Origin of the sequence: Halomonas sp. G15, assembly GCF_021282295.1 — a bacterium.
GTDB classification, from domain to species: domain Bacteria; phylum Pseudomonadota; class Gammaproteobacteria; order Pseudomonadales; family Halomonadaceae; genus Halomonas; species Halomonas alimentaria.
The window spans coordinates 1-56,155 of the sequence record NZ_JAJSPA010000018.1; the positions used below are offsets into that span (position 1 = coordinate 1).

Consider the following 56,155-nt stretch of genomic DNA (forward strand, 5'->3'; position numbering starts at 1 on the left):
CAGCGCCGCTCGGCGGCTTCCTCGCGCGCCGCCGGCAGCCGGTCGTAGAAGCCCGCGGCCAGGGGGCAGGCCTCGCCGTGGCAGGCGCGCCCGGGGTACTCGCAGGCCTTGTCGCGGGCGGTCAGCTCCAGCACCCGCAGCGGAAAGTCGCCCTGCCGGGAAGGGGAGACGGCGCCGAGCCGGGCCAGGGCCTCCAGCGCCAGGCGCCGCCCGGGGGTCTTCATGGTCAGGAAGGCGAGGCGGTCCAGGCCATGGCGTGGCATCGCCTTGAGCAGCGGGAAGAGGGTGCCCAGGGTCTTGCCGATGCCGGTGGGCGCCTGGGCCAGCAGCACCCGGCCGGTGGCCGCGGCCTGGTAGCACGCCTCCGCCAGGGGGCGCTGGCCGGGGCGGAAGTCATCGAAGGGGAAGGCGAGGGCCTCGAGGGCCGCATCGCGGGCGGCGCGGTGATGCGCCTCACGCTCGGCCCAGTCGCGATAGCGCACACAGCGCTCGGTGAGCTCTGCCATCAGCGCCGACGCCGTGGCCTGCTCGCTCACCCGCGTCTCGCGGCCGCTGCCCACCTCCAGGTAGACCAGCACCAGCTCCACCGCGTCGAGCCCGCGCTCGGCGCACAGCAGGGCGCCGTAGCTGCGCAGCTGGGCACGGTGCAGGGCGCGCTGGTTGGCCGCCAGCCGCGAAAGCTCGCCGCGGTGGGTCTTGACCTCCTCCAGGCAGTTGGCCGCCGGGTCGTAGCCGTCGGCGCGCCCGCCCACCAGAAGCCCAGCCACCTCGCCGGTGAGTGGCAGCTCGGCCAGGTAGCCGGCGCCGCGGCGGCGTGCCACCTCGCGATGCCCCTCGAGGCCCTCCCGGGCGCTGGGCGAGGGGGTGAATCGGTGGTCCAGGTCGCCCTCCCGGGCGGTGACGTCGCACAGGGTGCGCACCGCCACCCGCAGCCTGGGGGCATCGCTCACGCGATCTCCTCCCAGCTCAGCTGGCATACCGCCGCGGGAATGCCATGGCGCCGGAAGAAGGCCAGCCAGCGACGCTGGTTGTCCTGCAGACGGTCGCCCGGCCCCTTGACCTCGATCAGCCGGTAGCGGGGCTCCCCCGCCGGGGCCTCGGGGAGGAACTGGACCAGGTCCGGCAGGCCGGCACGATTGGTGCGCAGGTCGCCCAGCAGGCGCTCGAAGCAGGCGCGAAGGTGCTCGGGGGGAATACACTCCAGGGCCTGCTCCAGCAGCTCCTCGGAGAGTGCACCCCAGTGGACGAAGGGGTTGGCAATACCGTCTTTCATCCGCCAGTTGTCACGGATCGTCTGGCGATACCGGCCATCCTCCAGGCGCGCCAGGCAGGCATCGAAATACTCACGGCGGCGTGCCAAGAAGTCCTCGCGATAGAGATCCGCGGGGCCGGACTGGAAGGGGTGGAAGAAGGCCCCGGGCAGCGCCACGAAGAGCGCCTCCCAGCAGAGCAGGCCGAAGAGCCCGGTGATCAGGGTGTTCTCGACGTAGTGGACCGGCGCCGCCTCACGGTGCAGGTGGTCGCGCACCGCGCCTTCGACCCAGGCGGGACCGGGCAGGCGCAGGGTGAAGCGTTCGGGAGCCGGCTCGGTGGAGATCGCCCGGGGCGACAGGCCCAGCCGACGGCGCAGCCGCGGCAGCAACCGGTCGAGCGCCTGGGCCTCGGCCTCGTCGCGGGTGAGCCGGGCCAGGGGCTCCGCCAGGGCCAGCGCCTTGCGCGTCTCGCCGCGCCGCTCGGCCAGGCGCAGCAGGCGGATACGCCCCTCGCCGCTCGCCGCGGGGGCCGGCCAGCCGGCACGGCCGTAGAGCGACAGCGCCAGCCCCCCCTCGCCCTGGCGCTCCGCCTGACGCCCCAGGGCCAGGCAGAGCCGCGCGTGACGCGACGCCAGCCAGGGGTTGGCGGGCCGTTCCGGGACTGCCGCGGCCAGCTCGACAGGCGCCTCGCCCTCCTCCAGGCGGCCACGCAGCGCGTGCAGCGCCAGGTAGGCATCCACCTCCTCGCGATGGCGGAAAGCGCGGGCGTCGACGCCGAAGGGCACCGCCTCGAAGCGCTGGTGGCCCAGCTCGGCGAGCACGAACTCCGACCAGTCCTGGCGCAGGTTGCCGAAGAACATCAGGCGCAGGCGGTCGCAGGTGGCCATCACCGTCAGGCGCACCACGCCCTCCGGGGCCTCGGGCCACCAGGCGGCCAGCGACCGCGGCGACGCGTCCCGGGCCAGCAGCGCCTCGCGCAGCACCGACTTGCCGGCAGCGGGGGGCAGGCCGGCGGCGCGGATCTCCTCGGCCAGGGCCTGGCGCAGCTCGGGGAGTCGCAGCTGGGCGAAGAGGGTCGCGAGTTCCAGCACGGGGGCCGTCTCCACCAGGCCAGCCGCCACCAGCGGCGCCAGTGCCACCTCGGTGTCACCGGCCTCGGCGTCGATCTCGGGGTAGGCGAGCCGCGAGGGGCGGAAATGCTCGCCCCTGCGCATCACCATGCGTACCAGCAACGCCCGGGCGGGCCGCGGCAGGTCGGCGAAGGCGGCGAGGAAGGCGTGCTCCGCCTCACCGAGCAGGTCGCCGTGGCGCTCGGCCACCCAGGCCAGCACGAACTCGAAGTTCGTCAGGTAGTAGAAGGGATCATCGAGGGGGGCGGCGACCGCCGCGGCACTGTTCATGCATCCATGATATCAGCCAGGCACACCGGACTCACAGCCCCGCGGCGAGTGACTCGATCACCTCGGCGGCGGACACCTCTCGACAGCGGCTGGCGTTCTGCCCGGCCCACAGCGGAGAGAAGTCGCCGCTGCCGCTGGCCTCGGCGGCGGTGCGCAGCGGGGCGATGGCCGCGGTGGCCAGGGGGAAGGCCGGCGCCACCTCGGCCATGGGGCCCAGCTCGCACATCAGCCGGGTGACGATACCCCGGGCCGGCCGACCGCTGTAGAGGTTGGTCAGCGCGGTATGGCGTGCCGCCTCGGACTGCAGCGCACGGCGATGGATCGCCGAGATCGTCGCCTCCGGACAGCACAGCAGCGCGGTGCCTACCTGGACGCCATCGGCACCCAGCGTCCGGGCGGCCGCCACACCGCGGGCATCGGCGATGCCGCCCGCGGCGATCAGCGGCAGACCGATCGCCTCGCGCACCTGGGGCAACAGGGCGAAGGTGCCGACCTGGGTGGTGACTTCCCCGTCGAGGAACATGCCGCGGTGTCCGCCCGCCTCCAGGCCCTGGACGATCACGGCATCGGCCCCCCGGGCCTCCAGCCACTCGGCCTCGGCCACGGTAGTCGCCGAGGCTAGCACCGTGGCCCCCCAGGACTTGACCCGCTCGAGCAGCGCGGCCTCGGGCAGGCCGAAGTGGAAGCTCACCACCTCGGGACGAAGGGGCTCCAGGGCGTCACACGTCTCGCGATCGAAGGGGCGCCGCCCCGGGCCCTCCGGCACGGCATCGATATCCAGGCCGAACTCGGCGAAGAAGGGGGCGAGGGCCGCGTGCCAGCGTGCCTGGGCCGCAGGGTCCGGCTCGGGCGGGACGTGACAGAAGAAGTTGACATTGAGGGGTCCCGGCGTGGCGGCGCGGAACGCCGCAATCTCCTCGGCCATGGCCTCCGGGGAGAGCATGGCGCAGGGCAGTGCCCCCAGCCCACCGGCACGCGCCACGGCGATGGCCAGGGCACTGCCCTGGGCACCGGCCATGGGTGCCTGGAGGATCGGCAGGTCGATACCGAGACGCTGATGGAGGGCTGGCGACTGGCTCATGACGGACTCCGGCAGGATCAAGAGGGATCCTGGAGCCTGCCTGCCCTCCCCGTACGAAACAAGTCGACATTGGGGGAGTACGGCGGGAACGCCGGGCTTCCAGCGCAGCGGGGCTGCTGCGGGAAGCTGATGTCTTAGCCGTCGGCAGGCTCCAGCACCATCTGTGCGTCGCGGATGCGGATATCGAAATGGCCCAGGAAGCTCATGCCCAGCAGGGCGGTATCGCCCTCCAGCCCGGCGCTGATGGAGCCGCGCACATCGCGGGCCACATGGCCACCCAGGCTGACCTCGTCGAGGGTGGTGAGCTCTCCGCGCACCCGGCCATTGGCGGTGTTGAACCAGGCGCTGCCGGAGGGCTCGAGACCCAGCCGCTCGGCCATCTCCCTTGGCAGCGCCACGTAGGTGGCGCCGGTATCCACCAGGAACTCCACCGGCTCGCCGTTGATGCGCCCCGTGGCCACGAAGTGGCCGCCGCGATTGCGCTCGAGCACCACCGGCGCTCCCTCCGCCACGGCGCTGACCAGGTGGCTGTTGGGATTGCGCTGGCGTTCCACATAGCCGTGGAACCACCAGGTCCCCGCGGCGATGAACAGCATCCAGAACAGCAGCATCATGCCGATCCCGGTGCGTCGCACCGCCCTGCCCTCGTCGCTCATCGCGTCCTCCTCACCTCTCGGCTCAGCCCGGTCCGGCCGCCAGCACCAGGCGCAGCACCATGAACTCCCCCCGCTTCATCACGGCCACCCCTAGCTGGATCACGACCCGATGCCGCGCCAGGTCGTCGGGCGTCATGGTATCGCCGAGACCGCAGCGCACGAAGTAGGCCTGGCGGGGCGAGGCACCCTGCAGGGCACCAGCCCGGTGGAGGCCATCCAGGAAGGTCGCCACCGAAAGGCGCAGCGAGGCCCACAGGGCGGCGTCGTTGGCGGACCCCGCGACCCAGGATAGCCCCTGGCGCAGGCTCTCGCGCAGGAACAGCGCCAGGCGCTGCACCGGCAGGTAGCGCCGCTCGTGGTCGTTGGGCGGAGCCAGGGTGCGCGCCCCCCAGGCCAGGCAGGCGCGTCCCGGGAAGTCGACGATGGCATTCACTCCGCGGGGGTTGAGCACCTGGAGATGGACGCGGGTGACCGGATGCACCAGGCCCGTGATACCCCTGACCCGGGCCTCCAGGCCGGCGGGCGCCTTCCAGACACCGCGGCTGGCATCGCTGCGCGCCCAGAGGCCGGCCATGGCGCCGCTGGGCGGCAGTGACAGACGTGGGGCCGAGGCCCCTGCGGTCGCCCGAGGATCGGCCACCTCCACCCAGGGATAGTAGCAGGCCGCATATGGCGAAGCCGGCAGCTCCAGCGCCGCCACGCCCGCGGCATCGGTGAGCGCCAGACCGACGGGGGGATCGACCAGTACCATGCGATCGCCGAGGCGCTCCGCCTGGTCGATGGCCGCCTGGACCACCGGGTTACCGGGGGCCATCCAGGTCTGTCCGGGCAGACAGACCGCGGCGACGCTGCCAGGCGTCTCGAGGGTCGCCAGCGCCGCCAGGTAGTCGGCGTGTGTTGGGACACGGGAGACGCTGCCCAGCGGCAGGACGTACGCTTCCTGACCGCCATTGTCGAAGAACAGGCGTAGCGAGGCGCACAGCTCAGCGGCCGCCACCGACGGGGGCACATCCGCAAGCCATGCAGCGAGAGCCGAGTAACCCCGCAGCGTCTGCGGGGGACGCTCGACGTCACCCTCCCAACGACCGAGGAAGGCGGTACGACCGGTGGCGACCGGCTCGATGGTGCGCAGCCGCAGCGGCATCTGGCTCACATGGCGGCCGGGTGGGTAGGCGTCAGGCATCTGCGTCATCCTCGCCGCACTCGGCGGCATCATCCATGTAGTGAGCATCGCCCAACCGTGAGGACTTGGCGAGCTCAGATGACGCGGCCGTTGCGCGCCTCCCAGGCCGCGGCGGCGCGCTGCCCGCGGGCCTGGTCGACGAACAGGCAGATCAGGATGGCGACGATGAACAGCGCCGCGCAGAGCAGGATCGAGGCCTGCAGCCCCACCACCGTCTGCAGCAGCCCCAGGGCGATGATGCCGAACACCCCGGCAAGCTTGTTGGCCAGTCCCCAGAAGCCGAAGAATTCGGCGGCCTTGCGTGTCGGCGAGAAGAGCCCGACCAGGGCACGGCTGGCAGACTGGCTGGAGCCCAGCGAGAGCCCCGCCAGGCAGCCGACGAAGAGGAACAGGTGCTGAGCCTCCCAGTCGAGGCCGAAGCGTGCATTGAGCAGCGCGGTGACTTCCGGGGTGGCCCAGATCGCCAGGATCGCCGCCACCCACAGCACCAGGGTGAACTGGTAGGTCAGCTTGGTGCCGATGCGGTCCTGGATGAAGCCGAAGCCCAGCGCCCCTGCCGCCGCGGTGATCTGCACGATGATGAACATCAGGTTGCGGATCGACTCGTCCCAGCCGATCACCTGGGCGCCGTAGATGAAGGCGAAGGCGATGATGATGTAGACCCCGGCCATGGAGAACAGCAGCGACACCAGGAAGGTGGCCAGGTCACGGAAGCGCTTGAGCTCGTGGAGGGTCGTCGAGACACGCTCGATGGCGATCTCGCGATAGGGCTTGCCGGCCGGCTGGGGCGTGCCGCGTTCCTTCACCCACAGGAAGGTGGGGATGGCGGTGACCAGGAAGAAGCCGGCGGCGAAGGGCCCCACCCAGCGGATTCGTTCGAAGTTCTCCGCCGTGGCCTCGCCCAGCACCACCAGGGTGAAGCCCGCGGCGAAGAGCCCGCCGACGTAACCCAGAGCCCAGCCGAAGCCCGAGATCTTGCCCAGGTCCTCCGGCGGCCCGAGGTCGGGCAGGAAGGCGGCGATGAAGGACTCGCCCATGGAGTAGGCGTAGTTGGAGACCACGATCAGCAGCAGGCCGAGCACCACATAGCCCGGCGCCACAAAATAGAGCATGGCGGTGGCGGCCACGGTGGCCAGGTAGCTGGCGAACAGGAAGCGCTTCTTCTCCGCCCGATAGTCCATCACCGCCCCGCACAGCGGGCCGGTGACAACCACCAGCAGGTAGCTCACCGCCAGCGCCAGGCTCCACAGGAAGTTGGCCAGCCGGTAGTCGACGCCGCGCTCGCCGACGATCACCGTGGTGAACAGCTCGCCGAACACTACGGTGATGATCAGCAGGGTATAGGCCTGGTTGGCGAAATCGAACATCGCCCAGCCGACGATCTCGCGGCGCGAGGCACGGCTCCTGGCGGGCAGCAGGCTGTCGGTCGAGCTCATCGCAACGTCCCTGTGGATAGCGGCCCCTCACCATAGCAGCCCGCCCCCGATCGAGCGAGATGAGGCTAGCGCAGCAGCGTGAGCACCAGGGCGATGCCTCCCACCAGCAAGGCGATGATCACGGCGGCATCCACCAGGCGATCGAGCCAGCGATCGAAGCGGGCGCCGCGGGCAGCGGGCACGCGCCGTCGGGTAGCCCCCCGACGGCGACGGTCACCTGCGATGGGAAAGAGAGACATGGCGGAAGTCCGATTTCACCATTTATCCCCAAAGCTTACGACCTCCGCCGCCGTCGGGCCAGCGACTAGATGCCGTCGCGACGATTGATACGCCGATTGACCACGCTGGGGGCGCGGCGCAGCCGCTCCTCCTCGGCCAGCTGATCCGCCTCGAAGGCATCGGCACCCACCGGGGTCTCGCCATGGCGGCGATAGAGCTGGGTGAGCATCGCTCGGCGATCGGCGCGCAGCTCACGCACCAGTACGATCACCATGCCGTAGAGGATGAAGGTGAAGGGCAGCGCCGAGAGTACCGAGGCCGCCTGCAGCCCGGAGAGCCCCCCGGCGGCGATCAGCGTCAGACAGATCGCCGCGATCAGCACGCCCCAGGTAACTCGCTTGTAGAGCGGCGGGTTGATGGAGCCATTGTCGGTCATCTGGGCGACGATATAGGAGGCGGAGTCCGCCGAGGTCACCAGGAAGATGAAGATCAGCATCATCGCCACCACCGAGAGCACCCCCGAGAAGGGCATCAGGTCGAACATCTCGAACAGCGCCACGGTGATATTGGCCTGGGTGGCCGCGGCGAGGCCCACGTCACCGCCCAGCTCCATGTTGAGCGCCGCACCGCCGAACACGCCGATCCACAGGCAGGCCAGCAGCGGCGGCACCACCAGCACGCCGAACACGTACTCCTTGATGGTGCGCCCCCGGGAGACACGCGCCACGAAGGTGCCCACGAAGGGCGACCAGGCGATGACCCAGGCCCAGTAGAAGATCGTCCAGCTGCTCGCCCAGGTGTTGTCGCTGTAGGGCGAGATGCGCAGGCTCATGCCGATGAAGTTCTGCAGGTAATCGCCGATCCCCAGGGTGATGGTCTCCAGTATCGCCAGCGTCGGGCCGGTGAACAGCACCCACAGCATCAGGCCGATGCAGAGGATCATGTTGAGGTTGGAGAGCCGCTTGATGCCCTTGTCCAGGCCCGACCAGGTGGAGGCCATGTAGGCCAGGAACATCACGAAGAGGATGATGAACTGCCACAGTACCGACTCGGGCAGGCCGAACACAGCGTTGAGGCCGCCGTTCATCTGCAGCACGCCGAGCCCCAGCGAGGTGGCCACCCCCATCACCGTGGCGACCACGGCGAAGATGTCCAGTGCCGGCGCGTAGCGGCGCGCCCCGGGATGCTTGGCGGTGACCGAGGAGAGCACCGAGGAGACCAGGCCGGCCTGCCCCTTGCGGAACTGGAAGTAGGCGATGATCAGGCCCACCACCGAGAAGGCTGCCCACTGATGGATGCCCCAGTTGAAGTAGCTGTACTGGATGGCGTAGCGAGCCGAGGCCTCCGTCTGCGCAGGCACGTCGCCGTAGGGTGGCTCGATATAGTGAAACATCGGCTCGGCCATGCCGTAGAACACCAGCCCCACGCCGAAGCCCGCGGCCAGCAGCATGCTGATCCAGGAGAAGAAACTGAAGCTCGGCGTGCTGTCCTGAGGCCCAAGGCGAATCTTGCCGTACTTGCTGAAGGCCAGCACCAGCAAGAAGATGACGAAGCCGAACACCGAGAAAAGGTAGAACCAGCCGAACATTCGGGTCACGCTGCCGAGAGCGGTGGTGGCAATGTTGCCGAACCCTTCCGGGAAGGCGGCGCCCACCGCCACCAGGGCGAGTATGATGATCGTCGAGACGGTAAAGACCGTCTTGCCTCCATGATCTGCCATCTAATGGTTCCTGCTGTCCAGAATTTGTACAAGAATGATACCAGCCTGAAGCAAGCCAGACAGGTGGTATCGGCGCTGCAGCACACTTGCACGCACGTTGACACACCACTGCAGAGGGCGAGACAGAGAGATGCAAGACGAGAGATAGTGCCAGACGGTGCAAGAGGCATTGCATCCGACGGGGAACGCCCCCATCAACATCTCTCAGCAGGCTAACTATTCACCCGTCCCAATCGGAGCCGTCATGTCTCGTCTCGCCGATACCCCCCTTTCCGTTCTCGACCTGGCCCCGATCCGCGAGGGTGGCAGTGCCGCCGACAGCTTCCGGGAGAGCGTGGCCCTGGCCCAGCAGACCGAGCGGCTCGGCTTTACCCGCTTCTGGCTCGCCGAGCATCACGGCATCGAGGGCATCGCCAGTGCCGCTACCGCGGTGCTTATCGGCCATGTGGCCGGGGCCACCCAGCGCATCCGCGTGGGCAGCGGCGGCATCATGCTGCCCAACCACCCGCCGCTGGTGATCGCCGAACAGTTCGGCACCCTGGAGACGCTCTATCCCGGGCGCATCGACCTGGGCCTGGGCCGCGCCCCGGGCTCCGATGGCGCCACCATGGCGGCGCTGCGCCGCGACCCCTATGCGGGAGTGGAAGACTTCCCCCAACGCCTTGAGGAGTTGCAGGGCTTCCTCGGCGACGAGCAGCCTAACCAGCGGGTGCGGGCGGTGCCCGGCCAGGGCACCCAGGTGCCGATCTGGCTGCTCGGCTCCAGCGGCTATAGCGCCCAACTGGCCGCGCGCCTCGGCCTGCCCTTCGCCTTCGCCGCCCAGTTTGCGCCTGGCTACCTGTTCGAGGCGCTGCGCCTCTACCGCGACAACTTCCGCCCCTCCGAGGTACTCGAGCGCCCCCATGCCATGGTCGGCCTGCCGGTGGTCGCCGCCGAGACCGACGCCCACGCCGAGTACCTGGCCACCACCTCCCAGCAGAAATTCCTGGGCATGATCCGCGGCCGGCGCACCTGCGCCAGACCGCCGGTGGAGCACCTGGAGATGACGCCCATGGAGGAGGCGCAGCTGCAGCAGTTCCTCGGTGCCGCCATCGTCGGCGGCCCCGAGACCGTGCGCCAGGGGTTGGAGAGCTTCCTCGAGCAGACCGGCGCCGACGAGCTGATGCTCAATACCGACGTCTATGCCCTGGAGGACCGCCTGAGAAGCTACGAGATCGTGGCCGAAGTGTGGAAGGGCTAGCCTGAAAGGAACGAACCTGCCTTCTGGCCTTCCAAGGGGCAGCACATTTCGCGGCGCACCGACGCCGCCCCTCAGGAGAGTCAGATGCCCGATTCCCAAGGTCCCCACCGCGACCCCCGCCAGAACCCCGCCTGGCGCGCCGCCCAGGCATGGCAGCAGCGCGCCCGCCAGAGCCAGCGTGGCGGCCTGCTCGACAGCCTCAAGATGCTGCTCGCCTGGCTGCTGTTCGGCACCCTGATGATCGTGGCCATGGTGTTCGGCCTGATCTTCCTGCTGCTGGGCTGGGCGCTGATGCCGCTGCTGCGCCACCGGCTGAAGAAACGTATGGAACAGATGCGCGCCGAACAGGCCGAGGACGTGGACGGCGCCAGCTTCCACTATCAGGAAACCCGTTATCGGGAGACGCACACCTCCAGCGGCAGCCATCGCGAGCAGCAGGTACTGGAGGGGGATTATGAGGTAAGACCTGACGAGCAGGACAAGCGCTGAGTGTCAGGTGGCCTCTCGCCGGGCCTCCCGACTGGCCTGGCGCCACGGGCGATGTAACAGCTGGTAGGCCAGCGCCCCTGCCACCACTCCCCAGAAGGCCGATCCGAGCCCCAGGAAGCTGATGCCCGAGGCGGTGGCGATAAAGGTGATCACCGAGGCCTCGAGGTGGTCCTTGTGGGCGGCAAAGGCGCTCAGGTTGCTGGTGATGGCACCGATCAGCGCCAGCCCCGCCAGGATGGCAACGAACTCACCGGGCAACGAGGTAAACAGCGCCACGATGGTACCGGCAAAGGTGCCCCCCACCAGGTAGAAGACGCCGTTGGCCACTCCCGCCACATAGCGCTTGCTCGGGTCCTCGTGGGCCTCCTCGCTGGTGCAGATGGCCGCGGTGATCGCCGCGATCACCGTGGTGATCCCACCGAAGAAGGCGGTGACGAAGGAGGTCAGGCTGGCCAGGGTGACGATCGGCCTGGCCGGGGTGTTGTAGCCGGCGCCGCGCAGGATCGCCATGCCCGGCAGGAACTGCCCCGTCAGGCTGACCAGTACCAGCGGAATGGCCAGGCTCAGGGTGGCATTCCAGCTCCATTCGGGGCGAATGAACTGGGGCTGGGCCAGTGTGAGCGACACGCCTTCCAGGCTGGCACCCTCGAGCACGACGGCCAGCACCACCCCCACCACCAGCAACAGCACCAGGCTGTAGCGTGGCGTCACGCGCTTGAAGAACAGGTAGGCGAGCAGCATCCCCGCCGCCAGCGCCGGCACCGATGCGAACGACTCGAAGACCCCGACCCCGAACTGAAAGAGGATGCCGGCCATCATCGCGCTGGCGAGGCCTGGCGGGATGATGCGGATGATGCGATCGAAGGAGCCGGTGATACCGATAACGAAGATCACCGCCGCCGCGGTGAGATAGGCACCCACAGCCTCAGCCAGAGACAGGCCGGGGAACAGCGTGACCAGCAGTGCCGTGCCCGGGGCCGACCAGGCGGTCACCACCGGCACCTTCAGCCACAGGCTGAGCACGATGCCCGACACGGCGGCACCCAGCGAGATCGCCCACACCCAGGAGGTCATCATGGCCGTGGAGATCTCGGCGCTCTGCGCCGCCTGGAAGAAGATCGCCAGCGGCCCCGAGTAGGAGACCAGCACCGCCACGAAACCGGCGGTGACCGCGGGTATCGAAGCGTCCTTGAATAGCGACATGGTGAATAGCCCTGAAGCTTGTCTGTCGAAAAAAGGCCTGAACTACCGAAGCAGATTCAGGCCAAGGAGGATAAACGTTGCCTAAGGCCGGCTCAGGCGGCTTCGCCGGCTGCCCTTGCCGCCTTGCTCTCGCGGGAGAACTCGAAATCCCGGAATTCCACCAGCATCGAGATCCCGGCCCCCAGCACCAGCGCCCAGAAGGAGGCACCGACACCGAAGATCTGGACTCCGGAGACGGCAATCAGGAAGGCGAACATCGCCCCCACCTCATGCTTGCCGGAGAAGGTGATATGCATGGCGGAGCTGATCACACGGAGCAGCGCGAGCCCCGCGATGATGGCGATGAAGTAGCTGGGCATCGCCTCGATCAGGCTGAACACGAAGCCGTAGAAGGGCGCCGCCACCACAAAGATGATGCCGACGATCACCGCGGCCACCCAACGCTTGTCATGGGTCCCGGCCTCGGGGCCGGAACAGATCCCGGTCATGGGCGCGGCGATACAGGTGCTGTGCAGGTTGAAGAAGGCCGAGACCATGGTGCCGAAGCCTCCCAGCGCGGTGATGCCATTGGCCGGCGCCTCCTTGTAGCCCATGCCCTTGACCAGCCCCACGCCGGCTGGGGTCTCCATGCCGACCAGGATCAGCGCCAGCGGCAGCCCATAGGCCAGAAAGGCCTCGAGGGTGAAGGCGGGCATGATGAACTCGGGCAGCCTGAAGGAGAACTCCACGCTGGAGAAATCCGCGCCCGAGAGGGCCATGTAGGCCACGCCCACCACCAGCGTCACTACCAGCGGCGGCACCCGGCGCAGGTAGCGGGCGGAAAAGAAGAACGAGAGGATCATGACGGCAGCCGGCAGCATGGCATTCTGCAGCGGCATCACCATGTTGGTCCCGAACTTGAGCAGCACGCCCGCCACCATGCCCATGACGATGGGCATGGGGATCAACCACATGACGATTCGCATCCAGCCCGCCAGGCCGACGACAAGCGCGATGGCACCCGCCATCAGCGTGGCCCCCAGGGCTTCATTGAGGCCCACGATGGGAATGATGGCGGCAAACAGCAGCGCGCCGGGAATGGAGTTGGCCATGGGCAGCGGCAGCCGGTAGTAGGCCGGCAGGAAGAGACCGAACAGCCCGTTGATGAACAGGTAGCTGATCACCCACAGCAGGGTGAACTCCTGGGGGAGTCCTGCGGCGGTGCCGGCACTGATATGGATGATACCGGCGCTGAGGCCGAAGATACCGGCCACCAGCCCTGCACTGAGGTTATCCGCGTTGAGGTCTCGCAGGAAGTCGCGCGGCGCCGATGCGAGGCCGACGCCCTTCTCGATGTGTTTCATGTGTGCTCCAGGGGATTATTATCGTTGCTCTTGGAAAGGCACGGGGCGTTCATGGCCGACATGAAAGGGCGGCCCATCGGGCCGCCCTACTGTTCCGTATCAGCCCTGGTCGCCACCGGCCACCGGCAGCACGCTGCCGGTGATGTAGCTGGCATCGTCGGAGGCCATGAACAGGATTGGTGCGGCCATCTCGTCCAGGGTGCCGTAGCGGCCGAACAGGCAGCTCTGCCTGGTCTGGTCGATATGCGCCTGGAACCACGCCTGCTCGGTCTCGTTGCGCGGCTCCGGCGTGCCCCGGGAAATCTTCCGGGGCGGCGCCTCGGTGCCGCCGGGAGCGGTGGCCACCACGCGAATGCCATGCTCGGCATACTCGAAGGCCAGCGAGGCGGTCATGGCGTTGATGCCGCCCTTGGCCGCCGAATAGGGGATGCGATGGATCCCGCGAGTCGCGGCAGACGACACGTTGACGATGACACCACCACCCTGCTCCACCATGGTCGGCAGCACCGCACGACAGCACCACAGCGTCGGCATCAGCGAGCGGTTGATCTCGGCCGAGATCTCGGTAGCGCTGAACTCGGTGAACGGCTTGAAGTTGATCGCCCCGCCCACGTTGTTGATCAGGATATCGATCCGCCCGAAGTGCTCGACGCTCTTCGCCATCACCTCGGCGGCACCCTCCCAGGTCTCCAGGTCAGCCTGCAGCGCAATGGCGTCGACGCCCTGCTCCACCAGGCCGGCCACCACCTCCTGAACGAGATCGGCGCGATCCACCAGCGCCAGGCGTGCGCCCTCGGTGGCGGCCCGCTCGGCGACCCGCCGCCCGATCCCCTGGGCGGCACCGGTGATCACCATGACCTTGCCGTTGAAACGACCGTCGGTGAAGCGGCTCATGCCTTGCTCCCTGCCTCGTTGGGCGTGAACTTCTCATAGTGGAAGCTCTGCGGCACGATGCCCTGGGCGTCGAAGTGCTTGAGCACCGCATCGACCATGGGAGGCGGACCGCACAGGTAGACGTCGACGTCACCATCGTGCATCACCTCGGCATCCATATGGTGGGTCACATAGCCCTTGCGCGGATGCTCACTGGCCTCGTCCACCACCACAGTGGAGTAGGTGAAGTTGGGAAGCTTCCCGGCGAAGGCCTCCAGGGCATCCACCTTGACCAGATGGTCATCCTTGTTGACACCGTAGATCAGGTGAATCGGCGCCTCGCAGCCCTTCTCGACCAGCTGGGCAAGCATGGAGAGGAAGGGAGCCAGGCCGGTGCCACCGGCCAGCATCAGCACCGGACGGGTGACATCACGGATATAGAAGCTGCCCATGGGACCAGTCAGTGCCAGGCGATCTCCCACCGCGGCACGCTCGCCGAGGTAGCTGCTCATCACGCCATTGGGGATATTGCGGATCAGGAAGGTCGCGCGCTTCTCGCCCGGCAGGGAGCTGAACGAGTAGGAGCGATGCACCTCGGTGCCCGGCACGTCGATATGCACGTACTGGCCGGGCAGGAAGCTAAGCTCGGCGCCATCGTCCAGGTCCACCACCAGCTCGATGCTGTCCTCGGAGAGTTGCTCGACCGCGGCTACCGTGCCATCAACCTTGCCTACCGCCGTCTTGCACACGGTCGAGGCGACGGGTACCTGGATGACACAGTCCGAGGAAGGCACCATCTGGCAGGTCAGGACCTGACCCTCGGCAGCCTCCTCGCCGGAGAGCGCCTCCTCGATGTACTCGTCGCCCATGTCGAATTCACCCTGCTCGCAGTGCCCCTTGCAGGTGCCACAGACACCGTCGGAGCAGTCCATGGGCAGGTTGACCTTCTGCCGGTAGGCCGCATCGAGGACCGTTTCACCTTCCTTGCAGCCGATGAATCGGGTGACGCCGTCCTCGAAGTTGAGGGCAATGGTATAGCTCATGGTCGAATCTCCTCCCGCACCGGGTCAGATGTGATAGATATCGATGACCTGATGGATATAGTCGTTATTGAGTTGCACCACCTTGCGCGTGATCAGCGGCTGCTCTCCCGACACGTCCAACGTATAGAAGGCAGTCCCGAAGTAGCTGAAGTTCGTCTTGTAGACGTGACCCAGCGTGTGCCAGTTGAAGCGCAGCTCCAGCTTGTCCCCTTCCTGATTCAGCACCTCGATGTTGCTGACCTGGTGCGTGGTGCGTGGCTCCGGGAGGGTGGCGCTGCTGCGCTCGGTCTTGATCCGGTAGACCCGGTCCTCGAGGCCCTCGCGGTTGGGGTAGTAGATCAGCGAGATCTCGGACTGCGGGTCCTCGGTCAGCCGGTCGTTGTCGTCCCAGGACGGCATCCAGAACTCGACGTCCTTGTGGTAGCACTCCAGCCACTCGTCCCACTGGCGTTCGTCGAGCAGGCGTGCCTCGCGGTACAGAAAGGCCTGGATATCCTGATAACTGATGCTCATGGCGATGCTCCCCTTAGGCGGACGCGGTGGCGATAAACTGGCTGCGCTCTTTCTCGATGGCGCGCAGCATCTCCTCGACCCAGTGCTTGTGGTGCAGCACATAGAGGCCCTCGTCCTCGGGTGAGGCACCGCTGAGCAGCGGCTTCATGCCGATCGCCTGGGCGTTCTCGTCGGCGCCCTCGATCCACTGCTTGGCACCGCGAGAGAGGTCGTTCCACTCGGCCAGCGACCCGTTGTAGCCTTCCTGGCAGCTGCGAAACTCTTCCAGGTCATCCGGCGTGCCCATGCCCGAGACGTTGAAGAAGTCTTCGTACTGACGGATACGCAAGCGGCGGTTCTCGGCCGACTCACCCTTGGGCGCGAAGCAATAGATGGTGACCTCGCTCTTATCCACGGAAATCGGTCGAATCACACGAATCTGCGTGGAGAACTGGTCCATCAGGTAGACGTTGGGGTAGAGGCAGAGGTTGCGGGTCTGGTTGACGATGGAATCGGCACGCGCCTCGCCGAACTCCTTCTCGATCCACTCCTTCTGCTGGTAGACCGGGCGCACCTCGGGGTTGAGCAGCCGGGTCCACAGCAGCATGTGGCCGTTCTCGTAGGAGTAGAAGCCACCCTGGCTCTTGGACCAGCCATCGGCGTCCACCGCCTTGGTGCCGCCGGCGTCGTAGTTGCGGCGATCCATGGTGGAGGCATAGTTCCAGTGCACGGAGCTGACGTGGTAGCCGTCGGCGCCGTTCTCGGCCCCCAGCTTCCAGTTGCCGTTGAAGGTGTAGGACGAGGTGCCACGCAGGATCTCCAGGCCTTCCGGAGCCTGATCGACGATGTTGTCGATGATCTTGGTGGTCTCGCCCAGATACTCCTCGAGCGGCTTGACGTCATCGCTCAGACTGCCGAACAGGAAGCCCTTGTAGTTCTCGAAGCGCGGCAGGCGCTTGAGGTCATGGGAGCCGTCCTTCTTGAAGCCATCCGGGTAGGCACCCGCCTTCTCGTTCTTGGCCTTGAGCAGCTTGCCGTCGTTCTTGAAGGTCCAGCCATGGAAGGGGCAGGTGAAGGTCCCCTTGTTACCACGCTTCTTGCGGCACAAGGTGGCGCCACGGTGGGCACAGGCGTTGATCAGGCCGTGCAGTTCACCCTGCTTGTCGCGGGTGATGACCACCGGCTGGCGGCCCATGGTCACGGTCATGAAGTCGCCCGGCTCGGCGATCTGGCTCTCGTGGGCCAGGAACAGCCAGTTGCCTTCGAAGACGTGCTTCATCTCCAGTTCGAAGAAGGCCGGGTCGGTGAACATGCTGCGATGGCAGCGGAAGACGCCCTTCTCGGCATCGTCCTGCACGGCGCCGCGGACGCGCTCCTCGAGTTGATCAAGCTTGCTGGTCATGATCCATATCCTCGGTATCTTGTCGTATTGGTCCGGCGGGCCCAGGGGGTGGCCCGCCGTCATCAAGGGATGGCCTGCCGATCAGACCTTGGCGGTACCCGCCAGTTGGCTGGCCTGGTCCTGCTCGTCTTCCTTGGCGCGCGGACGGGCATGGCGAGTCTGCAGCTCGGCCTTGTCGGTCTTCGACAGCTCGACGTCGAACACCACCTCGGAGAAGGGACCGTCCATCTCGCGCTGGGCGATCTCGTCCTGCTCCTCGATGCGCTTGGCCGGCACCACCAGCTCCTCGCGGGTCGCGAAGGCGAAGTCGTCGTAGGTGTAGGGGTCGCCGGCCAGGTTGATCTGGGTGGTCAGGTGCTGGTGACCCGGTGCGGAGACGAAGTAGTGGATGTGCGCCGGACGTTCGCCGTGGCGGCCCAGGGACTTGAGCACCACGTCGGTGGGGGCGCCTTCCGGCACGCCGTAGCCAGACGGGATGATGCTGCGCGCGGTGTAGCGGCCTTCGCTGTCGGTGTAGATGGTGCGGCGCAGGTTGTACTCGCTCTGGGTCTGGTCGAAGAAGGAGTAGCCGCCCTTGGAGTTGGCATGCCAGATCTCGACCTTGGCGCCGGCGATCGGGGTGCCGTCGACATCACGCACCTGGCCGGTCAGCCACATGGCCTCGCCGTCCTGATCCTGGCCGTCGTCCATGCGCGCGAAGCCCTCGGCTTCCGGGGCGCCGGCCACGTAGAGCGGGCCCTCGATGGTGCGCGGGGTGCCGCCGGTACGCTGGGCCTCGGCGTCGATGGCGTCCTGACGCATGTCGAGGAAGTGGTCAAAGCCCAGGCCCGGGGAGAGCAGGCCGAACTGGGTCTGGCTGCCCAGGGCGTTGAGCAGATTGACGGCGGACCAGTACTCCTCCTCGGTGACATCGAAGTCGTCGATCAGTTTGAACAGGTCGGAGATCAGGCGATGGACGATCTGCTTGGCGCGCTCGTTGCCGCCCTCCTGGTCGAAGCCGGCGATGGTCTTCAGGAAGTCCTGAACCTCGGGGGTATCGAAAATCTTCACGGTCATGGTCGGTTATCCTCGTTCGTTATATGGTTGTGTTCCGCTCGACGGAACTGACTGGCTTCATCCGTGACTCAGGAGTCGTCCTCGCGCACGGAGGACGGGTGACGACACAGCGGCTTGACGCTGATCTCCATGTAGGGAAAGAGCGGCAGGTTGCTGACCAGCTCCTGAAGCTCGGCGTTGTCCTCGACGTCGAAGATGCTGACGTTCGAGTAGCTGCCGGCCACGCGCCACAGGTGGCGCCACTTGCCGGAGCGCTGCAGCTCCTGTGAGTAGGCCTTCTCGGTCGCCTTGATCTCGGCGGCCTGCTCGGCCGGCATCGACGGCGGCAGCTTGACGGTCATTTCCACCTGAAACAGCATGACGTTCTCCTCTTCAGCGCAAGCACACCGACGTGCTTGCGGGACTCGGTTCTCTGGGACTCAGCCCTTGCGGGAATAGTGGGCCAGCTTGTCTTCGTCTAGCGTGATACCCAGCCCCGGCCCCTTGGGCAGTTCCACGCCGAACTCGCGATAGGCCAGCGGCTCGACGACGATGTCGTCCTTGAGCAGCAGCGGGCCGAACATCTCGGTACCCCAGGCCATCTCCGGCAGCGTGGCCCAGGCATGCAGGGAGGCGGCGGTGCCGATGGTGCCCTCGAGCAGGGTGCCGCCGTAGAGGCCGATGCCGGCAGCCTGGGCCACGTGGGCCAGCTCCAGTACGCCGAGTACACCGCCGGACTTGGCGATCTTCAGCGCGAAGGCGCCGCTGAAGCCCCCCCGGACCAGGTCGAGGCCGTCGCGGGCATCCTGCACCGCCTCGTCGGCGAGCATCGGCACGTTGAAGCGGTCGGCCAGCCGGATCAGGCCGGCATGCTCGCGCGCCGGGATGGCCTGCTCGATCAGCTCGATGCCGGCGTCCTGCAGGGCCTGGATGCCATATACGGCGGTGGACTCGTCCCAGGCCTGGTTGACGTCGACACGCACACTGGCGCGATCGCCCAGGGCCTCCTTGATGGCGGCCACGTGGCGCACATCCTGCTTGACCGGATTGGCACCGATCTTCAGCTTGAAGTCACAGTGACGACGCTGCTCCAGGCGCAGCAGGGCCTCGTCGATATCCTTGGCGGTATCGCCGCTGGCCAGAGTCCAGAGCACCGGCAGGTGGGTCTGGCGGGCGCCGCCCAGCAGCTCGGCTACGGAGAGCCCCAGGCGCTTGCCCTGAGCGTCAAGCAGCGCGGTTTCCAGCGCCGACTTGGCGATCATGTTGCCGCGAGCGTTGCGGTTGAGCCGGGCGCGCAGGGCGTTGACGTTGGCGGAAGGCTGGCCGATCAGCAGCGGCGCCAGGTAGGTATTGATATTGCGCTTGATGCTCTCAGGGCTCTCGGGGCCGTAGGCCAGTCCGCCGATGGTGGTGCCCTCGCCCAGGCCCTCGATGCCGTCGGAGTGGCGCATGCGCACGATCACCATGGTCTGACAGGCCATGGTGGTCATGGAGAGCTTGTGGGGACGGATGGTCGGCAGGTCGACCAGCAGCGTCTCGATGGACTGGATAGTAGCGGTCATGGCAACTCTCGATGCAGGGCAGTTCAGTGATTGCATGGCAGTTTGATTGCAGTGGAAATCCGCAACCAATATTGTTTGGGTGACTAGCCATACCCTGGAGGTATCATGGAGCTCCGCCACCTCAGGTACTTCTGCACCGTTGCCGAGACCCTCAACCTGACGGCCGCGGCCGAGCGCCTGCATATGTCTCAGCCGCCTTTATCACGACAGATCAAGCAGTTGGAAAACGAAGTCGGCGCCGAGCTGTTCGAAAGGAGTGCCCGGGGACTGCGCCTGACCCCCACCGGCCAGTTCTTCCACCAGCACGCCCTGCAGATACTCGAGAAGGTGGATGTCACACTGGAGTCGACCCGGCGCATGGCCCGAAGCCGCCGCAGCCTGTTCGGCATCGGCTTCGTGCCCTCGGTGTTCTACGGGCAGCTCCCGCTGCTGGTACGCGATTTACGACAAAAGGATGATGTCGAGATGACCCTGGCCGAGCTGACCACGGTGCAGCAGATCCAGGCGCTGAAGGCGGGACGCATCGACCTGGGCTTCGGTCGTCTGCGCATCGACGACCCGGACGTGGAGCAGGAGGTGCTGTTCGACGAGCCGCTGATCGCCGCCCTGCCCAGCGGGCACCCGCTTGAGGGGACCACCCCCACCCTCGAGGAGCTGGCCCGCTACCCGCTGATCCTGTTTCCCGCCAGGCCGCGGCCGAGCATGGCCGACATGGTGCTGGGGCTGTTCCGCCGCAAGGCGCTCAAGGTGGAGGTGGTGCAGGAGGCCAACGAACTGCAGACGGCGCTGGGGCTGGTCGCCTCGGAGGTGGGGATCACCCTGGTGCCGGAACAGGTCAGGCGCGTCCAGCGCGACGGCATCTCCTACGTCTACCTGGCCGATCCCAGTCTCACCTCACCGGTGATCTGCAGTCGCCGCCGCGGAGAGGCGCCCTCCCCGGTCATGCAGGAGGCGTTCCGCATTCTCGAGGTACTGGTGGAGAACCGTCGCAGCGGACGCTACCCCTGAATCGACGACGCCCCGGACCCGCCGCTGGAGGATCCGGGGCGTCGCTGGAGGTACGCGACTGGCGTGCGGCCTACTCCAGCGACTCGTAGGGCAGCCCCACGTAGTTCTCGGCGATGGTGGTCAGCCCCGCCTCGGAGCCGGTCAGGTAGTCCAGCTCGGCCTGCTGCATGCGGGTGTTGAAGTCCTCCTCGTCGGAGAACTTGTGCAGCATGGAGGTCATCCACCAGGAGAAGCGCTCGGCCTTCCAGATCCGCTTGAGACAGGTCTCGGAGTAGTTCGGGATCAGGTCGGTACGCCCTTCCTGGTAGACCTTCACCATCAGCCGGTAGAGGGTGTTGACGTCGCTGGCCGCCAGATTGAGGCCCTTGGCGCCGGTAGGCGGCACGATATGGGCGGCGTCGCCGACCAGGAACAGCCGCCCGTACTGCATCGGCTCGACCACGAAGCTGCGCAGCGGGGCGATGCTCTTCTCGATGGAGGGGCCGGTGACCAGCTTCTCGGCCACCTCATCGGGGATGCGCCGCTTGAGCTCCTCCCAGAAGCGCTCGTCGGACCACTCCTCGACCTTCTCGTCAAGCCCCACCTGGATGTAGTAGCGGCTGCGGGTCGATGAACGCATGCTGCACAGGGCAAAACCACGCTCGTGCCTGGCATAGATCAGCTCGTCGGCCACCGGCGGGGTGTCGGAGAGCAGGCCGAGCCAGCCGAAGGGATAGACCTTCTCGAACTCCTTGATGCGCCCTTCGGGGATCGACTTGCGCGAGATACCGTGGAAGCCATCACAGCCGGCCACATAGTCGCAGTCGAGACGGTGCGTCTCGCCATCCTTCTCGAAGGTGATATAGGGGCTATCGCTCTCGAGGTCGTGGGGCTGAACGTTGTCGGCCTCGTAGATGGTGGTGCCACCGGTCGCCTCTCGGGCCTCCATCAGGTCGCGGGTCACCTCGGTCTGGCCGTAGACCATCACGGTTTTGCCGCCGGTCAGCCCGGCGAGGTCGACGCGCACGCGCCGGTTGTCCAGGGCCAGCTCCACGCCATCGTGGACTTCGCCCTCTTCGTCCATGCGCTTGTCGACACCCGCCTCACGCAGCAGATCGACCATGCCCTGCTCCAGCACACCCGCTCGAATGCGGCTGAGCACATACTCGCCGGACTTGCGCTCGAGGATGACATTGTCGATGCCCTGGCGGCTCAACAGCTGGCCGAGCAGCAGGCCCGAAGGACCGGCGCCGATGATCGCGACCTGTGTCTTCATGGGGAGACTCCGTTGTTATCTGTCGGGGTAAGGCAAAAGGGTGAACATCTGTTCGCTATGTGGATTGTATTTTTCACTGAAATCGATCCCGCAATAAGGCAATATTGGCAGTGTTACCTGGATAATCCCAATATCATCGGCCGACTTTAGTCGAAAGCGCTAGCGGAGCTCCCATGTCCACCGACGCCGTTCCCATCTTCAAGCTGTATGGCGAGACGCACCACTGGCCGACGCCGGACCTGCTTCACTGGGAGTCGATCCCCGAACGCAGCCGGCTGCACGACTGGAAGATCCAGCCCCATCGTCATACCGACCTGCTGCACCTGCTCCACCTCTCTGCCGGCCGCGTCAGCCTGGAACTGGAGGGCAGCCAGCGCTCCCATGAGGCCCCGTTGATCATCGTGGTGCCCGCCATGAGCATCCATGGCTTCCACTTCTCGCCGGATACCCAGGGCCATATCATCACCCTGGCAAGCCCCCTGGCCGAACGACTGGAGGAGCGCCTGGGTGCCCAGGCGGGAGCGATGTCACTGGCCACCGCCTACCCTCTGGATGCCGCCCGACCGGCCCGGCGCATCGCGACCCTGGTGGACCAGCTGGGAGAGGAGTATCGCCACCCCGCACCCGGCCGCGAACACATCCTGGAGGCGTTCACCGAGGCGCTGTTCATCGAGCTCTCCCGCCTGACCGTGCGGCAGACCAACGCCGGCAGCGCGAGAGCCCCCCGGTCCCAGGGGCGAGGACTGACCCACCTGCAGAACTACCAGGCACTGATCGAGAAGCAGTTTCGTCAGCAGCCCAGCATCGAGAAATTCGCCGAACAGCTGGGCATGACCAGCGCTCACCTCAATCTGCTCTGCCGGCGCCTGGCCAACCGCAGCGCCCTGCAGCTGCTGCATGAGCGCCTGCTGCTCGAGGCCAAGCGACAGCTCACCTATACCAACATGACCGTCGGCCAGGTGGCCGACAGCCTGGGATTCTCGGAACCCGCCTACTTCACGCGCTTCTTCAAGCGCTTGACCGGACTCGCTCCCCGAGACTTCCGCCGACGTCAGCCCGACGCATAGCCGCGGGCCAACATCCCGAAAGACGCCCCGAAACGACAGCGCCCCCGCAAGCCTTTGCTTGCGGGGGCGCTTTTCACTGGGATTCTTCGCTCAGCCAGCCGCTTCCAGCGACTTGCCCTCGAACGCCTGGGCGTTGGGGCAGAAGCCACGGCAGGTCTCCCGGGTATCACCGGCGCGCATCGCCTTCCAGCAGCGCCCCACGACCGGGCAGTGGTTGCAGACGGTCTCGAGCTCCGCGAAGAGCCCCGCGTCATTGGCAGAGAAGTCCTCTCGACCAAGCCCGAAACGCTCCATCATGACGGGCATCAGGGTCACGGCGGGAATCAGGTCGCGCTCGGCTCCGCGGTTCAGGGTCCGCGAGACCTCTCGCTCGAAGGCCGGCGCCATCGGCGCGTTCAGGTCGCGCACCAGCTCCCGGAAGTCGACACTGGCCTCGTTGCGGATGCCTTGCACCACCTGGGGAATGCTGGCCTCGAAGAGACGCTGCTCGAGACGCGCCAGCCAGCCCTGACGTTCGGTCTGTTTGTCATTCATGTCACACCTCCGGGCCGGTCATACCGGCGGTGCCGGTCGCCAAGCGAGTTTCACTGACTCAAGGATGGTGCTGCGCAACCCCGTTGCCAAATGAGGATTTCACACACCCCTATAACTATAGAGTTATGCCATACCCTCGACATCATGACGACCTGCCACCGGATCAGAGCAGGAACAGGGTAGTGAGCACCGGGAAGGCGATCAGCAAGGCCAGGCGCAGGAAGTCCGAGAGGATAAAGGGCGCCACGCCCTTGAAGATCTCGCCCAGCCCCACGTGGGGCGCCATCGCCTTGATCACGAAGACATTCATGCCCACTGGCGGGGTGATCAGGCCCAGCTCCACTGTCAGCACGGTGATGATGCCAAACCAGACCGGGTCGATACCCAGTGACTGGATGATCGGGAATACCACCGGCACCGTGATCACCAGCATGGCGATCGCATCCATGAACATCCCCAGCACGAAGTAGAGCAGCAAGATGCACAGCACCACGACCATGGGCGAGAGCTCCATGCCGTAGAGGAAGTCGGTGATGGAAAACGAGATCCGCGACACCGAGATGAAGTAACCCAGGGTCTCGGCCCCCACCAGCATGAAGAACACCACACTGGAGAGCGCCAGGGTCTCCTGCACGCTGCGCCACAGTTCGGCACCACGCATGCCCTTGGCCAGGGCATAGAGCAGGGTGGCGAAGGCACCGACGCTGGCCCCCTCGGTGGGGGTGAAGGCGCCGAAGTAGATCCCCAGGATCATCACCAGGAACACCGCGAAGAACGGAACCAGCCCCGAGAGAGAGGCCAGCTTCTGCTTCCATGCCGTCGGCTCGCCGGCCACGGCAAGCGAGGGCTTCACGCGCATCACCACGCTGACCGTCAGTGCATACATCACCAGCCCCAGCAGGCCAGGCACCAGGCCGGCCATGAACATGTCGCCCACCGACTGCTCGGTGAGGATGGCGTAGATCAGCAACGCGATGGAGGGCGGGATCATGATCCCCAGGGTGCCGCCGGCGGCCAGTGCACCGGTGGCCAGACCCCGGTTGTAGCCGTAGCGCTCCATCTCCGGCAGGGCGACCCGGGTCATGGTGCTGGCAGTGGCCAGCGACGAGCCGGAGATCGCCGAGAATATCCCGCAGGAGCCCACCGCAGCGATGGCGAGTCCCCCTTTCCAGCCGCCGCAGATCACCCGGGTGGAGTGGAACAGCTTGCCGGCCATGCCGGAGTGGGCCGCCAGCACGCCCATCAGGATGAACATCGGCACGGCGCTGAAGCTGTAGTTGGAGAGCACCTCCACCGGCACGGTCTTGAGCTGGGCGATTGCCGCTCCCCAGCTGATCACCTGGGCGAAACCCACCACCCCGACGACCAGCATGGCCAGTGCTACCGGCACCCGCAGCACCATCAGCAGCAGCAGTGCGCCCAGGCCGATGGCTCCGATCATCTCACTCCCCATGGGCGGCCTCCTGGTCGGCAGCGAAGACGGCGCTCAGCACGGCATGCAGCAGGCTGCGCAGCCCCAGCAGCAGGCTGAGCACGGCGGCGGCGTAATAGATGGGCCCCATGGGCATCCGCAGGTCCTGGGTCACCTCGCCATGCCGTGCGGCGGCGGAGGCAGAGTCCAGCAGCCCCAGGAACAGCACCAGCCCCAGGGCCGCAAAGCCCAGCAGATAGACACCGTGCAGGCGGTTCTTGAGGTTGGGCGAGAGTCCATGGGAGAAGGCCTCCACCACTACCTGACTCTTCTCGACATTGGCCGCCATGGCGGCTAGCAGGGAACAGAGCATCAGGTAGCTGACCAGCTCCACGCTGCCGGAGACACGCAGGGCGATGGCCCCCTCGGTGATCCGGTAGAGATAGCGGGTAACGACATCGGCGATGGTCACGCCCAGCAACGCCAGCAGGGCGAGGCCGGCCACGATGCGGCAGACAAGGGCCAGCCAGTGGCTGGCCCTTTCCAGGGTGGACTGCATACCGTCTTACCCCTGCCCGTCGGCGCAGGACGCACTGGCCGCCAGTGCCGCCTCGTAGACCTCACGCCCCGGCAGGCCACGCTCCTCGAGCTCGGCCAGGTAGCTGTCGATGCCATCCTGAAGCGGCTTCTGCCAGTCCGGATGCGAAAGCGGTTCCTCGATCTCGCGGATGGTGTGGCCGGCATCGCGAGCCTCCTGCTTGCCTTCCACGTCCAGACGATCGAACACCTCACCGGCATTCCCGGCCCACTGCATGCCGGAGTTGGCATCGATCACCGCCTGCTGCTCGGGGCTCAGGCTGTCATAGGTGCGCTGGTTCATGGTGGCCACGAAGATCAACGTATAGAAGGGTACCTCGGTGTGGTAGCTGACCAACTCGTTGATGCGGAAGCCCTTCAGCCCCTCCCAGGGGAAGCTCAGGCCGTCGATCACGCCGCGCTGCATGGAGGTGTAGATGTCCGGCGCCGGCATGCCCACGGGGCTCGCCCCCATGTTCTCCAACATCTCGCCGGCGACCGCCGTGGGGCGGCGGATACGCAGCCCCTCGAGGTCTGACGGCACCTGCACATCGGTGTCGATGGTGTGGATACCGCCCGGCCCGGTGGTGAAGAAGAACAGCGGCCGGGTGTCCTCGTACTCGCTCTCCAGGTGCCCCTCGTCGTACAGGGTCTGCAGCACGCAGGCACCCTGGGTCGCCGTGGTGGCCACCCCGGGCAGCTCGACAATCTGCGAGAGCGGGAAGCGCCCCGCGGTATAGCCCTGGGCGGTGGCGCCGATATCGGCGATACCGTTGGCCGCCGCCTCGTAGATGGAGTCCGGCTTGGCCAGGGTACCGGAGGGGAACATCTCCACCTTGAGCTCACCGCCGGACTCCTCCTCCAGAGTGGCCGCCCACTCCTCGAAGATATCCTGGTTTACCCCCGATGCGCCGGGCCAGAAGTGCGCCATGCGCAGGGTGGTGGAGGCCTGGGCGGCGGAAGCGGCAGTCAGGCCGGCGATGGACGCAGTCAGCAGGCAGCGGGTCAGGACGCGTTTCATGGGAGTCCTCCGGGGCATTGTTGTCATGGGCTTGGCTGTATGGACTTATCGAACGTTCGCATCCCGAATACACGTTCGGGATATAAGCAAACTACCCGACTCTTGCGGTTCTGGAAAATGGACCTTGGTCTAGGATAGGGCGCCTGCCGGTGATGCGCACAAGTCCCGACGAACGGAAACGTCTCGACAAGGACAAAATGCCAGAAAAGTTGGATTATTCGCATATTCCTGACGTGACGTCGTGTATGCCCTTGACCGAGCCCCCCGGCATCCGCCCAGGAGCACGCGGCCAATGGAGTCGCGCACCACGCTGTGGGCGCCATCGCAGCCGGCCACATAACTGCCGCGGGTGGAGGGCATTCTCGACCAAAGCAGGGATGGCCAGGCACCGGCCATCTATTTAGGCTCCTAAGCATAATCACACAATGATTCGCCCCTGCTCAGGAGCCACCCATGACGCGCCTCGCCGTGCCACCCGGCCTGATAGTCGTGCTATCGGGCATCACCGCTGCCCTGCACGTGGGCAAGCTGCCCCCGGCCCTGACCATCCTCCAGGACAGCCTCGAGATCAGCCTGCTCCAGGCCGGCTTCCTGGTCTCGCTGGTCCAGCTCGCCGGCATGTCGCTGGGACTGATCGTGGGCCTGTCGACGGACCCCCTGGGTCTGAGGCGCAGCATCACCCTGGGCCTTGGCCTGCTGGCCGGCGCCAGCCTGCTGGGAGGCTTCGCCGAGACACCCGCCTTCCTGCTCGTGTGCCGCGCCCTGGAGGGTCTGGGATTCCTGCTGGTGGTGCTCTCGGCTCCTGCCCTGCTTCGCCAGCTGGTACCGGTGGAGCGCCTCCACCGCGCCATGGCCCTGTGGAGCTGCTTCATGGGGCTCGGCGTCGGCACCGCCCTGCTGACCGGGCCCTGGGTGATCGCCTGGCTGGGCTGGCAGGGGTGGTGGTGGACACTGGCCGGGTGGACGCTGCTGATCCTGGTCGCGGTGCGCTGCAGGGTGCCGGCGGACCGGCACCGCGACAGGAGCCGCCCCCCGTCCGGCGTAGGCGACGAGGGCTGGCGCCAACGCCTGGGCCTGACGCTGGGCTCCCCGGGGCCCTGGCTGGTCGCCCTCTGCTTCGCCATGTACTCCAGCCAGTGGCTGGCGGTGATCGGCTTCCTGCCCACCATCTACCGGCAGGCAGGCATCGCCGAGGGGCTGGCCGGTTCGCTGACCGCCCTGGTGGCCGCCGCCAACATCATCGGCAACCTGGGCTCCGGCCAGCTGATGCAGCGTGGCATGGCCCCCACCACGCTACTCCGGCTCGGCTTCGTGTTCGCGGCCCTGGGCACTTTCCTGGCCTTCGGCGAGGCGACCGCCGAAGCGCCGGGCCTGCGCGTCGCTGCCGTGCTGATGTTCTCCGCCGTCAGCGGCGTCATTCCGGGGGCCCTGTTCACCCTGGCAGTGCGCCTGGCGCCCAGCGAGCACACCGTCTCCACCACCATCGGCTGGATGCAGCAGTGGTCGGCCTTCGGCCAGTTCGCCGGCCCGCCCCTGGTGGCGTGGGTCGCCACCCAGGCCGGCGGCTGGCACTGGACCTGGACCCTCACCGGCACGGCCTCGCTGGTGGGCATTCTGTTGGCCTTCCGGCTCTCCCGGGTGCTGGCCGCCCCGCCGCTGACGTCGGCCGGTGCAACCGCCCGCTAGCAGCCCGCTGTCCCTGCCACCCGCCGACGATGCCCGAGGCTGTCGCTCCTGCTAAGGTAGGGCGGACGCCGCGGCCACGACGCTTCCTTCACCTCACGAGACGACAGACGACATGACCGGCTCCCCCCTCTACCGGGCCAACTCCCTGCCCGGCAATCTGCTCAGGCGCTGCCACCAGATCAGCGTGGCGATCTTCCTGCGCAAGTGCGAGGCCTACAACCTGACCCAGCTGCAGTACATCATCCTCTGTGCGCTGGAGGAGCATGGGTCCATCGACCAGATCACCCTGGGCGGCCATACCGCCCTGGACCGCAACACCGTGGCAGTGGTGGTACGCAAGCTGGAGGAGCGCGGCCTGGTGACACGACACCGCAATCCCGAGGATCGCCGCTCCATGCTGGTGACCCTGACGAAGGAGGGGGAGCGCCTGCGCCATGCCGCCGAACCGGCCGTGGACGATGTGCAGGAGGCTATACTGGCCCCGCTCGAAAGTGACGAGCGCGAAGTCCTGTGCCGACTGCTGCTGCGTATCGCCGACGAGAACAACCACCTGAGCCGTGTGCCGGTGCGTCAGGCGGGGTGAGGCCATGGACTCCCTGCCCAGCCTGCGCCCAATGACGCTGATCTCCCACAGTGCTCTGTTGACCCGGCACACCAAGGTGGAGGCTCCATATGCTAAAGGGCGATTTGCAGGGGCATTGGGCAATCACCGTCAATGGGAACTGGTGACTCACCTTCGCTTTCGATGGAGAAGACGCCGTCCTGGTTGACAATCAGGACTATCACTAGGAGGGCAGCATGAACCGAATGCACAACCCTGCGCACCCTGGCACCGTGCTACGCGAATACCTCGGAGATGTCACTGTCACCGAATCGGCATCGCGACTTGGGGTTACTCGCGCCGCGCTCTCTCGCATCCTGAACGGCAACGCTGGCATCTCTGCTGACATGGCGCTGCGCCTCGAGCAGGCATTAGGTACCAGTGCCGAGATGTGGTTGGAAATGCAGCTCAAATATGAGCTTTGGCAGGCCTCACAGCGCCCGCGCGCGCAGGTAACACCGTTGCATGCAGCGGGCTGACCCCGCGCGAGCCGCTACCGAGCAGCGCCAAGGAACTAACAAGCGGCGGGCCCGAGAGCCCGCCGCTTCGCATGCTGAGTCCGCCGGCCGATCACATCCGACAGTCGCTGTCCGGCGCTTCAAGCTGCTCGTGGGCGACCTCCACTACCTCGTGGCGGCCATCACGGATCTCGCGCAGGTAGATATTCTGTATCGGGTGGTGAGAATCGGAGAAGCGCAGCGGGCCCCGCGGGCTCTGCAGCTCCACCTCGGCCAGTGCATCGATCAGGGCATCACGGTTCGCGGCGTCGCCCCCCACCGCCTCGAGTGCCTGAGCCAGCATGGCGCCGGTATCGAAGCCATGTACCGCATAGGCGTCGGGCGTTTCGCCATAAGCCGCCTCATAGGCCGAAACGAAGGACCGGTTCTCCTCGCTTTCCAGGGTCTCGGCATAGTGCAGGGTGGTCAGCACCCCTTCACCGGCGTCACCGAGTGCCGCGAGATTGCCCTCGGTCAGGAAGCCAGAGCCCAGCAGCGGGATGCTCTCCTTGAGGCCGGCGGCGGCATAGTCGCGCACGAAGCTGACCCCGCCACCGCCGGCGAAGAAGGTGTAGACGGCATCCGGCGTGAGGCTGGCGATCTGCGTCAGGTAGCTCTGGAACTCGGTGCTCGGAAATGGCACCAGGATCTGCTCGACGATCTCGCCGCCCTCCTCGGTGAAGGCGTTCTCGAAGGCTGCCAGGTCCTCCTTGCCCCCGGCATAGTCCCAGGTAATGGTCACCACCCGGCGATGGCCACGTTCGAAGGCCACCTTGCCCATGGGATAAGCGTCCTGCCACATGTTGTGGGAGGTTCGGAAGACATTGGGCATGCAAAGCTGGTTGGTGGCCGCCTCGAGCCCGGCGTTGGGGATGATAGTGATGGCGCCGGTCTGCTTGGCCACCCGCAGCATGCCCATGGCCACGCCGGAGTGCACCGGGCCGATGACGACGTCGACGCCATCGCCCTTGACCAGGCGACTCATATTCTGGGGCGCCTTGGATGGGTTGGCCTCGGAGTCGAGCTCGACATACTCGACGTCACGCCCCCCGAGTTGGCCACCCTGCTGCTCGATGGCAAGCTTCAGGCCGTTAGTGATGGCCTCGCCCAAGGCCGCGTAGGTGCCGCTGTAGGGAAGCATCAGGCCAAGCGCCAAGGGGTCGCTATCCTCGGACAGGGCCGACTGACCGGCCAGCAGTAGGCCGGCCCCCAGCAGGGACGTCACAAGCGTTTTGTTGGTCTTGATCATGGTGACTTCGTCTCTTGTCTGGTTTTTTGTTGGGTCGTTCAGACGCGTTGTGCTTGCGGGGTCCGAGCGTCGGCATTCCGCTCCCAACCCAGGAGGCGCCTCGCCGCCACCACGTCATCCTGAGGGTCGTGGTTCCACAGCCAGTCGAAGCGGGTCTCGAGGTTCTCGATCAGCTTCGCCTCGTCGTCGCCGATGCCTTCGCCGGCGTACTCGTAGACGTTCCCCGCCTCGTGGGAGGTGCGCTGCACCCTGCAGGTGCGCCCATGACGAACCGCCTCGAAGGCCGCCAGCACAGACTCGACATTGCCGCGCCGGCAGGCCTCGTCGCCCAGCAGGCTGGCGAGCACATAAGCGTCCTCCAGCGCCTGGCCGGCCCCGGCGCCCTGGTGGGGCACCAGCGCATGGGCGGCGTCACCCACCAGCAGCACGCGGCCACGGTGGTAGCGCGGCAGTTCGGGCAGCTCGTGCAGCGCCCAGCGGGTCGGCTCGGGGATGCACTCCAGGATCGCCCTGGACGCAGCCCCCCAGCCCGCAAAGACCTCCAGCATCTCCTGCTGGGAGACGGCCTGGACCCACTCCTCCCCCTCGGGCAGCTGCGGCTCGGCGGAGGAGCGGTCGGTGATGAAGGCCACCACGTTGATCAGCTCCGACTGCTTGACCGGGAAGGTGAGGATATGGCGGTCATGCCCCAGGTACATCTGAGGCACCAGGGCCAGGCGTCGGTCGGCGCCCTTGCCCTCCAGGGCCTCTTCCAACTGGGCGGTGGGGATCATGCCGCGATAGGCGTAGGTACCGCTCCAGAAGGGGGCGATCTCACCATGGGTCTCGGCGGGTAGCACATTGGTGCGTACCGCCGACTTGATGACATCGAAGCCGATCACGATATCGGCGGTGAAGGACGTCCCGTCGGCGAAGTGGGCGGTGGCGCCCTCCCCCTCCTGGGTGACCTCGACACAGCGCTTGCCGAAATGCGCGATCCCCTCCGGCAGGTTGGCGACGATGGCGTCCAGGAAGTCCGCCCGATGCACCGAGGACTGCCCGCAGCCGGGCGCTAGGCTGGCGGTCAGGTAGCCGTCGTCGCTGCCACGGCGCCACTCGAACCAGACGTCCTCGAAGGGCGCCGGCGAGGCGTCGGCGATGCGACGGTAGGCGTCCTCGAGGCCGAGCCGCTGGATGGCACGCACGGCGTTGGGGCCGAAGGAGACCCCGGCGCCGATCTCGGAGAACTGCGGCGCCGCCTCGAAGAGCTGCACATCGAGGTCGGGGAAGCGGGACAGGGCCACGGTGAAGGCCACGCCGCCGATGCCGCCGCCGATGATGGCGATGGACAGGCGAGAATCAGTGGCGGACGTGGTGGTGTGGTGGGGCTGTCAATGGCCATCAGAAGTGACCCACCAGTGGTCATTAGTTTTGACCCACCCGTGATCGTCAGCTGAGCGTCTTCTGCTTCAGCCGGTAGCTCTCCCCACCGAGCAGGTAGAGGTGCGAGTGGTGGATGATCCGGTCGACGATCGGCACCGCCACGTTGTCGTCGTGGAAGAACTCCCCCCAACTGGTAAAGTCCTTGTTGGTGGTGATGATCAGTGACCGGTGCTCATAGAACCGGTTGATCAGCTGGAACAGCGCGTAGCGCGCCTGCCGGCTCATCGGCAAGTAGCCCAGCTCATCGATTACCAGGGCGTCGACCTTGGCGAGCTTGTGCAGCGTCTTCTTCAGCTCGCCCTTCATCTCGGCGAGTTCCAGTTCCTCGACCAGGTCCAGGGCGTTGCGGAACAGCACCCGGTAGCCGGCCTCGATGGCCTTCTGTCCGATACCGATCGCCAGGTGGGTCTTGCCCACCCCCGGCGGGCCGATAAATACCAGATTCTCGCGGTTGTCGAGGAAGGCGAAGTCCAGCAGGGCGTTGACCTGGCGCTTGGTGATGGTGGTTTGGTGCCGGTAGTCGAACCCCTCCAGCCGTTTGTCGCTGGGGAAGCCGGCCTGGCGCCGGTAGAGGTCGATGCGCTTGGCCTCGCGGGTCTGGCGCTCGTGCTCGACCAGCATGTCGGCGAAGGCCAGGTAGGAGACCTCGTTGGCCTCGGCCTGGGCCAGCAGCGCGGTGAGGTCGCCGGCGATGGCGCCCAGGCGCAGGCTGCGGTAGCGCCCGGCGGTCAGCTCAAGCTGCCCCATGGGTCACCTCCTGCTGGCCGCTGGAGTGGCCAAGCCAGCCGTACTGAGCCAACTCCACCGGTGTCGTGCATGGACCGCTGGGGGTGTCGCCCTCTGGATCCCGGCCCCGCGCCTTGGCGAGCCGCGCCGCCGCCAGCCGCTCCTTGAGGCCGCCGGCGGTGAGGCGCTCCCGGGTGACCCAGTCGCCGATCAGCGCCAGGTCCAGCATGTCCTCGCCCTCCAGCAGCTGCTTGGCGGCGCGCAGCTGGTCCTTGTAGTGGCGCGGCATGGCGGCACGCAGGCGCGCACAGAGCTGCTCCCCCAACGAGGCGCCAAGGCAGCGGACGATGGCCGTCTCAAGCTCCGCCTCCTGCTGGCGGTGGTCGCGGTAATGGCTCTCGTTGCGCAGCGTGCGGCCCTTGCCTAGGTGAAGGGCATGGGTGGCGATCTCGTCGCCGCTCTCCAGGTCATGGATTGCCAGGCGGTTTTCCGCTTCCCGGACCCCGACACGGCCCTGCTGGTAGGCCATCGGCACCGAGTACTTGTTGGCCTTCCAGGCGATCAGCCCGGTCTTGTCGACCCGGCGCGGGGCCATGCCGTCGGCCTCGCGGCCCACGCAGGCCGGCGTCAGGTAGGGGCGCAAGTGGCACCGTTCTTCGGCGTCGCACAGCACCCTCGGCTGCTGGCCGGTGGTGCCATGAGTGCGCACGTTGGCGACCTCGTCGAGCCACTGCCGCACGTAAGCGCGCAAGTCGGCCTCGTCGCGGAATACCTCGCCATAGAAGGCATCCTGCTTGGCGTACTTCACCCCGGCTTCGACCTTGCCCTTACTCTCCGGGTCGTAGCCGCAGCAGGCATGGATCCGGAAGCCGGCGGTGGTGGCGTACTCGTGGAAGCGCTGGTTCACCTCCAGCTCACGGAACTGCTCGCTGATCACCACCATCTTGGTCTGGTCGTAGACGCACTCCTCCGGCAGGCCGCCGAAGTAGCGGAAGGCCTCGTCGTGCAGGCGAATGAAGGTGGTGGTATCGAGCGGCGACAGGCTGATGCCGACATAGGTCAGGCGCGAGTAGGAGAGCACGAACACCACGAAGTACAGGGGGCGCGGCTCGCCGCCGATCATCACCTCACGCAGCTCACCCGGATCCACCTGGCACTGGACGCCGGGCACCATGTCGAGCACCGGCTCGTAGTAGCGCCGCTGCCGGCTGGCCACCGTGCTTTTCACCTGCTGCACGTAGCGACGCAGGGTACGCTCCGAGACCGCCAGCTCGCCGACCTTCTCGCGCAGCTTGCGGGCGACCTTGACGCTGCTCAGCCGGGGGAAGGTGCGCAGCAGGTAGACGATGTAGTCGCGGTGGGCGTCGAGTTTCTTCTCGCGCTCGCGGTTCGACTGCGCCGCCTGGATGGTGGCCTCATCCTGACGCAAATACTTGCGGACGGTGTTGCGAGAGATACCCAGCTCCTGGCCGATGGCTCGAATCGACAGGCCCTGTCCGTCATCGTGTAGTGCTTTGATCTTGTGAATCATTCCCCAGTCCTTCACATCTCCGTCCCGACCCTTGGCTGAGCCGACACGGTAAGTGGATGGTGGCAGCGCTGCCACCTCGGGGGTGGGTCAAAAGCGTTGGCCGGTACTGGGTCACTTTACTTGGCCATTAACAGGGGCATGCTGCGCTCTCCGTCAGGGATGCGGTTCTTGTCATGGCATCGGGTGATGACACGCAGGCTAGAGCCCCTTCGGTATTCACACAACGCAGCCACTTTCATACTTTAAATAAATGAAAGTAATATCATCTTGAATACAGTCAATTAGGCGAGACGAGACATGTTGCGGCTGGCGGATATCGACGTGAACCTGCTGGTGGTCTTCGACCTGCTCTACCGGGAGGGCAGCACCCAGCGGGCGGCCGAGCACCTCGGCGTGACCCAGCCCGCCGTCAGCCACGCCCTCAAGCGCCTGCGCCGGTTGCTCGATGATGAGCTCTTCGAGCGCACCTCCAGGGGGCTTTCGCCGACGCCGCGGGCGGACCAGCTTCACCCCGGCATCGCCGAGGCGCTGGCCCGGTTGCATGAGACCCTCAACCTGGGCGATGACTTCGCGCCGGTCAGCAGCGAGCGAACCTTCCAGCTGGCCATGACCGATATCGGCGAGATGGTCTTCCTGCCGCGGCTGCTGGAACACCTCGCCAGCGAGGCCCCCGGCATCCGGCTCAGCACGGTGCGCAGCCATCAGGAGGACCTGAAACGAGAGATGGAGGAGGGGCGGATCGACCTGGCCGTCGGCCTGATCCCCCAGCTGGGCGCCGGCTTCTACCAGCAGCGGCTCTTCGTGCAGCGCTATGTCTGCCTGATGCGCAGGGACCACCCCCTGGCAGGGGGCGGTTTCGACATGAGCGATTTCCGGGCCGCCACCCACGCGGTGGTGGTGGCGAAGGGCACCGGGCACGGCATCGTCGAGGAGCAGCTCGCCCGGGCGGGCATCGAGCGCCCGGTCCGTCTGCAACTGCCCCACTTCGCCGCCGTGCCCTATATCATCAGCGAGAGCGATCTGGTGGTCACGGTGACCGACAAGTTCGCCGAGGCGACCCGGGAGCGCTTCGGGCTGGCGGTGCAGGAGCACCCCCTGCCCTTCCCCGAAATCCCCATCAACCTGTTCTGGCACCGACGCTACCACCGCGACACCGGCAACCGCTGGCTGCGCGGCCTGATCTTCGCGATGTTCTCCGAATAGAAGAAGGGGGCAGCTGCCTCGGCAGATGCCCCCTCGTGACGGCGCAAGCGCAGGGTCAGTCGGTTGATCATCAATTTGCCCTGACCTGACCAGCAAGCACCTAAAGGAACTTGGTGAGCTGCAGGCGAAAGGCGTCGCCCTCGCTCTCGAGCCCCTTCAGTCCACCGCCTTCCGCATCATACTCGTGGTAGACGGCGCCCTTGAGCATCACTCCGGCCGTGGGCCAGAGGTAGCCCGCCTCGGCACCGATGGCATGACGCTCGGCCTTGGCGGTGGTCGCCGCGCCGTCGTCGGCCTCCAGCTGCCAGGCGTCATAGCCCACCAACCCCAGCTCCAGGCCGTTTTGCAGACGATGGCCGATGCCCCACTCTACCAGCCAGTTGTCCCCGGGGGTGATGCCGGTATCGTCCTGCTCGGTCTGTGATCTCTTATCGCGACAGTGGCGGAAGCCCAGGCATCTTCGACCAAGCTAATACAGGCGCGAATCATCATCAGACTGATAAGGCCGGTCGCCAGCCCGCTGATACCGGCCATCAGCGAGAAGAGGATGACGGCGGGAATGATCACCGCGCGCAGGCCGATCCGGTCGGCCAGGTTGGCCATGAAGATCGAGGAGATCCCCCAGGTAATTGCCAGCACACCCGTCACCAAGCCCAAGTCCTGAAAATCCAGATTCAGGTCCTGCATGATGACTGGGAAGAGCGGCATGATCATGAAACGATCGATACTGACCAGGCCGAACCCCAGTGTCAGCAGCAGCACCATCTTCCACTCGTAACGGGTATCTCATTCTTGGTTCTGTGTTGTCTTCATCTTGCTTGCCTTATTTTCGGATTATTGGCAAAGGGCCAGGGTGCCGAGACATGTGATGCCTCGGCGGTTCTTCAATGGAATCGTGATGTTATTCGCGAAGGGCTGATCCGCTTATTGGTTGGGTACCATCACGAAGTCGAAATGTGCCTTCCACTTTGTCTCGCCGCTTTCATTCAGGACATAGTCGACAACCAGCGACTCCTTGACCCCGAAGACCGTGTCCGAGGTCAGGTAGTCATCCCCGGAGACAAAAGTGTGGGTGACGATGCGTTCATGGTTCGGATGGTTGAGCATGAAATGCATGTGGGCCGGTCGCCATGGGTGGCGGCCCAGGTGCCCGAGCATCTGCCCCACCGGCCCGTCATCCGGAATCGGGTAGGAGACCGGCTTGATACCGGTGAACCAGTAACGGCCATCCGCACCGGTGATAAATACGCCACGGTTGTTCCACTCAGGTTGCTCGCCCGGTTGCTGAACATCGTAGAAACCTTCGCTATTGTCAGACCATACGTCGATGCGTGCCCCCTCGATGGGGTTGCCATCCGGATCCTGCACCCTACCCTCGTAAAGGCAGGTTTCGCCCTTGCCATCGAGAGAGATGTTGGCTCCCATATCCAGCACCGGCGCGCCATCCACGTGGAAGGGGCCGAAGACCGTGTTCTCGGTAGTACCGGGGGGGCGGCGATGTTGAATGGCATCCACCAGCATCGAAACCCCCAGAGTATCGGAGAGCAAGATGAACTCCTGGCGCTTGTCATCGCAGATCTGGCCGGTGCGAGTCAGGAACTCAATGGTAACCTCCCACTCCTCCTGGGTGAGCTCGACCTCCTTGACGAAACCGTGCAGGTGCTTGACCAGTGAGGCCATCACCTCACGCAGGCGGGGGCTTACCTCATCGCCCATGCGGGCGTTGACCGCCTCGACGGAACGGTCTTCGGTGAAGTAATCAATCTGTGACATGTGGCGTTCCTCTCCATGGGCCCACCCTGTCGGGCCCAACAATTCATTCAGGGCGGGCACCGCTCCAGGCCCGCTGCAGCAATTCACGCACGGCGTCACGCTGGACAGGCTGGGGGTTCCAGTAAGGATTCTTCACTGCCAGGTCGGCGGCGCGATCCAGGTCGGATTCGGCCATTCCCAGTTCCTTGAGCGCAAGGGGAGCCCCGAGTGACTTGGCGAAGTCGTAAAGGCCACTACCCAGCTCACCACCGAACAGCTCGGCGGCCGGTGCCAGCACATCCGCCGCGGCGCGGGCGTTGTAGGAGGCGGTATGCGGCAGCATGATGGCGTGTGTCTCGGCATGGGGCAGGTCGAAACTACCGCCGAGGGTGTGACACAGCTTGTGGTGAAGCGCCATTCCCACTGTGCCCAGTACGGTGCCACACAGCCAGGAACCATAGAGGGCGTTGCTACGTGCGGCCACATCGTCGGGGCGTTCGACGATGACAGGCAGGGCCTCCTTGAGGCCGCGGATCCCCTCCAGCGCCATCAGCGCCGTGATGGGATTGCGGTCCTTGGCATAGAGGCCTTCGACGGCATGGGCCATGGCATTCAGTCCGCTGGTCACGCTCATGCCGACCGGCAATCCCAGGGTCAGGTTGGCGTCATAGATCACCACCTCGGGCAGGATCGAGGCGTCCTTGACGGTGGTCTTAACGCCTTCCTCGGTCTGGCCGAGGATCGGCGTGACCTCGGAACCGGCATAGGTGGTGGCCACCACCACTTGGGGGGCGCCATTGCGGTAGGCGATCGCCTTGCCCAGGCCGATGGTCGAGCCGCCGCCCAGGGCGACCACGCAGTCGGCCCCCACCTCAGCGTAGGCCGCCATGGCCTGCTCGGTGACCGCTACCGGCGTGTGCATGGCGGCCTCAAAGAAGACGCCGGCACCCAGCTCGCCCAGCTCATGGTTCAGACGCTCGGCATCCTCGCGCTGGAAAGGCGTGGAGAGCACCAGGGCCCGGGAGCCGCCCAGCTGGCGAATCTCGTCTGCCACCTTGGCCAGGCTTCCGGGGCCAAACACGATGCGTGCCGGGTTGGCGGTATAGATGAAGTCGTGTGACATCATAATCTCCAGAGGAAAATTATCATCGAGCGTGGCTCAGGCGCAGCGACTGGTCTGTTGGTTCGGTGCCTGCATGTGTAGCTGCAGCATGAGTTCATCGAACTGCCGGCGCAGCGCTTCTGGTGAGCCAGCGGCGGCGGCTACGTAGTAGTCGGGGCGGACCATCACGTAGGTGACGTCGTTCTCGTTGAACCAGCGCGCGTAGGTGCCATTCAAGTCATCGGCGTCACATGGAGCGCCAGGGAGCACCCAGGGGCACGGCGCGCCCTCCCAGCAGACTTAGCTGTTCAAGCTGAGCCGCAATTAGCGCCGCTTCCGGCGATGCCCCGAGGCCGATCACCAACCACCACCCCCGTCCCACAGCCTCATCGAAGCGGTCACGCTTGCCATTGGTGGCCACGCCCTGCACCGAGAGTTCGCCACCATGGGGGCGTCCTCGCACCAGGCACCCGGACCAAGAGCGGCCTTATCGGTCAGCACTGACTAGCTACTGGATGCCTATAACTCGGCCTTCATGCGCCGATCACAGAAAGAATGATTGATCGTTCCCTGAAGCGCACAATGAGCTTACTTATGCCAAAGCGAGCACTCCTGAAATGTTACTTGTAAAATTAGCGAAGACCGAAGTAGAAATGACTCCGGCCTTCACTGAACAGGTGCATTGATTCCGATGCCAGGACGCGTCTTCTACGAGTGGATTGGGGGGAATACGCCATTGAGGAAAGACGCCATTTCCTCCGTGCTATCCAGCGGAAAAATGCCGGCCACGTACTGATCCGGGCGTACGACCACTACTGCGCCATCCCGAGAGATAGCGCGTTCTTCGAAGATATCGTGGTCCTCGAGTGTACCGAACACATGCTCCATATCGGTCAGTTCGAAATACCCCGCTTTAGGTTTAAAAACCTGGGCAACATCTGACATATCGAAGTCAGTGTAGGCCTGTTGGTGGATCAATTTGATGTCGAACAGCCGGGGAGGCAAAGCCTCTTCCGCCCAGTAGGTCCAGGATCCCAACACCTCAGACTCGTTGGGGGCTGGTGCGTCTGCAAATACATACACGCGCCAGCGACCATCAGCAGTGTGCTGGTGGCCAATGTGCAGAGGCACCAGATCACATACCCGACCTACCTGTGCGGATTTGAAACGTCGGCCTATTGGGTAGCCGGCTGCGAGTTGCTGATGACGTACGGATGTGGTGATTATGGATGGCTCGTACTCGGTGAGGTAACCAGCATTGAACTCCGCTGTCTGCGTATAGAACGTTTCCAGTTCCTGTGGGTCCTTTAGTCGGTCATTCGACTCAGCCATGAGAGAAGACCACTGTTTGTCGAACTCGATAAGCCGGTGCGCAATGTCTCTGCGTTCGTCGGCATAGGTACATAGAAGTTTCTTGGGGCTGTTACCGGTGAGCACATGGCCCAATTTCCACGCAAGGTTGAAGCCATCCTGCATGGAAACGTTCATTCCTTGTCCTGCTTGCGCTGAGTGCGTATGGCAGGCGTCGCCAGTGATGAAAACGCGCGGGTACTCACTGTTTGTTTTGTCGGAGCTCCTGTCATCGAAATCGTCAGTGATACGGTGGCTTACCTCATAGACTGAGTGCCACACCACATTTTTCACATCAAGCTTATATGGATTAATGATTTCCTGAGCTTGAGCGATCACCTCCTCGAGAGGGGTTTCCCGGACACTGCGTTCGTTGCCTTCCGGCACTTCTCCGAGGTTTACATAAAGGCGGAACAGGAACCCACCCTCGCGTGGGATGAGTAGGATGGAGCGACCATTGTTAGCTTTGATGGTGCATTTCTTGCGAACATCCGGAAAATCGGTGTCTGCAAGAACATCCATGACACCCCAAGCCTGGTTCGCTTGGTTACCGCTAAGCCGGTATCCCAGCGATTTTCGAACATTACTGCGTGCGCCGTCTGCTCCAATCAGATACTTTGTCCGGATCTGAAGCTCTTCACCTTGGTCGTCACCAGCGGAGCGGCGTAATGTGACTTTGACCGGATAGTCGTCGTCTTCCAAGACCTCAAAATCAACGAATTCATAACCGTAGTCCGGCTCCATGCGGGTGGGTGCGTTTTTCATGTAACGGTTGAAATGATCAATGATACGCGTTTGGGTAATGAGCATCATGGGCCATTCACTGAACTTTGTGGGGAGCTCCCGGACACTGCTTTCCCGCGCGACATGCTCTGGTTTTTTCGGATCCGGCTTCCAGAACGTCATGTCTGTAATGGTGTGGGCCTCCGCATAGATCTCGTGCGCGAATCCAAATGCCTGAAATGTCTCCATGGTTCGCGAATGGACACCATCAGCATTGGCCAGTTCCAGACGATGGCCACGCTTTTCAATCATGCGTGTGTTTATGTTCGGGAATTGTGAGAGCTGCGCGGCTGCAATTGATCCGGCCGGCCCACAACCGACGATGAGAACATCCATAGTCTCTGGCAGATCTTTGGGTCGATCGACTCCAACCCCTTGAGCCGGCATGGTCATAGGGTCACCGGTTTGATAGCCTGATACGTGAAACTGCATGTCAATACTCCAACTTGTTATATATTGAAAATATGTGTTGATGGTTTTCTGCATTGAAGAGCTCTAACTGGGCTTTCCGAACGCCAGCTGGTCTTTCAGTTTCGATCGTCAGACCTTGGCGCTGGTGGCCAGCTGGCTGGCCTGGTCCTGCTCGTCTTCCTTGGCGCGCGGACGGGCATGGCGATGTTGCAGCTCGGGCCTGTCGGTCGTGGACAGCTCGACGTCGAACACCACCTCGGAGAAGGCACCGTCCATCTCGCGCTTGGCGATCTCGCCCTGATCCTCGATGCGGTTGGCCGGCACCACCAGCTCCTCGCGGGTGGCGAAGGCGAAGTCGTCGAAGGTGTAAGGGTCGCCCGCCAGGTTGATCTGGGTGGTCAGGTGCTGGTGGCCCGGGGCGGAGACGAAGTAGTGGATATGCGCCGGACGCTCGCCGTGGCGACCCAGGGACTTGAGCACCACGTCGGTGGGGGCACCTTCCGGTACGCCGTAGCCGGAGGGGATGATGCTGCGCGCGGTGTAGCGACCCTCGCCGTCGGTGTAGATGGTGCGACGCAGGTTGTACTCGCTCTGGGTCTGGTCGAAGAAGGAGTAACCGCCCTTGGAGTTGGCGTGCCAGATCTCGACCTTGGCACCGGCGATGGGGGTGCCGTCGACGTCACGCACCTGGCCGGTCAGCCACATGGCCTCGCCGTCCTGGTCCTGACCGTCGTCCATGCGCGCGAAGCCCTCGGCTTCCGGGGCGCCGGCCACGTAGAGCGGGCCCTCGATGGTGCGCGGGGTGCCGCCGGTGCGCTGGGCTTCGGCATCGGCCGCGTCCTGACGCATGTCGAGGAAGTGGTCGAAGCCCAGGCCCGGCGAGAGCAGGCCGAACTGGGTCTGGCTGCCCAGGGCGTTAAGCAGGTTGACGGCGGACCAGTACTCCTCCTCGCTGACGTCGAAGTCGTCGATCAGCTTGAACAGGTCGGAGAGCATGCGATGCATGATCTGCTTGGAGCGCTCGTTGCCGCCCTCCTGGTCGAAGCCGGCGACGGTCTTCAGGAAGCCCTGGACCTCGGGGGTATCGAAAATCTTCACGGTCATGGTGTTGTTCCTCTTGTGTTATTCCGTGCAGGTCGGCGCCGATCGACGACCCGCTGTCGGTCAGATGCGTTGTTCGCTTCTCTCCTTTACGCGCACAAAGCGCTTGAGGTCCTGGGAATGGATGACTGAAACATCGAGCGCCTCCAAGTGAGTCGCCACCTAGGTAATACAAGAGTCGTGCCAAGTTCCGAAAAAAGAGTATAATTTTAAATAAACAATGACTTACGTCATAGAAATGGAGGGCTAGCAGGGAGGTTGAGATGAGGGGAATCAAGGAAATAGCGAAATGCTGCGGCGCAGCTTCAAAAAAACATGAAAACCTGGGGAATCCCGGCTAAGACAGGCGAGATGTTGGTAAGAAAAGCATTGGGACTTATGCTGTAGTCTTCTTCGGCGGCAAGACCGCCCAATTGATTTGGACTAAAGAACAAGCCAGACAATAAAAAACATGTGACCGCCTGATGCCACGAGGGACCCCATGACGACTCCGCACTACCCCGACAGCCAGGCCATTCTCGACAAGTTGCGTTTTCTACCTAACGAGGGCCAGATCTGGCTTGGCGAGCAGCGAATGCTACTGCTGCAGGTACAAACCATGGCCATCTTCCGCAAAGAGATCGTCAATACCATGGGGCTGCATCGCGCGCGAAGCTTCTTCATGCGGCTGGGTTACCATGCCGGCATCCAGGATGCCGAACTGGCCCAGGCAGTTCGTGGCCATGACATGTCGGTGGAGGATGGCTTTTTGGCCGGCCCGCAGCTTCATGCCTTGCGTGGGCTGGTGAAGGTGGTGCCCACCGTCCTGGAAATCGACTCCGAAAGCGGCCATTTCTATAGTGAGTTCGAGTGGCAGGACTCTTACGAGGTAGCCATCACCCAAAACATTTTCGGCCCGTCCAGGGAGCCGGTTTGCTGGCTGCAGCTAGGCTATGCCTGCGCATACTCCAGCCAGTTCCTCGGCCAAGAGATCCAGTATCGCGAGGTGGAGTGTCGAGGCTGCAGCGATGACCGCTGCCGGATCATCGGTAAGCCGGCCCGAGAATGGGAAGACCACGAGACCTTCGCCGAACTATTCCGCGAGGACCAGCTGATCGACGAGCTCTATGAGCTGCAGTCCCGCATCGCTTACCTGGAGGACGATATCGCCCGCCATCAGGGCGAAGAGCGTCATCGCCCCATCGGCAAGGCCCCCGCCTTCCTGGGCGCACTCGACCTGATAGACCGCGCCGCCCGCTCCGAGGTGCCGATCCTGCTGCTCGGCGAGACCGGCACCGGCAAGGAGATCCTCGCCCACCGCGCCCACCAGCAGAGCGAACGCGCTCAAGGCCCCTTCGTGGCGGTCAACTGTGCCGCCATCCCACCCGAGCTGATCGAGTCGGAGCTGTACGGCGTCGAGAAAGGCGCCTACACCGGGGCGGTACAGTCTCGTGCTGGGCGCTTCGAGCGTGCCCACGGCGGCACCCTGTTCCTCGACGAGCTCGCCGAGCTTTCGCCGCGGGCCCAGGCATCGCTGCTGCGTGCCTTGCAGGAGAAGCAGATCGAGCGGGTCGGCGGCCAGACCAGCCAGAGCGTCAACGTACGCATCGTGGCCGCCACCCATGGCGACCTGACCGAGCGAGTCCGGGACGGCCGCTTCCGCTCTGACCTGTTCTACCGGCTCAACGCCTATCCGGTCGTGATCCCGCCGCTGCGCGAGCGCCGCGACGATATCCCGCTGCTCGCCGAACATTTCCTGGCCCGCTTCGAACAGCACTATCGCATCAAGACCCTGGGCTTCACTGACCAGGCCCTGGCGGCGATGGGGCGTCACGACTGGCCGGGCAATATCCGCGAACTGCAGAACACCATCGAGCGCGGGGTGATTCTCGCCGGCGACCGCCAGTCGATCGGTGAACAAGCACTGTTCGGCCAACGGCCTGATCCCGTCGGCCAGGTGCTCGGCGACAACGGGCATCTCACCGCCGGCAGCTCAGCGACAGGCGATACTGATGATGCCCTGGAGACGCTGTGTAGCAGCATCCTGGAAGGTGGCATCGCCCTCGAGACACTGGAGGACACACTGCTGGAACGAGCCTATCGCGAGGCCAACGGCAACGTCTCGGCCGCGGCACGGCGACTGGGACTCAGTCGGGCGGCGCTGGACTATCGGCTGAAAAAACGGGGAAAGGCGTAGCGAATCGACGGCCTACATGGCGGGCAACGACAGTAGAGCCGTGGGGGCAGGACAGACCGCACATCTTCCAGTGAGCCGCTGTACGGTCACCGTGCGATGTGCGAGATCAAGACAGAACAGGCCACCTTGCCGATGCGCTTGTGCAGGGGAGGCCCGGACACAGGTACATCTGCGCGATACCCTGGCAGACATCCTTACCCCGGTGTTTCAGGCCCCGGATCTTCTGGTACCCACCGCCCACAAGGCCTTCGACGAGACCGCGTGGGCGAGCAGGCCTTTACCATCGTGACACCCCAAAACGTATAAGGCCGCGCCGGCTTACCGGCCGATGCGCAGCACCGGCTTGACGGTGGTGCCGTTCTTCGAGTCCTCGAAGGCCTGGTTGATCTGCTCCGGCGCATAGAACTTGACCAGCCGATCGAAGGGGAAGCGCCCCGCCTTGTAGTAGGCCACCAGCTGCGGGATGAACACCCGCGGCACGGAGTCGCCCTCGATCACCCCGATCATCGACTTGCCCTCGGCCATCAGGTCGTGGTGCACGTCCAGGGTCACCTCTGGGGTGACGCCGACGATGGCCGAGACGCCCAGCGGCTTGAGCGCCTGCAGTGACTGACGGACCACTACCGGTACCCCGGTAGTCTCCACGGCGAACTGGCTACCGCCACCGGTAATCTCGCGCACCCGCTCGACGGTGTCTTCCTGCTGGCCGTTGATCACGTGGGTGGCACCCAGCTCCCGGGCCAGCTCGAGGCGGCTGTCGTGGACATCCACGGCGATGATCTGCCGACAGCCGGTGATGCTGGCCGCCATGATGGCGGAGAGCCCCACGGCCCCACAGCCGAAGACCACCAGGCTCGACCCGAACTCGGGCTTGAGCCGATTGAGCACGGTGCCGGCCCCGGTCTGGATGCCGCAGCCCAGCGGGCCCAGCAGCGCCAGGTCCACCTCGGGGTCCACCTTCACCGCGTTGCGGGCGCTGACCACGGCGTGGGTGGCAAAGGAGGACTGGCCAAAGAAGGTGGCCAGCGACTCGTCGCCATGGGCCAGACGGTGGTCGCCGTCATCCATGGCGCCGCCGAAGTTGAGCTCGTTGAAGGTATCGCAGACGGTAGGATGGCCGGTCAGGCAGTGGCCACAGCCGCCACAATGGGCGAACGACAGCACCACGTGGTCCCCCACCTCGAGCCCGCTCACTCCCTCGCCGAGGGCCTCCACCACGCCGGCGCCCTCGTGGCCCAGCACGATGGGAAAGGGCGCGATGCCCAGATCCCGGGCCACGGCATCGGTGTGGCACACCCCCGTGGCCACGATGCGCACGCGAATCTCGCCCAGGGCGGGCTCGGCCAGTTCGACCGATTGCCACTCGAAGTCGCTTCCCTGTTCAGCAGTGACTGCCGCTTGAATCTTCATCATTGCATCTCCGTACACCCTTGCGGTGAAAAGCAGTCAGCCCGGCCACACGAGGTGGCCAGGCAGAGACGGTACGCTCAGAAAGGATAACCACGCGGCGTGTGCTGCACGCTGACCCACTGGTCGGTGGTGAACTCCTCGATGGCCCAGTCGCCATTGAAGCGACCCAGGCCGGAGTTCTTCTCGCCACCGAAGGGCACGTGGGCCTCGTCGTTGACCGGCATGTCGTTCACATGGGTCATGCCCGCCTTGATGCCCTGGGCGAATCGCACGCCGCGCTCCAGGTCACCGCTGAACACGGCGCTGGAGAGGCCGTACTCGGTGCCGTTGGCCAGTTCCAGGGCGTGGGCCTCATCGCGGGCCTTCTGGATGCCCACCAGCGGGCCGAAGATCTCCTCGCGGCTGATCTCCATGTCGGGAGTTACATCGCCGAACACATGGGGAGGCACCAGCTGGCCCTCGATCTCGCCATCGAGAAGCACGGTCGCGCCTTCCTGCTTGGCGGTGGCGATCTTGGCCTCCAGGCCCTCGCGCTGCCTGGCGTTGATTACCGGACCCACCACGGTGGCCATGTCGTCGGGGTCACCCACCTTGAGTCCCTTGACCTTCTCCACGAAGCGCTCGACGAAGGCGTCATAGAGAGATTCGGCAACGATGATGCGGTTGACCGCCATGCAGATCTGGCCCTGGTGCAGGAACTTGCCCATGGCCGCGGCATTCACCGCCTGCTCGATATCGGCGTCGTCGAGCACCACGAAGGGGCTGTTGCCGCCCAGCTCCAGGGAGACCTTCTTGATATGCTCCCCGCCGCTGGCGATGCGACCGATGCCGCGCCCCACCTGGGTGGAGCCGGTGAAGGAGATCAGCCGCGGCACGCGATGCTCGACGAAGGCATCGCCGATCTCGCTGCCGGCACCCACCACCACAGTGAGCAGTCCCTCGGGCAGGCCGGCCTCCTCGAAGACCTTCGCCAGCAGCAAGCCGCCGGTGACCGGGGTGTCGCTGGCCGGCTTGATCACCACGGCGTTGCCCAGCGCCAGCGCCGGAGCGACGGAGCGCTGGGAAAGGTGCAGCGGGAAGTTCCAGGGGCTGATCACCCCCACCACGCCCAGCGGCTTGCGATAGACGCGGTTCTCCTTGCCCGGCACGTTGGAGGCCAGGGTCATGCCGTGCACTCTCCCCGGCATGCTGGCGGCCTCCAGGGTGATGCCGCGGGCCGCGCCCCACTCGACATTAGCCTTGAGGCGGGTGCTGCCCGACTCGCGGATCAGCCAGTCGATGATCTCCTCCTTGCGGGCATCGAAGATCTCAACCGCCCGCTGCAGCACGGCGCTGCGCTCGGCCGGCGGGATCGCCGCCCACTCGGCCTGGGCCTTCTCGGCCGCCAGGAAGGCGGCATCCAGGTCGTGGCGATCCGCCAGGCGGATATCGAGCAGCTCGCTGCCATCATAGGGGTTGGTCACGCGGGTGCGGCGCTCGCTCGACCCCTCGCGCCACTCGCCGGCAATCGGCTGGAGGTGGAAATCGCGATATGCAGTACTCATGGTTCACTCTCCTCTGAAAACTCGCGGGCCGGTGTTACTGACGAATCCCCGACTTGCCGGGCGACAGGATGCCGTTGGGATCCAGGGCATTCTTCAGCGTCTTGTGCACCTCGCGCAGCGGTTCGCCGAAGGTGCCGGCGACCTGCTCCATGAACTCGTTGTTGGTGCGGTAGAGGCCATAGCCGCGCTTGGCGAACTCGTCGATCAGCTCGGCGAAGCAGTCGTGGGCGCGCTTCGTCTCTTCCGGGTCCTGGCGGTTGTAGAGCAGGTCGATGACGTGGTGCATGTCGCGCCAGCCGACGATGTACTCGGCGACATAGTCGAAGCCGTACTTGCCGAGGATCTGCTGGGCCAGCTCGGTCTGGTCCTTGGTCTCGCTGCCCTTGGCCTGGGAGACCGGGGCGAACCACATGGAGCCACCGCCCCCACGCCAGTTGTAGAGGCCGAACTCCTGAAGGTTCATGTCACCCTTCATCAGCGCCGAGCGATACTCGAAGCCGCCGCCGCGCTTCTCGGCCTCCTCGCCGTACATGATCTTGGCCTTGCCGCTGGCGCCGAAGGCCTGCTCGATGATGTTCCAGTTGACCTCGATCTGCTCCGGGGTGCCGTAGAGGGCCGCATAGACGTTCCACTCGCCGATACCTTCATCGGCCTTGATGCGCTCGATGGCCTCGCGGGGAATGGACTCCTTGCCGTCGTAGTAGTCCTTGCGCACCACGTGGGTGCCCGCGTCCCAGAGGGTGTGCACGATCACCACGGCATTGGGGATGATCTGGGCGATACGCAGCGGCCGCAGCACATCGACGATCTCCTCGATGTCCTCGGGGTCCTGGTACTGGATGATGAAGGGACGATAGGCCGGCGGCTCCGGCATCAACCACAGCCCCATCTTGGTGACGATGCCGAAGTTGGACTGGGTGAAGAGGCCGTCGATATAGGGACCGTAGCCCCACTTGAAGACCTGCCAGGAGCTGGAGTTCTCGATGCCCCCCATGCCGGTACGAATCACCTCGCCATTGGCCAGCACCACCTCCATGCCGCACTGGAACATGAAGTGCTCGCCATAGGGGGTATAGCCCACGCCACGGTCCAGGGTATTGCCCACCGGTCCGGCAATGGCCGAGGGGGCCGGCGGATCCAACCACAGCTTGAGGTCGTTCTCCTTGATGTAGTCGTAGAGCTGCTGGTAGGTCACCCCGGGCTCGAGCAGCGCCGTGCACACCTCCGGGTCCACATCGAGAATCTGGTTCATGCGGTGCATGTCGAGCATCACCTGGCCGGTCTCGCCGGGGGCGGCGGAACCATAGCCCAGGTTCTTGCCGGTGGAGATGGTCCAGATCGGCACCTTGTACTGGTTGCAGGTGCGCACGATCTCCTGCACATGCTCGGTAGTGGTGGGCAGCAGGGCCGCGGAGGGGATGTAGTCCGCGTCATCGCCGGCCATCATGATCTTGCTGTAGGCCGCCAGCTGATCGCTCTCGGTCAGGACGCTATCGGCCCCGAGGATCTCGCGGAAACGGGCGAGGGCCGCGTCGAATTCTGCCTCGGACACGCCCTTGGGAAGAATGCGCTGTGTAGTGCTCATGGAGTCGTCTCTCGATTGTTGTGTTCGGGGGCTTACAGCCGAACCAGGAAGCTCAGCTCGGTGGCGCTGGTGGCCTCGCTGGCCGGACGCCTGACATCCCGGGTCTGGCGTGCGCTACCCGCTGCCAACGCCAGGCGGGCATATTCCCGCCCCAGCGCGGCCTGCCAGCTGCCCGCCTCTGCCGCCAGCGGTGCCGCCAACGGCCCGCGATGACTCAGCAGCTGGTGGTGTCCCGCCTCGTGGCGGCCCAGCGCCAGCACGCGGCCGCGACCGGCCAGCAGACTGGTCAGCAGCACCAGACCCGCCTCGTCGGTAAAGCCAGCCGCCAGGGTGCCGGCAGGCTGGGCATTCAGCGCCAGCGGATCGAGACGCCCTTCATAGCTGGGGGCCCAGCCCTGCTGGCGCAGCCCCAGCCCCAGCTCGGTGGTGGAGCGATCGGCGCCATAGAGGCGGATCGGGCCGTGCACCGGGGCATCGGCGAACCCGCTGTCGGCGGCCCAGGCGGCCCCCAGGGAGAGCGGCATGGCGGCCCCCAGCAGCAGGCTATTCTTCATGAGTTGTCGACGCGTCAGGTTCATGGCACTACTCCTCGCCGGTCGCGGCGGGTGCGTCATCCAGCTCGCCGCTGACCAGCGCCTGGATCAGCCCGTCGAGCTCGGCATCGCTGATCTTGGCCGTACGAAAGGCCGGCATGGCGGCCCGGCCGTGGCGCACCGTATTGCGGATGTAGTTACCACGCGCTTCCCAGGCTGCCTCGGGAGAGGCGATGGTGATCTCGGGTCCCACGGCCTTGTCCGGGGCATGGCAGTGAGCGCAGACCTGCCGGTAGACCTCGTCGGGCGCGCGGGTTTCCGAGGCGTTGGCCGCCACCGGAGGCAGCAGCAGGGCACCGAACAGGGCCAGCGCCCCGAGGGTACGTGAGGGGAGGTGCCGGGAAGGCACCGTTGTTGTGTTTTGCATGGTCAATGTCACCCGTCTGGTCGTCATGGGCTGTCGTCGAGGGAACCGGCTCGTTAGACTTTAGTATAATCAAAAGCTTAGCACCGGATACCTGCCCCATTTACCTGTCAAGAAACGTGCCGGAACTGAAAAAAGCCAGTTATTCAGGGCACTAGGAGAGCCTTCAAGCATTTCAGTTCGCTATACGAACACGCGTTCGCTAAAATCGGTTAACCATTTCATCACCCCTGCGCAAATCATCATCCTGGGCGTCACCTTCACACTCAGCATGGGTGATATCCTGTCGCCGCGCCTTATCGACGAGCTTTCCATGCCTTCAAGCACCCCCCAGTACCCCAGCGCCCGTGACCTGATGGATGCCCTGCGCTTCCTCCCGGAAGAAGGGCAGATCTGGCTCGGCGAGCAACGCATGATTCTGATGTCGCTGCAGGCATCGGCCTTCTTTCGCAACGAGCTCGTCACCACCCTGGGGGTGGAGCGCGCCCGTGGCGTCTTCATCCGCCTGGGCTACTACTCCGGCCTGCAGGATGCCGAGCTTGGCGAGTCCCTGCGCGGCGAGCGGCTCGGGCTGCGCGACAGCTTCCTGGCCGGCCCGCAGTTGCACGCCCTGCAGGGGCACGTCAAGGCGGTGCCCGGCCAGTTGGATATCGACCTGGAGAATGACCGCTTCTACAGCGAGTTCATCTGGAAAGGTTCCTTCGAGGTGGAGGTCTGGCGTGGCCGGGACACGCCGAGCACCCCGGTATGCTGGACGCTGCTGGGCTACGCCTCCGGCTATGCCACCCAGTTGCTGGGACGCGAGGTGCAGTATCGGGAAGTGGAGTGCCTGGGCTGTGGTGATGCCCACTGCCGCATCATCGGCAAGTTTGCCGAGGAGTGGCCCGACCACCAGGCCTTCTCCGCCGTGCTGCGTGAGGCCCCGTTGATCGACGAGCTCTATGAACTGCAGGCGCGAGTGGCGACCCTGGAAGGAGACCTCACCCGCCGCCAGCACGAGGATGACTGGGGCCCCATCGGCGCTGCACCCGCCTTCCGTGAGATGCTGGCCATGCTCGACAGCGCCGCCGCGGCGGATGTGCCCGTGCTGCTGCTCGGCGAGACAGGTACCGGCAAGGAGATCCTCGCTCGGCGCCTCCACGAGCAGAGCCAGCGCGCCACGGGTCCCTTCATCGCCGTCAACTGTGCGGCCATCCCGCCGGAGCTGATCGAGTCGGAGCTGTTCGGCGTCGAGAAGGGCGCCTATACGGGAGCGGTGCAGTCACGCCTCGGGCGCTTCGAACGCGCCCACGGCGGCACCCTGTTTCTCGATGAACTGGCCGAACTCTCCCCGCGTGCCCAGGCCGCCCTGCTGCGCGCCCTGCAGGAACACCAGATCGAACGCGTCGGCGGCCAGGGGGTGAAGGAGGTGGATGTGCGGGTGGTCGCGGCCACCCACACCGACCTGCTCCAGCGAGTCGAGGAGGGTCACTTTCGCCGCGACCTGTTCTTCCGCCTCAACGCCTTCACGCTCACGGTTCCCCCTCTGCGTGAGCGTCACGAGGATATTCCCGCCCTCGCCGAACACTTCCTCGCCCGCTGCGAACACCACTACCAGCGCCGCACCCTGGGCTTCTCCGACCAGGCACGCTCGGCCATCACCCAGTACGCCTGGCCCGGCAACGTGCGCGAGTTGAAGAACAGCATCGAGCGCGGGGTGATTCTCACCGACGACCAGAAGCACATCACCGAACGTGCACTGTTCGGCGACTACCGGGTACCCACACTGCAGCGGGACAGGGGGCAGGGACTGGACGAGCGGGGTCGACTCTCGGCATCAGCAGACGCCTCGAGCTCGGAAGTCACGCCCCGCCAGCAGATCCAGGCGCTGTTCCATGCCGGGCTGACCCTTGAGGATATCGAGAAGGAGATGCTGATGGCGGCCCAGGAAGAGAGCGAGGGCAACATTGCCGGCGCTGCCCGCCGGCTGGGCATGACCCGCCCCGCCTACGCCTACCGCCTGAAGAAGTACGATCTGCGCTGAGGCCGAAGCGGGCGTCGTTACCACGCCATCACTCGCAGAAGGTATTCCCCCGGGCCACCCCGGGGGACGCCATCAGCGCAGGGGGAGGCCCAGGATCTCGCGGGCCTGCCGCCAGGTCGCCACGGGGCGCTCGTACTTCTCGCACAGCGCCGCGGCGCGCTCCACCAGGGCCGCGTTGGAGGGTGCCAGGGTGTCACGATCGAGGCGCACGTTGTCCTCGAGACCGGTGCGGGTATGGCCGCCGGCGGCGATGGACCACTCGTTGAGCTTGAGCTGGTTGGAACCGACACCGGCACCGCACCACTGGGCATCCGGTGCCAGACGCTTGAGAGTCTCGATGTAGAAATCGAAGGTCGGCTTGTCGGCCGGCATGGCGTTCTTAACCCCCATCACGAACTGCACGTAGAGCGGGGCCTTGAGCTTGCCCTGCTTCGACAGGTTGACCGCCTGGTGGATATGCGACAGGTCGAAGGCCTCGATCTCGGGCTTGATGTCGTACTTGAGCATCTCCTCGGCCAGCCAGTCGACCAGCTGGGGCGAGTTCTCGTAGACGCGGTTCGGGAAGTTGTTGGAGCCCACCGAGAGGCTGGCCATGTCGGGCTTGAGCGGCAACATACCGCCGCGCTCCTCGCCGGCCCCGGAGCGGCCGCCGGTGGAGAGCTGCACGATCATGCCGGGGCAGTGCTTGTTCAGCCCTTCCAGCAGGCGGCCGAACTTTTCCGGGTCGGAGCTTGGCGTCTGGTCGTCGTTGCGCACATGGCAGTGGGCAATGGTGGCACCCGCCTCGAAGGCTGCCTGGGTGCTCTCGATCTGCTCCTCGACGGTGATCGGCACGGCAGGGTTGTTTTCCTTGCGCGGCAGGCTGCCGGTGATGGCGACACAGATGATGCAGGGGTTGGACATGGTGACCTCTCTTGGTACCGCTAGGGTACAGTGGCTCATTATGATCAGGGGGCGTCTCCCCCGTGGCGTGTGCTCGGCGTCATCGACGCCGAGCGCCGCCCCCGGGGGGCGGCGCGGATGATCGGAACCCTGGAGGCCAGGGCGCTCGATCAGAAGTCGAAGAAGACCGTTTCACCCTCGCCCTGCAGGCGAATATCGAGGCGATAACGCACCTTGCCGTCGACCTCCTCGCGCCGGGCGATCAACGTCTGGCGGCGAGTCGGCGACTCGATGCGGGAGAGCACCGGGCAGTTGGCGTTGGCCTCGACCTCATCATCGAAGTAGAGACGGGTCTGCAGGTGGATATTGATGCCGCGGGCGAAGATCGACAGATTGATATGCGGCGCCTGGGCCTGACCACTGGCGTGGACCACCGGGCCCGGCTTGACGGTCTTGAGGGTCCACTCGCTGCCGTGGTCGAAGGTGGTGGCGGTGCGCCCGAAGCTGTTGAAGGGCTTCTTCAGGTCAAACTCGCGCTGGTACTCGCCGTTGGCGTCGGCCTGCCAGGCCTCGATGAAGGCATCGCGGACCAGGTCGCCGTTGCCGTCGATCACGGTGCCGACCACCTCGATATGCTCACCCTCGGCCTCGGGGCGAGCCATCTCGTTCCAGATCTCCTCGTCGCGGGTCGGGTTGCCGGCGGCGGCCAGGGCCAGGCCGATATGCACGTAGGGGCCGGCGGTCTGGGAGGCGGTCTCACGCAGCATCAGTTCGCTGGTGGGTCGGGAATTCGGCTGGTTCATCTCGTCACCCCTGTTACTGATTTTCGAAGTAGGTCTGCAGTTCACCGCGCACCACCAGGTCGAAGCGATAGGCCAGGCAGTCCATGGGCTTGCTGCGGGCCATGTCGAGGCGACCGATCATGGTCTCCACGGCCTCGGGATCCTTGAGGGTGTGGACGATGGGACACAGCGGGATCAGCGGGTCCCCCTCGAAATACATCTGGGTGATCAGGCGAGTGGAGATCGACGGCCCCATCACCGACACGTGGATGTGGGAGGGGCGCCAGCTATTGGGATCGTTGGGCCAGGGGTAGGGGCCCGGCTTGATGGTACGGAAACGGTACCAGCCCTGATCGTCGGTCAGGCAGCGGCCGACGCCACCGAAGTTGGGGTCCAGGGGGGCCAGGTAGTTGTCGTTCTTGTGGCGATAGCGGCCGCCGGCGTTGGCCTGCCACATCTCCACCAGGGTATGGGGCACCGGCTTGCCGAACTGGTCGACCACGCGGCCGAACATGATGATGCGCTCGCCCTGGGGAAGGCCCTGGCTCTGATCCTGGCGAAAGTTGAGCAACAGGTCGTTGTCATGGGGCCCCATGCGCAGATGCCGGAAGTCGGGACCGGAAAGCTCCGAGACCGTGGGCTTCTGCATGCTGACCAGCGCTTGCTGCGGGGAGCGCGCCACGGAGGTCTTGTAACCGGGGGCATAGGCCGGCGGATGCCAGTTGCGGTCGCGCTCGACGAATCGCTTGTTGTCGTGTTGCATATCGATCCTTTCTCCTGGGAGATTTCATTGACCCGGATCAGTCTGGCGGCATTCATGTCGCCTGCCAATTGACGCCTCGCCCCCTGCTCATAACCCAGGGGTTATGCCTTATCCGCGGCCATCCCCCGCAGTGTCTCGCAGAAGGACTCTAGGGCCAGGGAAGGCGCCAGGCTGGCGTTGGTGCACATCCCCACCGATCCGCCCTGCTGCTCCAGGGAGAGCGCCAGTTCGGCCAGGCTGTCCATGCGCACCGCCTCGCGCGCGGCCTCCTCGGGCGCCACCCAGACGGCATCACTCACCTGAACGTAGTGCCGGCTGAGCGGTAGCGACAGCGTCTCTAGCTGGCGAGCCGGCGGCTCCAGGCCATGGCGCACGAAGAAACTGTCTACCTGCTGGCGCAGCGTGGTCTGCGGGGGCGGCAGCACCCAGGGGAAGCGCATCAGCTGCAGTGGCGCCAGTTGCGTCTCCCCGGCGAGCGGGTGACCGCCTCGCACGACCAGTATCAATCGCTCATAGAAGAGATGCTCGAAGGAGAGGTCGATGATCTCCCGCGCCTCGGTCATGCGCCCCACCACCAGGTCCAGCTCGCCGCGCCGCAGCCGCGAGAGCAGGAAGGCACTGGGACCGGTGACCACGTTGACGCCACACTCCCCCTCCATGCCCTCCTGCCAGCGCAGGATCGCCTCCGGCAGCAACCGGCTCTCCACCGTGGAGAGGGCCCCGACGCGCAGCCAGCAACCATCGGTTCGCCCCTCGCCGACGGCGCCGATGCCCTCTTCCAGGGCACGCAGCGCCGGACCGGCGTGACGCAGCAGGGTCAGGCCCGCCTGGGTCAGGGAGACCCCCCGGGGCGTGCGTTCGAAGAGGCTGGCACCGATAGTCTCCTCGAGCTCCCGGATGGTCTTGGAGATGCCCGGCTGAGTGATCGACATCCGCTCGGCGGCCCGGGCGAAGCTGCGCTGGCGGGCTACCTCCAGGAAGGCCTGGAGATGGCGGAGCTTGATTCGCGCATTGAGCATTCAGGCCTCCTGCCGAGGGGCATCGATCATGCCGGCGGCTGAACGGGGCTACTCGCCCCAGCCCAGCTCCTTGGCCACGGCGAAGGCATGGTTGGCTGCCGGCACACCGCCGTAGATGGCCACATGCATCAGCACCTGGCGCAGTTCGGCCTCGCTTAGGCCGATACGCTTGGCCGTCTTGAGGTGCAGGGTCAGCTCCTCGCGCCCCAGGGCGGCCAGGATGCCGGTGGTGATCATGCTGCGCTCGCGGCGGGTCAGATCCGCGTTGCTCCACAGCTCCCCCCAGGCCAGGCGGGTGATCATCTGCTGGAAGGGAGCGTCCAAGCTGGTGGCGTTCTCGGTGGAGCGCGTCACGTGCTCCTCACCCAGCACCTGCTTGCGGGTCGCAAGGCCGGTGGCGTAATCCACGCCGTTGGCGCCCACATCGCCCAGGTCCACGGCCATCACCGCCAGCAGCTTCGCGGCGAACAGGCCCGGCACCTCCACGGAGGGTACATGGCCCACACCCTCGAGGATCTCCAGGGGGGCTCCGTCGAGCTCGGCTGAAAGGGCCTCCAGTGTCGCCGGCGGCGTCGCCAGGTCCTCGCTGCCGCCCAGCAGCTGCACCTTGACGCCCTTGCCGGCGAGCTTGCCGTCGAAGGTGTCGCGGCCCAGCATCTCGCACAGCTTGGCGTAGGCCTCATCGTCGCCACGGCCCATCTGGGTGCACCAGCCCGCCTTGAGGGCCGGCTCGGCCTCGAAACAGGCGGGGGCGAACCAGCGCGGTACGATCTCCTCGGACATCGCCGCCAGGCCCTCCTGGCGCACGCGTCCGGCGCGGGTGTTCCACAGCTCGGCGTTGCCGATCACCGCCCCGGTATTGGTCAGGGTGGCGGTAAGCAGGCGCTCGCCGTGCTCGGCGATCAGCGCCTGGCCGACCACACCGCCGATGGAGGTACCCGCAAAGTGAAAGCGCTCGGCACCGGCATGGTCGACCAGCGCCAGGGCCTCGGCGGCCAGGTCAGCCGGCGTGATGTGACCGTCGCCCCAGGCCTGGCTGGCGCCATGGCCGGGAAGGTCCCAGGTCAGCACCCGGTAACGCGGCAGCAGCGACGGCAG

The 56,155-nt window shown here is 65.5% G+C and carries 53 protein-coding genes and 1 pseudogene (1 of these 54 cut by a window edge); 10 read left to right on the plus strand and 44 right to left on the minus strand.

The window, feature by feature from the left end; all coding sequences use genetic code 11:
• From LWH48_RS10070 to LWH48_RS10105, 8 genes and pseudogenes are all read right to left on the minus strand, one after another.
• Positions 1-950, minus strand: a pseudogene (locus LWH48_RS10070) (ATP-dependent DNA helicase); the annotation flags it as partial.
• Positions 947-2,653, minus strand: coding sequence for a VRR-NUC domain-containing protein (locus LWH48_RS10075; RefSeq protein WP_232912455.1), 1,707 nt, complete (start codon positions 2,651-2,653; stop codon positions 947-949). The gene LWH48_RS10075 and the pseudogene LWH48_RS10070, both read right to left, overlap by 4 nt.
• A 31-nt stretch (positions 2,654-2,684) precedes the next feature.
• The gene (locus tag LWH48_RS10080) at positions 2,685-3,755 is read right to left on the minus strand and encodes an NAD(P)H-dependent flavin oxidoreductase (protein ID WP_269816171.1); all 1,071 of its coding nucleotides are present in this window, start codon (positions 3,753-3,755) and stop codon (positions 2,685-2,687) included.
• Between the two features lie 113 nt (positions 3,756-3,868).
• Positions 3,869-4,390, minus strand: coding sequence for a retropepsin-like aspartic protease family protein (locus tag LWH48_RS10085; RefSeq protein WP_161430524.1), 522 nt, complete (start codon positions 4,388-4,390; stop codon positions 3,869-3,871).
• Between the two features lie 22 nt (positions 4,391-4,412).
• On the minus strand, positions 4,413-5,573 hold the full coding sequence (locus LWH48_RS10090; protein WP_232912457.1) for a phage tail sheath family protein: 1,161 nt from the start codon (positions 5,571-5,573) through the stop codon (positions 4,413-4,415).
• Positions 5,574-5,647: 74 nt separating this feature from the next.
• The gene (locus LWH48_RS10095) at positions 5,648-7,009 is read right to left on the minus strand and encodes an MFS transporter (RefSeq protein ID WP_232912458.1); all 1,362 of its coding nucleotides are present in this window, start codon (positions 7,007-7,009) and stop codon (positions 5,648-5,650) included.
• Between the two features lie 65 nt (positions 7,010-7,074).
• Positions 7,075-7,248, minus strand: coding sequence for a hypothetical protein (locus LWH48_RS10100; RefSeq protein WP_170293766.1), 174 nt, complete (start codon positions 7,246-7,248; stop codon positions 7,075-7,077).
• Positions 7,249-7,313: 65 nt separating this feature from the next.
• Positions 7,314-8,948 (minus strand): BCCT family transporter, encoded by a 1,635-nt coding sequence (locus LWH48_RS10105; RefSeq protein ID WP_232912459.1) that lies wholly within the window; start codon positions 8,946-8,948, stop codon positions 7,314-7,316.
• A 244-nt stretch (positions 8,949-9,192) separates the two neighbouring features.
• Here LWH48_RS10105 and LWH48_RS10110 point away from each other — a divergent pair, with 244 nt between their 5' ends.
• Complete coding sequence (locus tag LWH48_RS10110) at positions 9,193-10,188, plus strand: LLM class flavin-dependent oxidoreductase (protein ID WP_232912460.1); 996 nt, start codon at positions 9,193-9,195, stop codon at positions 10,186-10,188.
• Positions 10,189-10,272: 84 nt separating this feature from the next.
• Entirely contained in the window at positions 10,273-10,677 is a 405-nt protein-coding gene (locus LWH48_RS10115) for a hypothetical protein (protein WP_232912461.1), read from the plus strand.
• Positions 10,678-10,680: 3 nt separating this feature from the next.
• Here LWH48_RS10115 and LWH48_RS10120 read toward each other — a convergent pair whose 3' ends face one another.
• The 9 genes from LWH48_RS10120 to LWH48_RS10160 all read right to left on the minus strand — a co-directional run bounded on the left by LWH48_RS10120 (position 10,681) and on the right by LWH48_RS10160 (position 19,630).
• Positions 10,681-11,880, minus strand: a complete 1,200-nt coding sequence (locus LWH48_RS10120) for a benzoate/H(+) symporter BenE family transporter (protein WP_232912462.1) — start codon at positions 11,878-11,880, stop codon at positions 10,681-10,683.
• A gap of 92 nt (positions 11,881-11,972) precedes the next feature.
• Entirely contained in the window at positions 11,973-13,223 is a 1,251-nt protein-coding gene (locus LWH48_RS10125; protein WP_232912463.1) for a benzoate/H(+) symporter BenE family transporter, read from the minus strand.
• Positions 13,224-13,322: 99 nt separating this feature from the next.
• Positions 13,323-14,117: a benzoate diol dehydrogenase BenD gene (gene benD, locus LWH48_RS10130; protein ID WP_232912464.1), complete on the minus strand. Its 795-nt coding sequence runs from the start codon at positions 14,115-14,117 to the stop codon at positions 13,323-13,325.
• The gene (benC, locus tag LWH48_RS10135) at positions 14,114-15,139 is read right to left on the minus strand and encodes a benzoate 1,2-dioxygenase electron transfer component BenC (RefSeq protein ID WP_232912465.1); all 1,026 of its coding nucleotides are present in this window, start codon (positions 15,137-15,139) and stop codon (positions 14,114-14,116) included. Before benC ends, benD begins: the two co-directional genes overlap by 4 nt.
• A 24-nt stretch (positions 15,140-15,163) precedes the next feature.
• Positions 15,164-15,652: a benzoate 1,2-dioxygenase small subunit gene (gene benB, locus LWH48_RS10140; protein WP_232912466.1), complete on the minus strand. Its 489-nt coding sequence runs from the start codon at positions 15,650-15,652 to the stop codon at positions 15,164-15,166.
• A 13-nt stretch (positions 15,653-15,665) separates the two neighbouring features.
• Positions 15,666-17,033 (minus strand): Rieske 2Fe-2S domain-containing protein, encoded by a 1,368-nt coding sequence (locus tag LWH48_RS10145; protein ID WP_269816172.1) that lies wholly within the window; start codon positions 17,031-17,033, stop codon positions 15,666-15,668.
• 81 nt (positions 17,034-17,114) lie between these two features.
• A complete protein-coding gene (catA, locus tag LWH48_RS10150) occupies positions 17,115-18,089 on the minus strand; it encodes a catechol 1,2-dioxygenase (protein WP_232912467.1) in 975 nt (324 codons plus the stop codon).
• A 68-nt stretch (positions 18,090-18,157) separates the two neighbouring features.
• Complete coding sequence (gene catC, locus LWH48_RS10155) at positions 18,158-18,448, minus strand: muconolactone Delta-isomerase (protein ID WP_023007444.1); 291 nt, start codon at positions 18,446-18,448, stop codon at positions 18,158-18,160.
• Between the two features lie 60 nt (positions 18,449-18,508).
• Positions 18,509-19,630, minus strand: coding sequence for a muconate/chloromuconate family cycloisomerase (locus tag LWH48_RS10160; RefSeq protein WP_232912468.1), 1,122 nt, complete (start codon positions 19,628-19,630; stop codon positions 18,509-18,511).
• A gap of 105 nt (positions 19,631-19,735) precedes the next feature.
• On the opposite strand from LWH48_RS10160, the gene LWH48_RS10165 reads away from it, so the two are divergent.
• Positions 19,736-20,638 carry a LysR family transcriptional regulator gene (locus LWH48_RS10165; protein ID WP_232912469.1) on the plus strand — a complete coding sequence of 301 codons (903 nt, stop codon included), beginning with the start codon at positions 19,736-19,738 and terminating at the stop codon, positions 20,636-20,638.
• A gap of 70 nt (positions 20,639-20,708) precedes the next feature.
• Here LWH48_RS10165 and pobA read toward each other — a convergent pair whose 3' ends face one another.
• Positions 20,709-21,893 (minus strand): 4-hydroxybenzoate 3-monooxygenase, encoded by a 1,185-nt coding sequence (pobA, locus tag LWH48_RS10170; protein ID WP_232912470.1) that lies wholly within the window; start codon positions 21,891-21,893, stop codon positions 20,709-20,711.
• A gap of 173 nt (positions 21,894-22,066) precedes the next feature.
• Here pobA and LWH48_RS10175 point away from each other — a divergent pair, with 173 nt between their 5' ends.
• On the plus strand, positions 22,067-22,960 hold the full coding sequence (locus LWH48_RS10175; RefSeq protein ID WP_232912471.1) for a helix-turn-helix domain-containing protein: 894 nt from the start codon (positions 22,067-22,069) through the stop codon (positions 22,958-22,960).
• A 90-nt stretch (positions 22,961-23,050) separates the two neighbouring features.
• Here LWH48_RS10175 and LWH48_RS10180 read toward each other — a convergent pair whose 3' ends face one another.
• From LWH48_RS10180 to LWH48_RS10195, 4 genes are all read right to left on the minus strand, one after another.
• The gene (locus LWH48_RS10180; RefSeq protein WP_232912472.1) at positions 23,051-23,494 is read right to left on the minus strand and encodes a hypothetical protein; all 444 of its coding nucleotides are present in this window, start codon (positions 23,492-23,494) and stop codon (positions 23,051-23,053) included.
• A gap of 163 nt (positions 23,495-23,657) precedes the next feature.
• Entirely contained in the window at positions 23,658-24,947 is a 1,290-nt protein-coding gene (locus LWH48_RS10185; RefSeq protein ID WP_232912473.1) for a TRAP transporter large permease, read from the minus strand.
• Positions 24,937-25,464, minus strand: coding sequence for a TRAP transporter small permease (locus LWH48_RS10190; RefSeq protein ID WP_232912474.1), 528 nt, complete (start codon positions 25,462-25,464; stop codon positions 24,937-24,939). The genes LWH48_RS10185 and LWH48_RS10190 overlap by 11 nt, the downstream gene beginning before the upstream one ends.
• Positions 25,465-25,470: 6 nt before the next feature.
• Positions 25,471-26,502: a TRAP transporter substrate-binding protein gene (locus tag LWH48_RS10195; protein ID WP_232912475.1), complete on the minus strand. Its 1,032-nt coding sequence runs from the start codon at positions 26,500-26,502 to the stop codon at positions 25,471-25,473.
• Between the two features lie 453 nt (positions 26,503-26,955).
• Here LWH48_RS10195 and LWH48_RS10200 point away from each other — a divergent pair, with 453 nt between their 5' ends.
• The 3 genes from LWH48_RS10200 (at position 26,956) to LWH48_RS10210 (ending at position 29,268) form a co-directional block, all read left to right on the plus strand.
• Positions 26,956-28,188: an MFS transporter gene (locus LWH48_RS10200; RefSeq protein ID WP_232912476.1), complete on the plus strand. Its 1,233-nt coding sequence runs from the start codon at positions 26,956-26,958 to the stop codon at positions 28,186-28,188.
• Positions 28,189-28,300: 112 nt separating this feature from the next.
• On the plus strand, positions 28,301-28,771 hold the full coding sequence (locus LWH48_RS10205; protein WP_232912477.1) for a MarR family winged helix-turn-helix transcriptional regulator: 471 nt from the start codon (positions 28,301-28,303) through the stop codon (positions 28,769-28,771).
• A gap of 215 nt (positions 28,772-28,986) precedes the next feature.
• A complete protein-coding gene (locus tag LWH48_RS10210; RefSeq protein WP_232912478.1) occupies positions 28,987-29,268 on the plus strand; it encodes a HigA family addiction module antitoxin in 282 nt (93 codons plus the stop codon).
• A gap of 91 nt (positions 29,269-29,359) precedes the next feature.
• Here the strand turns inward: LWH48_RS10210 and LWH48_RS10215 are convergent, their stop codons facing one another.
• The 4 genes from LWH48_RS10215 to istA form a co-directional block, all read right to left on the minus strand.
• Positions 29,360-30,535, minus strand: coding sequence for an ABC transporter substrate-binding protein (locus LWH48_RS10215; RefSeq protein WP_269816173.1), 1,176 nt, complete (start codon positions 30,533-30,535; stop codon positions 29,360-29,362).
• A gap of 38 nt (positions 30,536-30,573) precedes the next feature.
• Positions 30,574-31,866: a salicylate 1-monooxygenase gene (gene salA, locus LWH48_RS10220; RefSeq protein WP_269816174.1), complete on the minus strand. Its 1,293-nt coding sequence runs from the start codon at positions 31,864-31,866 to the stop codon at positions 30,574-30,576.
• A gap of 97 nt (positions 31,867-31,963) precedes the next feature.
• On the minus strand, positions 31,964-32,704 hold the full coding sequence (gene istB, locus LWH48_RS10225) for an IS21-like element helper ATPase IstB (RefSeq protein ID WP_232912480.1): 741 nt from the start codon (positions 32,702-32,704) through the stop codon (positions 31,964-31,966).
• The gene (istA, locus tag LWH48_RS10230) at positions 32,691-34,214 is read right to left on the minus strand and encodes an IS21 family transposase (RefSeq protein WP_232912481.1); all 1,524 of its coding nucleotides are present in this window, start codon (positions 34,212-34,214) and stop codon (positions 32,691-32,693) included. The genes istB and istA overlap by 14 nt, the downstream gene beginning before the upstream one ends.
• A 297-nt stretch (positions 34,215-34,511) precedes the next feature.
• On the opposite strand from istA, the gene LWH48_RS10235 reads away from it, so the two are divergent.
• Positions 34,512-35,417, plus strand: a complete 906-nt coding sequence (locus tag LWH48_RS10235; protein ID WP_232912482.1) for a LysR family transcriptional regulator — start codon at positions 34,512-34,514, stop codon at positions 35,415-35,417.
• A 100-nt stretch (positions 35,418-35,517) separates the two neighbouring features.
• Here the strand turns inward: LWH48_RS10235 and LWH48_RS10240 are convergent, their stop codons facing one another.
• From LWH48_RS10240 to catA (LWH48_RS10275), 8 genes are all read right to left on the minus strand, one after another.
• The gene (locus LWH48_RS10240) at positions 35,518-35,871 is read right to left on the minus strand and encodes a transporter (protein ID WP_332875621.1); all 354 of its coding nucleotides are present in this window, start codon (positions 35,869-35,871) and stop codon (positions 35,518-35,520) included.
• Entirely contained in the window at positions 35,787-36,182 is a 396-nt protein-coding gene (locus LWH48_RS10245; protein WP_232912483.1) for an MFS transporter, read from the minus strand. The genes LWH48_RS10240 and LWH48_RS10245 overlap by 85 nt, the downstream gene beginning before the upstream one ends.
• A 159-nt stretch (positions 36,183-36,341) precedes the next feature.
• Positions 36,342-37,190, minus strand: a complete 849-nt coding sequence (locus LWH48_RS10250; RefSeq protein WP_232912484.1) for an intradiol ring-cleavage dioxygenase — start codon at positions 37,188-37,190, stop codon at positions 36,342-36,344.
• Between the two features lie 43 nt (positions 37,191-37,233).
• Positions 37,234-38,292, minus strand: coding sequence for a maleylacetate reductase (locus tag LWH48_RS10255; protein WP_232912485.1), 1,059 nt, complete (start codon positions 38,290-38,292; stop codon positions 37,234-37,236).
• 36 nt (positions 38,293-38,328) lie between these two features.
• Complete coding sequence (locus tag LWH48_RS10260) at positions 38,329-38,508, minus strand: hypothetical protein (RefSeq protein ID WP_232912486.1); 180 nt, start codon at positions 38,506-38,508, stop codon at positions 38,329-38,331.
• Between the two features lie 10 nt (positions 38,509-38,518).
• A complete protein-coding gene (locus tag LWH48_RS10265; protein WP_232912487.1) occupies positions 38,519-38,734 on the minus strand; it encodes a hypothetical protein in 216 nt (71 codons plus the stop codon).
• A gap of 245 nt (positions 38,735-38,979) precedes the next feature.
• Positions 38,980-40,836: an FAD-dependent monooxygenase gene (locus tag LWH48_RS10270; RefSeq protein ID WP_232912488.1), complete on the minus strand. Its 1,857-nt coding sequence runs from the start codon at positions 40,834-40,836 to the stop codon at positions 38,980-38,982.
• Positions 40,837-40,944: 108 nt separating this feature from the next.
• Positions 40,945-41,919 (minus strand): catechol 1,2-dioxygenase, encoded by a 975-nt coding sequence (gene catA, locus LWH48_RS10275; protein ID WP_232912489.1) that lies wholly within the window; start codon positions 41,917-41,919, stop codon positions 40,945-40,947.
• A 478-nt stretch (positions 41,920-42,397) separates the two neighbouring features.
• Here catA (LWH48_RS10275) and LWH48_RS10280 point away from each other — a divergent pair, with 478 nt between their 5' ends.
• Positions 42,398-44,092 carry a sigma 54-interacting transcriptional regulator gene (locus tag LWH48_RS10280; protein WP_232912490.1) on the plus strand — a complete coding sequence of 565 codons (1,695 nt, stop codon included), beginning with the start codon at positions 42,398-42,400 and terminating at the stop codon, positions 44,090-44,092.
• A 318-nt stretch (positions 44,093-44,410) separates the two neighbouring features.
• Here the strand turns inward: LWH48_RS10280 and LWH48_RS10285 are convergent, their stop codons facing one another.
• From LWH48_RS10285 to LWH48_RS10305, 5 genes are all read right to left on the minus strand, one after another.
• The gene (locus LWH48_RS10285; protein ID WP_232912491.1) at positions 44,411-45,505 is read right to left on the minus strand and encodes an NAD(P)-dependent alcohol dehydrogenase; all 1,095 of its coding nucleotides are present in this window, start codon (positions 45,503-45,505) and stop codon (positions 44,411-44,413) included.
• Positions 45,506-45,579: 74 nt separating this feature from the next.
• Positions 45,580-47,046 (minus strand): aldehyde dehydrogenase family protein, encoded by a 1,467-nt coding sequence (locus LWH48_RS10290; protein WP_232912492.1) that lies wholly within the window; start codon positions 47,044-47,046, stop codon positions 45,580-45,582.
• Positions 47,047-47,080: 34 nt separating this feature from the next.
• Entirely contained in the window at positions 47,081-48,631 is a 1,551-nt protein-coding gene (locus tag LWH48_RS10295) for an FAD-binding oxidoreductase (RefSeq protein ID WP_232912493.1), read from the minus strand.
• 32 nt (positions 48,632-48,663) lie between these two features.
• Positions 48,664-49,209: a hypothetical protein gene (locus tag LWH48_RS10300; RefSeq protein ID WP_232912494.1), complete on the minus strand. Its 546-nt coding sequence runs from the start codon at positions 49,207-49,209 to the stop codon at positions 48,664-48,666.
• Positions 49,210-49,213: 4 nt separating this feature from the next.
• On the minus strand, positions 49,214-49,591 hold the full coding sequence (locus LWH48_RS10305; RefSeq protein WP_232912495.1) for a c-type cytochrome: 378 nt from the start codon (positions 49,589-49,591) through the stop codon (positions 49,214-49,216).
• 310 nt (positions 49,592-49,901) lie between these two features.
• On the opposite strand from LWH48_RS10305, the gene LWH48_RS10310 reads away from it, so the two are divergent.
• Complete coding sequence (locus tag LWH48_RS10310; RefSeq protein ID WP_232912496.1) at positions 49,902-51,611, plus strand: sigma 54-interacting transcriptional regulator; 1,710 nt, start codon at positions 49,902-49,904, stop codon at positions 51,609-51,611.
• A 72-nt stretch (positions 51,612-51,683) separates the two neighbouring features.
• Here the strand turns inward: LWH48_RS10310 and LWH48_RS10315 are convergent, their stop codons facing one another.
• The 5 genes from LWH48_RS10315 to LWH48_RS10335 all read right to left on the minus strand — a co-directional run.
• Positions 51,684-52,514 carry a 3-keto-5-aminohexanoate cleavage protein gene (locus tag LWH48_RS10315; protein ID WP_232912497.1) on the minus strand — a complete coding sequence of 277 codons (831 nt, stop codon included), beginning with the start codon at positions 52,512-52,514 and terminating at the stop codon, positions 51,684-51,686.
• Positions 52,515-52,663: 149 nt separating this feature from the next.
• Positions 52,664-53,296, minus strand: a complete 633-nt coding sequence (pcaG, locus tag LWH48_RS10320) for a protocatechuate 3,4-dioxygenase subunit alpha (RefSeq protein WP_232912498.1) — start codon at positions 53,294-53,296, stop codon at positions 52,664-52,666.
• Positions 53,297-53,309: 13 nt separating this feature from the next.
• Positions 53,310-54,038 carry a protocatechuate 3,4-dioxygenase subunit beta gene (gene pcaH / locus LWH48_RS10325; RefSeq protein ID WP_232912499.1) on the minus strand — a complete coding sequence of 243 codons (729 nt, stop codon included), beginning with the start codon at positions 54,036-54,038 and terminating at the stop codon, positions 53,310-53,312.
• 101 nt (positions 54,039-54,139) lie between these two features.
• Entirely contained in the window at positions 54,140-55,057 is a 918-nt protein-coding gene (gene pcaQ, locus LWH48_RS10330; protein WP_232912500.1) for a pca operon transcription factor PcaQ, read from the minus strand.
• A gap of 48 nt (positions 55,058-55,105) precedes the next feature.
• Positions 55,106-56,155, minus strand: partial view of an alpha/beta fold hydrolase gene (locus LWH48_RS10335; RefSeq protein WP_232912501.1) — the 3' portion only. Its footprint extends 120 nt past the window's final position; only the last 1,050 of its 1,170 coding nucleotides appear in the window; its start codon lies beyond the right edge, outside the window; the stop codon is at positions 55,106-55,108.

What these genes read in the sequence shown, in the direction of transcription:
- LWH48_RS10075 (WP_232912455.1), bottom strand. Translation starts at nt 2,653, where the DNA reads ATGAACAGTGCCGCGGCGGTCGCCGCCCCCCTCGATGATCCCTTCTAC.
- LWH48_RS10085 (WP_161430524.1), bottom strand. Translation starts at nt 4,390, where the DNA reads ATGAGCGACGAGGGCAGGGCGGTGCGACGCACCGGGATCGGCATGATG.
- LWH48_RS10090 (WP_232912457.1), bottom strand. Translation starts at nt 5,573, where the DNA reads ATGCCTGACGCCTACCCACCCGGCCGCCATGTGAGCCAGATGCCGCTG.
- LWH48_RS10095 (WP_232912458.1), bottom strand. Translation starts at nt 7,009, where the DNA reads ATGAGCTCGACCGACAGCCTGCTGCCCGCCAGGAGCCGTGCCTCGCGC.
- LWH48_RS10100 (WP_170293766.1), bottom strand. Translation starts at nt 7,248, where the DNA reads ATGTCTCTCTTTCCCATCGCAGGTGACCGTCGCCGTCGGGGGGCTACC.
- LWH48_RS10105 (WP_232912459.1), bottom strand. Translation starts at nt 8,948, where the DNA reads ATGGCAGATCATGGAGGCAAGACGGTCTTTACCGTCTCGACGATCATC.
- LWH48_RS10110 (WP_232912460.1), top strand. Translation starts at nt 9,193, where the DNA reads ATGTCTCGTCTCGCCGATACCCCCCTTTCCGTTCTCGACCTGGCCCCG.
- LWH48_RS10115 (WP_232912461.1), top strand. Translation starts at nt 10,273, where the DNA reads ATGCCCGATTCCCAAGGTCCCCACCGCGACCCCCGCCAGAACCCCGCC.
- LWH48_RS10120 (WP_232912462.1), bottom strand. Translation starts at nt 11,880, where the DNA reads ATGTCGCTATTCAAGGACGCTTCGATACCCGCGGTCACCGCCGGTTTC.
- LWH48_RS10125 (WP_232912463.1), bottom strand. Translation starts at nt 13,223, where the DNA reads ATGAAACACATCGAGAAGGGCGTCGGCCTCGCATCGGCGCCGCGCGAC.
- benD (WP_232912464.1), bottom strand. Translation starts at nt 14,117, where the DNA reads ATGAGCCGCTTCACCGACGGTCGTTTCAACGGCAAGGTCATGGTGATC.
- benC (WP_232912465.1), bottom strand. Translation starts at nt 15,139, where the DNA reads ATGAGCTATACCATTGCCCTCAACTTCGAGGACGGCGTCACCCGATTC.
- benB (WP_232912466.1), bottom strand. Translation starts at nt 15,652, where the DNA reads ATGAGCATCAGTTATCAGGATATCCAGGCCTTTCTGTACCGCGAGGCA.
- LWH48_RS10145 (WP_269816172.1), bottom strand. Translation starts at nt 17,033, where the DNA reads ATGACCAGCAAGCTTGATCAACTCGAGGAGCGCGTCCGCGGCGCCGTG.
- catA (WP_232912467.1), bottom strand. Translation starts at nt 18,089, where the DNA reads ATGACCGTGAAGATTTTCGATACCCCCGAGGTTCAGGACTTCCTGAAG.
- catC (WP_023007444.1), bottom strand. Translation starts at nt 18,448, where the DNA reads ATGCTGTTTCAGGTGGAAATGACCGTCAAGCTGCCGCCGTCGATGCCG.
- LWH48_RS10160 (WP_232912468.1), bottom strand. Translation starts at nt 19,630, where the DNA reads ATGACCGCTACTATCCAGTCCATCGAGACGCTGCTGGTCGACCTGCCG.
- LWH48_RS10165 (WP_232912469.1), top strand. Translation starts at nt 19,736, where the DNA reads ATGGAGCTCCGCCACCTCAGGTACTTCTGCACCGTTGCCGAGACCCTC.
- pobA (WP_232912470.1), bottom strand. Translation starts at nt 21,893, where the DNA reads ATGAAGACACAGGTCGCGATCATCGGCGCCGGTCCTTCGGGCCTGCTG.
- LWH48_RS10175 (WP_232912471.1), top strand. Translation starts at nt 22,067, where the DNA reads ATGTCCACCGACGCCGTTCCCATCTTCAAGCTGTATGGCGAGACGCAC.
- LWH48_RS10180 (WP_232912472.1), bottom strand. Translation starts at nt 23,494, where the DNA reads ATGAATGACAAACAGACCGAACGTCAGGGCTGGCTGGCGCGTCTCGAG.
- LWH48_RS10185 (WP_232912473.1), bottom strand. Translation starts at nt 24,947, where the DNA reads ATGGGGAGTGAGATGATCGGAGCCATCGGCCTGGGCGCACTGCTGCTG.
- LWH48_RS10190 (WP_232912474.1), bottom strand. Translation starts at nt 25,464, where the DNA reads ATGCAGTCCACCCTGGAAAGGGCCAGCCACTGGCTGGCCCTTGTCTGC.
- LWH48_RS10195 (WP_232912475.1), bottom strand. Translation starts at nt 26,502, where the DNA reads ATGAAACGCGTCCTGACCCGCTGCCTGCTGACTGCGTCCATCGCCGGC.
- LWH48_RS10200 (WP_232912476.1), top strand. Translation starts at nt 26,956, where the DNA reads ATGACGCGCCTCGCCGTGCCACCCGGCCTGATAGTCGTGCTATCGGGC.
- LWH48_RS10205 (WP_232912477.1), top strand. Translation starts at nt 28,301, where the DNA reads ATGACCGGCTCCCCCCTCTACCGGGCCAACTCCCTGCCCGGCAATCTG.
- LWH48_RS10210 (WP_232912478.1), top strand. Translation starts at nt 28,987, where the DNA reads ATGAACCGAATGCACAACCCTGCGCACCCTGGCACCGTGCTACGCGAA.
- LWH48_RS10215 (WP_269816173.1), bottom strand. Translation starts at nt 30,535, where the DNA reads ATGATCAAGACCAACAAAACGCTTGTGACGTCCCTGCTGGGGGCCGGC.
- istB (WP_232912480.1), bottom strand. Translation starts at nt 32,704, where the DNA reads ATGGGGCAGCTTGAGCTGACCGCCGGGCGCTACCGCAGCCTGCGCCTG.
- istA (WP_232912481.1), bottom strand. Translation starts at nt 34,214, where the DNA reads ATGATTCACAAGATCAAAGCACTACACGATGACGGACAGGGCCTGTCG.
- LWH48_RS10235 (WP_232912482.1), top strand. Translation starts at nt 34,512, where the DNA reads ATGTTGCGGCTGGCGGATATCGACGTGAACCTGCTGGTGGTCTTCGAC.
- LWH48_RS10245 (WP_232912483.1), bottom strand. Translation starts at nt 36,182, where the DNA reads ATGGTGCTGCTGCTGACACTGGGGTTCGGCCTGGTCAGTATCGATCGT.
- LWH48_RS10250 (WP_232912484.1), bottom strand. Translation starts at nt 37,190, where the DNA reads ATGTCACAGATTGATTACTTCACCGAAGACCGTTCCGTCGAGGCGGTC.
- LWH48_RS10255 (WP_232912485.1), bottom strand. Translation starts at nt 38,292, where the DNA reads ATGTCACACGACTTCATCTATACCGCCAACCCGGCACGCATCGTGTTT.
- LWH48_RS10270 (WP_232912488.1), bottom strand. Translation starts at nt 40,836, where the DNA reads ATGCAGTTTCACGTATCAGGCTATCAAACCGGTGACCCTATGACCATG.
- catA (WP_232912489.1), bottom strand. Translation starts at nt 41,919, where the DNA reads ATGACCGTGAAGATTTTCGATACCCCCGAGGTCCAGGGCTTCCTGAAG.
- LWH48_RS10280 (WP_232912490.1), top strand. Translation starts at nt 42,398, where the DNA reads ATGACGACTCCGCACTACCCCGACAGCCAGGCCATTCTCGACAAGTTG.
- LWH48_RS10285 (WP_232912491.1), bottom strand. Translation starts at nt 45,505, where the DNA reads ATGATGAAGATTCAAGCGGCAGTCACTGCTGAACAGGGAAGCGACTTC.
- LWH48_RS10290 (WP_232912492.1), bottom strand. Translation starts at nt 47,046, where the DNA reads ATGAGTACTGCATATCGCGATTTCCACCTCCAGCCGATTGCCGGCGAG.
- LWH48_RS10295 (WP_232912493.1), bottom strand. Translation starts at nt 48,631, where the DNA reads ATGAGCACTACACAGCGCATTCTTCCCAAGGGCGTGTCCGAGGCAGAA.
- LWH48_RS10300 (WP_232912494.1), bottom strand. Translation starts at nt 49,209, where the DNA reads ATGAACCTGACGCGTCGACAACTCATGAAGAATAGCCTGCTGCTGGGG.
- LWH48_RS10305 (WP_232912495.1), bottom strand. Translation starts at nt 49,591, where the DNA reads ATGCAAAACACAACAACGGTGCCTTCCCGGCACCTCCCCTCACGTACC.
- LWH48_RS10310 (WP_232912496.1), top strand. Translation starts at nt 49,902, where the DNA reads ATGCCTTCAAGCACCCCCCAGTACCCCAGCGCCCGTGACCTGATGGAT.
- LWH48_RS10315 (WP_232912497.1), bottom strand. Translation starts at nt 52,514, where the DNA reads ATGTCCAACCCCTGCATCATCTGTGTCGCCATCACCGGCAGCCTGCCG.
- pcaG (WP_232912498.1), bottom strand. Translation starts at nt 53,296, where the DNA reads ATGAACCAGCCGAATTCCCGACCCACCAGCGAACTGATGCTGCGTGAG.
- pcaH (WP_232912499.1), bottom strand. Translation starts at nt 54,038, where the DNA reads ATGCAACACGACAACAAGCGATTCGTCGAGCGCGACCGCAACTGGCAT.
- pcaQ (WP_232912500.1), bottom strand. Translation starts at nt 55,057, where the DNA reads ATGCTCAATGCGCGAATCAAGCTCCGCCATCTCCAGGCCTTCCTGGAG.